Source organism: Cupriavidus sp. 10L45 (genome assembly GCF_056395225.1).
Genome location: NZ_JBFTJC010000005.1, coordinates 278343 through 334660, shown reverse-complemented (window position 1 = coordinate 334660; position 56318 = coordinate 278343). Strand labels below are relative to the sequence as shown.

The window sequence follows — 56318 nt, the reverse complement described above, 5'->3', positions numbered from 1 at the left end:
TCAAGCAGCGCAATACGCTGCTGGCCGAGATGACCGACGAGGTGGGCCTGCTGGTGCTCCAGGACAACTACTACCAGACCCAGGCGCTCTCCGTGGCGGGCCGTCAGGCCACGGAACTGCTCGACGCCGAGGCGCGGCTGATCCGCTGGCTCGAGCGCGCGGGCCGGCTCAACCGTCCGCTCGAATTCCTGCCGCCCGAGGACGAGATCGCCGAACGCAAGGCACTCGGCGCGGGGCTGACGTCGCCCGAGCGTGCGGTGCTGCTGGCCTATAGCAAGATGTGGTTGTACGACGAGCTGCTGGTCTCGGACCTGCCCGAGGACGCGCTCGTCTCGACGCTGTTGGCCGACTACTTCCCCGAGCCGCTGCGCGTGCGCCATGCCGAGCCGATGCAGCGGCATCCGCTGCGGCGCGAAATCCTCGCCACGCACCTGACCAACATCCTCGTGAACCGCGTCGGGCCTACCTTCGTCCATCATCTGATGGAGGAGACCGACGGGCGTCCGGCCGATATCGTGCGCGCCTGCCTGCTGGCGCGTGACGTGTTCGGGCTGTCCGGGATCTGGGCGCGCATCGACGCCTTCGACAACCGCGTGGACGACGCCATCCAGGCGCAGATGTTCGGCGCGCTGGCGCGGCTGCTCGAGCGCGCCACGCTCTGGTTCGTGCGCTACCTGCGCGGCGGCGGCACGGTAGAGCCCGGCGCGACGCGCTTCGTCGAAGCCGCGCGCTGGCTCACGCCGCAACTGCCCAAGCTGCTGCCGCCCGAGGGCGCAGAGGCCATGGCTGAGCGGGCGATGACGCTGATCGAAGCCGGTGTGGACGACGACCTCGCCCTGCGCGTGGCCGCCAGCGATGCGGCTGCGGCCGCGCTCGACGTGGCCGAGGTTGCAGCCGCCTGCCAGCGCAGCCTGGACACCGTGGCAGCGGTCTACTTCGCCCTCGATTCGGAACTCAATTTCGGATGGCTGCGCGAGCGCGCGTTCTCACTGCCGGCGGACACACACTGGGACCTGCTCGCCCGCACGACCACGCTGGAAGACCTGGGGCGGCTCAAGCGCGCGCTGACGACCAGCGTGCTGGGCCAGTCGCGCGAGGTGGAGGACGCCCCGGCGCTGATCGAGGACTGGCGCAAGAGCCGACAGGTGGCGCTGGACCGCTTCGCACAGATGCTGGCCGACCAGCGCGCGTCGGGCGCCACGGGGGCCTCGGCGTTGTCGATGCTGTCCGTTGCGGTGAAGGAAATCGGCTTGCTGGAGCGCGCCTGACCGGCCCCAGGCGGCGGGCGCTGATTGACGGCTAGCGACGGCTAGTGGCTAGCCGTCAGCGCTCGTCGATGTCGATGACATCGTCATCGTCGTCCATGTCGCGCAGCGCGGGCAGGTCGTCGTCTTCGGCGCCGTCAAGGTCGTCGCTGCCGTCGCCGCGCGCGCGGAACTCCAGACCCAGGCGGAGGAAGAGGTCGAACGCATCGGCCAGCAGGTGCTTCTGACGCGGCAGCAAGCTCGCGTACGGCATGTCGTAGATCGACTGGTGCGTGCCGCGCGCCCCCTTCAGGCCGCGGTCGCGCGCAATGTCGGACAGCAATGCGGCGAAGCCGGACAGGTCCTGCGCGGCCAGCGCGGCATTGAGCACGCGGGCAATCACTTGTGGGGATGCACCTGACCATCCAATGAGCTCGGCATTGGAGGCGGCGTCGTGGGATAAGTCGCTGATGTCCATCTCCGTCTTAACGGTCCCACAGTCGCCGGCTTGAGGCGTCTTGCTTTTCGCCATGCGCGTCGACCCCCTTTACGTCGATCAGCTCCGTCGAGCTTTCGGCGGCGCGGCATCCGCGCCCGAGGCTTCGCGCCGGAGTTGCTTGTAGTCGATGCTGCCGTCCGCACGATGCGAGGCCATCAGGCGGTTGCGCGCGCCGCAGAGCGGGCAGCGGAAGATGGGGCCCTGCCCCTCGTTCTTGATCACCACCTCGGCGGGCTTCCAGCGCGCACCACAGGGTTGGTTCTGACATACAAACATCACGGACTCCAAAAGACGCTGCAAATCGTAACACGTGTGTCTGTCGCGTCACACCATGCAGGGCCGCCATTTGGCCCCTACCTTGGCGGGATAGCGGGCGTCACAGCGGCGTTATGTTGAGAATAGATTGGGATCGATCAGGCCACGAAGCGTGCTTCGTTTTACCGAATCTGCGACATCAGCCGTTGTTCTGGACCCAGTGCCGTGCCCAGGCGCCGGCCGCCATGCGTGCCTCGGCAGCGGTCGGATACGTGGCCGGCGGACCGCCCGCCTCCTGCACTATCGCGCCGGCCTCCCAGATATCGCACCAGGCCTTGTACCGTGCCGGAGCGAGCGCCTGCCAGAACAGGTGCACCACGAAGCCGCGGTATTCGAACATGTCCGCGCCGCTCTCCGGCGCCGCGGACGGTGCCCGGGCGGCATCCTCGACGGGCGAGGCAGCCGGCGAGACATCCGCCGAGACATCCGGAGACAAATTCGCGGACACATCGGTCCGTGCGCGAGACATGGCGCGCATCGCGCACAGGCTCGCGGCCATCGCGCCGACCAACACGCCCGCGCCAAACCAGCAGGCCCTGAGTTCACGTTGCCCCATCGCGCCCTCCCGCAGCGATGCTCTCCTATGGCGAGACGCGCAGGAGAATCGGAGGTTCCCTGATTTCAGGTTATACCAAAGCGACCTGCACGGTGCATTCAAACGGCGCCGCCGCAACCCATAATGAAAAACGCCGCGCCGAGAAAATCGGGCGGCGTTTCTTCGTCGGGGGATTACGTACGGAACGCGCCGTTCATTCGAGGAGTTTCACCACCGTGGTCAGCAGCCAGCCAACCGCCATACAGGCACCGACCCAGCCGGTGCCGATCAGGAAAACATCACGCCAACTCATGACTCACCCTGCGTTTCAAATCATCGTCCTAGGCTAGGCCACGATGCCGCGTGAGGGAACGCAGGAAATGTAAAGAAGTTTTGCGACGCATCAAGCGCCGGGCGCGAAACCCGTGCGCAATGCCAAAGAAAAACCCGCTTGGTTTTGACACCAAGCGGGTTCCTTGTCTGGTCGGGGCGAGAGGATTTGAACCTCCGACCACCTGCACCCCATGCAGGTACGCTACCAGGCTGCGCTACGCCCCGAAGCAAAAGATTATATCAGCAACAATCGATCGGTGGCTAGTCATTGGCACGGCGCATTGCAAAATTATCCATGCCGCGCGATCTCTTTCAATTGCGCCAGCAGGTTTTGCACTGCCACCAGCTCGCCGCGCAAAGTATTGAGGTCGACCGACAGCACAGGCGCCGTGGCGACCGGCACCACCGACTCGGTCTCGCCCTCCTCCAGCGGCGCGCCGAGGCCATGATGGCGACCATCGTCGAGGCGGTTGCGCGCCCCGTTGATGGTGAATCCCTGCTCGTACAGCAACTCGCGGATACGCCGGATCAGCAGCACTTCGTGATGCTGATAGTAACGTCGATTGCCGCGCCGCTTCACCGGCTTGAGCTGGGTGAACTCCTGTTCCCAGTACCGCAGCACGTGCGGCTTGACGGCGCAAAGCTCGCTCACTTCGCCAATCGTGAAGTAGCGTTTTGCGGGAATCGGCGGCAGCGCAACGCGCTCGCTGGATTTTTCCGACATGCGATGGGAAGTCAGGCGTCAGGCCGAAAGGCGCGACTCGGTTGGCGCGACATGCGCGCGAGCATTGCAGGATACAGACTGCAAGTGCCGTGGGCAATCCACCGTTCGAGGCAGGAGGCGTGGCGTGGCGTGTCGGACAGCCGCGACGCGCCGGGAGGCGCCAGCGCGAAACGCCAGCGGAAAACTCCCAGCAGCGGACCGTCAGCCCGGCACAGCCAGATCGGCGCGCTCCTCGACCAGGCCCTTGAGTTTCTGGCTGGCGTGGAACGTCACCACGCGGCGCGCGGTGATGGGGATGATTTCGCCCGTCTTGGGGTTGCGGCCTGGACGCTGCGGCTTGTCGCGCAACTGGAAGTTGCCGAAGCCGGACAGCTTGACGCTGTCACCATGTTCCAAGGCTTCACGAATCACGTCGAAGAAGGCTTCGACCATGTCCTTGGATTCACGTTTGTTCAGGCCAACCTGGTCGAACAGCATCTCTGCAAGTTCGGCCTTCGTGAGGGTGGGCACTTCGGTCGCGCGGGCTTCCGGCGATGCGTCGTCCAGTGAGGCGGCGTGCCGGTCGCTGACCTCGCCCAGGTCTGCAGCATTCATGGAATTCGCGTCTCGATCGTTCATTCTTGATCGCTCTTCTGAGGTCTGTCTGGCGATCCGCCCGGGAGCTGTGCCCGGACGCCCCAGGTTTCAGCGACCTATCCGCGCAGACGGGCCGAGAAGCCCGCTGCCAGCGCATCGATCATACAGCGCACCGCGCTGTCGACCGTCTCGTCCTGGAGGGTCGCCCCAGTATCTTGCAACGTCACACGGAACGCAAGGCTTTTCTCGTCAGCCCCGATGGCGGCCGAAGCCGCCTTCGGACGGAACTCGTCGAACAGCACCAGGCTCTGCACGTAGTGGCCAAAACCGCCTTGGTCCAGCGCCGCGCGCATCGCATCGAGCAGGTCCTGCACGCGCACCGACTGCTTGACCACCACGGCCAGGTCGCGCACGGCGGCCGGGAACTTCGAGATCTCTGTGTACGCCGGCAGACCGACGTCGCGCAGGGCATCAAGGTCCAGCTCGAAGGCCACGGGCGCTTGCGTCAGCTCGTATTCCTGGAGCCAGCGTGGGTGCAGCTCGCCCACCACGCCAACCGGCTTGCCGTCCACGATCACACGCGCGGCGCGGCCCGGATGCAGCGCGGGATGCGCCACCGGCTCGAAACGCGCCGTACGCGGATGGAACAGCGACTCCACGTCGCCCTTCACATCGAAGAAGTCCACCGGACGCGTGGCGATACCCCACTGCTCGTCGAATGCCGGGCCGTAGGCGATGCCGGCGGCCACCATCGGCTGGTGATAGCCAGCCACGGTCAGGCCGCCATCCGTCACGTTGCCGTCGCGATGGAACACGCGGCCCACTTCGAACAGGCGCACGCGCGCGGCCTTGCGGTTGAGGTTGTAACGGACCTTGTCCACCAGCCCGCCAAGCAGCGTCGAACGCATCACGGCCAGCTGGCTCGCGATCGGGTTCAGCAGGCGGATCGGGTTGTCGTTGCTGGCGAAGTCACGCTCCCACTTCTCTTCCACGAAGGCGAAGTTGATCACCTCCTGGTAGTCGCGGGCGGCCAGCGCGTGACGCACCACATGGGTAGAGCGGCGTGCCTCGTTGGTCGGACGCATCTCGCTCTCGGCGATCGGCGGCAGCGTGGGAATCCGCTCGAAGCCATAGATGCGCGCCACTTCCTCGATCAGGTCTTCCTCGATCTCGATGTCGAAGCGGTAGCTCGGCGGCGTGACGGCGAACACCTCGCCCTCGGCGCCTTCCGAGCGCGTGAACGGCAGGTTCAGGCGCTGGAACACGTCGGCGATGGCGGCCGAAGACAGTTCGATGCCCAGCACGCGCTCGGCACGCGCCACGCGCAGGCTCACCGGCTTGCGCTCGGGCAGGTTCACGACCTGATCGTCCACCGGGCCGGCCTGGCCGCCGCAGATGTCGAGGATCAGCGCGGTAATGCGCTCGATGTGCTCTACCGTCGTGGCGTAGTCCACGCCGCGTTCGAAGCGGTGTGCGGCATCGGTCGAGAAGTTGTAGCGGCGCGCGCGGCCCTGGATGGCGTTCGGCCACCAGAATGCGGCTTCCAGGTAGATGTTGGTCGTGTCCAGCGACACGGCGGTGCTGTCACCGCCCATGATGCCGGCCAGGCTCTCGATCTCCTTGTCGTCGGCGATCACGCCCACCTGCTCGTCCACGTCGACCGTGTTGCCGTTCAGCAGCTTGAGCTGCTCGCCCTTGCGGCCCCAGCGTACGTCCAGCCCGCCGTGGATCTTGTCGAGATCGAACACGTGGCTCGGACGGCCCAGCTCCAGCATCACATAGTTGGAGATGTCCACCAGCGCCGAGATGCTGCGCTGGCCCGAGCGCTCCAGGCGCTGCACCATCCACGCGGGGGTGGCGGCACGCGCGTTCACACCGCGGATCACACGGCCCGAGAAGCGGCCGCAGAGGTCCGGCGCCGAGATCTTCACCGGCAGCTTGTCGGCGAGCGTGACGGTCACCGGCTTCATGTCCGGCAGCGTCAGCGCGGCGCCGGTCAGCGCGGAAACTTCACGCGCCACGCCGTGGATCGACAGGCAGTCCGCCTTGTTCGGCGTCAGCTTGATCGTGAAAATCTGATCGTCCAGATCCAGATACTGACGAATATCCTGGCCGACCGGGGCGTCGTCCGGCAGGACCATCAGGCCGCCGTGATCCTCGGACAGCTTCAGCTCGCGCGCCGAGCACAACATGCCGTAGCTTTCCACGCCACGCAGCTTGCCGATCTTGATCTCGAACGGCGCGCCGCCCGCTTCCGCCGGCGGCAGCACGGCGCCGACCATCGCGCACGGCACCAGGATGCCGGGCTTGACGTTGGGCGCGCCGCAGACGATCTGGAGCGTCTCGCCGGTGCCGGCATCGACCTGGCAGACATTGAGACGGTCGGCGTTGGGATGGCGCTCGGTGGCCAGCACACGGGCCACGACGATCTTGCTGAACGGCGGCGCGACGGGGCCAACCTCTTCCACCTCGAGCCCGGCCATGGTCAGGCTGTGCGACAGCGCGTCGGTCGAGATCTTTTCAGGATTGGCGAAAGTACGAAGCCAGGATTCCGAGAATTGCATGGCGCTTCTGATCCGGTAGGTATTCTGTGATGTTCTGTGACGATGGGCGATGCGGCCTGGGACAGGTCAGGCGAACTGGCGCAGGAAGCGCACGTCGCCTTCGAAGAACAGCCGCAGGTCGTTGATGCCATAGCGCAGCATCGTCAGGCGCTCGAGGCCGGAGCCGAACGCGAAGCCGATATAGCGCTCGGGGTCGAGGCCCATGTTGCGCAGCACGTTCGGATGTACCTGGCCCGAGCCCGAGATCTCCAGCCAGCGGCCGCTGCCGAAGGCCATGTCGATTTCCGCCGACGGCTCGGTGAACGGGAAGTACGACGGGCGGAAGCGCACCTGGATGTCATCGCGCTCGAAGAACTTGCGCAGGAAATCGGTGTAGACGCCCTTCAGGTCGGCAAAGCTCACATGCTCGCCAATCCACAGTCCTTCCACCTGGTTGAACATCGGCGAGTGCGTAGCGTCGCTGTCCACGCGGTAGGTGCGGCCCGGGCAGATCACCTTGATCGGCGGCATGTCCTTGCCGGCGTACTTCTGCACGTGCATGCGGGCGTAGCGCACCTGCATCGGGCTGGTGTGCGTGCGCAGGAGCAGCAGCTTGTCGTCGCTGTCGCGGCCGTCCACATAGAACGTGTCCTGCATCGAACGGGCCGGATGGTTGTCCGGGTTGTTCAGCGCGGTGAAGTTCATCCAGTCGGTCTCGATCTCGGGACCATCCGCCACGTCGAAGCCGATGGAGCCGAAGATCTGCTCCACGCGCTCCCACGTGCGCATGACCGGATGCAGGCTGCCGCGCGACGTGGCGCGGCCGGGCAGCGTCACGTCGATGGCCTCGGCGGCCAGACGCGCGTTCATCAGCGCATCAGCCAGCGCCTGGCGGCGCGCTTGCAGCGCACCTTCCACCTGCTGCTTGATCTGGTTGATACGCGCGCCTTCGGTCTTGCGCGCCTCGGGGTCGAGCTTGCCCAGGCCCTTGAGCAGCTCGGTCAGCGCCCCGGTCTTGCCCAGGAAGCGGGCCTTTTCATTTTCCAGCGTGGCGTTGTCGTTGGCGGCGGCGAAGGCGGCCTGTGCATCGGCGACGATTTGATCCAGATCCAGGGACATGACGGCAATCGTGGAAAGGGTTAGCACTGTGTGCGGTATCTCATTTCGGGTGCCGTTTCAGTGCGCATGACACGGCATTCGAAATGAAAACGGGGCTCGGTGAGGAGCCCCGTTTCAGCAGACCTGGCGGTCGGCGCTTGCCGGGAAGCGCCCTGGGGCGCTTCCGCAGCCGGCATCAGGCAACGGAGGCTTTCACCTGGTTGACGATGGCGGCAAAGGCAGGCTTGTCGTGGATAGCCATGTCCGACAGCACCTTGCGGTCCAGTTCAATCGAAGCCTTCTTCAGGCCGTTCATGAACACGCTGTAGGTCAGGCCATGCTCACGCGTTGCCGCGTTGATACGTGCAATCCAGAGCGCGCGGAACACGCGCTTCTTGTTGCGACGATCGCGGTATGCGTACTGGCCAGCACGCATGACCGCCTGCTTGGCGATACGATAGACGTTATTGCGACGGCCGCGGTAACCCTTGGCAGCGTCGATGACTTTCTTGTGACGGGCCCGTGCAGTGACCCCACGTTTGACTCGAGGCATGTATTACTCCTTTCGTTGTCGTTGGGTTATGCGTAGGGCATCATCGCGCGAACCGACTTCAGGTTCGTCTCATGGACGTCCTGGGTGCCGCGCAGTTGACGCTTGTTCTTGGTGGTCTTCTTGGTCAGGATGTGACGCTTGAAGGCCTGGCCGCGCTTGAACGAACCGTTCGGGCGCGCCGTAAAGCGCTTGGAGGCGCTTTTCTTGGTCTTCATCTTAGGCATGAAAAACTCCAGCTCTATGACATGCATGCAGGTGGACGGCTCACGCCGACGCTTGCAAGACCCGCATCCACTTGTTTTTGTACGCAGCCACGGGGACCGCATACTGTTTTCCGCGCAGCACGACGCCGGGATGCACCTGGCACCCCGGCCGTCGCCCCGCGCGAGAATTACTTCTTCTTCTTGGGGGCCAGCACCATCACCATCTGGCGGCCTTCCATCTTCGGCATCTGCTCGACCTGACCCAACTCCTCCAGGTCCGCCTTCAGACGCTCCAGCACGCGCGCACCGATTTCCTGGTGGGCCATCTCACGGCCGCGGAAACGCAGCGTGATCTTGGTCTTGTCACCATCTTCCAGGAAACGCTTCAGGTTGCGCAGCTTGACGTTGTAGTCGCCATCATCCGTGCCAGGGCGGAACTTCACTTCCTTGACCTGGATGATCTTCTGCTTGAGCTTGGCGTCATGGGCGCGCTTGGCTTCCTCATACTTGAACTTGCCGTAGTCCATGATGCGGGCCACGGGTGGAGCCGCGTTGGGCGCGATTTCCACGAGATCCAAGTCCTTGTCCTCGGCCAGGCGCAATGCGTCCATGAACTTGACGATGCCGAGCTGCTCGTTATCAACCCCTACCAGGCGCAGTTCCGGCGCGCTGATCTCACGGTTGATACGGTGACCTTTGTCTGTAGCGATGTTCCGTTACCTCAAGAAGACAAAAAAACAAGCCGTGCTCAGCACCCTCAGGCCTTGTTGGCAACGTCCTGTTGGAGACGTTCCACAAACGCGGAGACGGGCATCACACCCAGATCCACGTTGCCACGGGCACGCACGGCCACTTGACTGGCATCCTTCTCCTTTTCGCCCACTACCAGCAGGTAGGGAATCTTCTGGAGAGAATGCTCGCGGATTTTATACGTAATTTTCTCGTTACGCAAATCGGCCTTGGCCCTAAACCCTTGTTTTTGCAAGAGTTGCACGACGCTTTCGGCATATTCCGACTGCGAATCGGCAATATTCAGGACCACCACCTGCTCGGGCGCGAGCCAGGCGGGCAAGGCACCCGCATGGTTTTCGAGCAGGATGCCCAGGAAGCGCTCGAACGAACCGAGAATGGCGCGGTGGAGCATGACCGGACGCTTGCGCGAGTTGTCCTCGGCGACGTATTCAGCACCCAGCCGCTCCGGCAGCACCAGATCCAGCTGCAGCGTGCCGCACTGCCACGAGCGGCCGATGGCGTCCTTGATGTGGTATTCGACCTTCGGGCCGTAGAAGGCGCCCTCACCCGGCAGCTCTTCCCACTCCACGCCGCAGGCACGCAGCGCCAGGCGCAGGCCTTCCTCGGCGTGATCCCAGATCTCGTCCGAACCGGCGCGCTGGGGCGGGCGCAGCGACAGCTTGACCGCCACGTCCTTGAAGCCGAAATCGTCATAGATCGAGAACGCGAGTTCGTTGAACGCCTTCGCCTCTTCCACGATCTGCGCTTCCGTGCAGAAGATGTGCGCATCATCCTGCACAAAGCCGCGCACGCGCATCAGCCCGTGCAGCGCACCCGACGGCTCGTTGCGATGGCAGGCGCCGAACTCAGCCAGGCGCAGCGGCAGGTCACGGTACGAACGCAGCCCGTGGTTGAAGATCTGCACATGTCCGGGGCAGTTCATCGGCTTGATCGCGTAGTCGCGCTTCTCCGATTCCGTGACGAACATGTTCTCCTTGTAGTTCTGCCAGTGGCCGGACTTTTCCCAGAGCGAACGATCCATCACCTGCGGCGTGCGGACTTCTTCGTACTTGGCCTCGCCCAGGCGGCCGCGCATGTACTGCTCCACGGCCTGCCAGACCTGCCAGCCCTTCGGGTGCCAGAACACCATGCCCGGCGCTTCCTCCTGCAGGTGGAACAGGTCGAGCAGCTTGCCAAGCTTGCGGTGATCGCGCTTCTCGGCCTCTTCCAGCATCGTCAGGTAGGCGTCCTGGTCTTCCTTCTTCGCCCAGGCCGTGCCGTAGACGCGCTGGAGCATCTCGTTGTTCGAATCGCCGCGCCAGTAGGCACCGGCCACCTTCATCAGCTTGAAGACCTTGAGCTTGCCCGTGGACGGCACGTGCGGGCCGCGGCACAGATCGACGAAATTGCCTTCGCGATAGAGGCCGATTTCCTGATCCGCCGGAATCGACGCGATGATCTCGGCCTTGTACTTCTCGCCCATCGACTCGAACAGCGCCACCGCCTCGTCGCGGTTCCACACTTCGCGCGTGACTTTCTCGTCCTTGCGGGCCAGTTCCGTCATCTTCTTCTCGATGGCGACGAGGTCTTCGGGCGTGAAGGGGCGCTTGTAGGCGAAGTCGTAGTAGAAACCGTTGTCGATGACCGGGCCGATCGTCACCTGCGCCTCGGGATACAGCTCCTTGACGGCGTAGGCCAGCAAGTGAGCCGTCGAGTGGCGGATCACGTCGACGCCATCGGCGTCCTTGTCCGTGACGATGGCGAGCGCGGCGTCACGGTCGATCCGGTAGCTCGTATCGACGAGCTGGCCATCGACCTTGCCGGCGAGTGCCGCCTTGGCCAGGCCCGAGCCGATGCTCTGGGCCACTTCGGCCACCGTGACGGGGCCGGGGAACTCGCGACGGGAACCGTCCGGCAGCGTGATTGCGATCATCTTGCACCTTTTGAGGGGTCCGCTCGCCGGCATTCTGCGCCTTGGCGGGCGGATCAAAGTCAAAGTCTGCGGCAGCGGCGAAGCCAGCCACCATTTGTTTCTTGCCGCGCATCGCGGACGATGCGGCAGCTTATCAGGCCGCTGGCGAACGACAGACGAAAAAAAAACGCGGCCAAGGCCGCGTTTTTCTCAATCTACCCGGATCACCCCGGGGCGAAGGCGCACCTCGACTACTGTCGCTAACCAGCGGTAGTAGTTCGAGTTGTCTTGTTCATGATGCGTTTCCGTGCCTGTAGAAGTCGATCGGATCTGCCGTCACGCCAGCCTTCGATGCCGACGGGGTAATACGTATTTTTACTGCTTTACTGCAATTCGTTGGTAGGCTCGATTGGACTCGAACCAACGACCCCCACCATGTCAAGGTGGTGCTCTAACCAGCTGAGCTACGAGCCTAGCGAAGCCGCAAGTATAGCATCACTTTCTTTTCGCCTGCAACACCCCTTGTACATCTTCGATGATGGAAAGCGCACGTTGCAGCTGCGTGGCTTCCGAGACCTCGGCCGTGAACTGCATCTTCGCCACGCCCTTGCTCGAAAGCGTCTTCACGCCGGTGACGTTGATCTTCTCGCGTGACAGCACTTCGGAGATATCGCGCAGCAGGCCCTGGCGGTCCACCGCTTCCACGTGGATGTCCACCGGGTACACGGCATCGCTGCGCTTGCCCCATTCCGTCTGGATCACGCGCTCGGGCGCGCGCGACGACAACTGCTGGAACGTATGGCAATTGCGGCGATGGATCGACACGCCGCGCCCGCGCGTGACGAATCCGACAATCTCGTCCGGCGGCGCCGGCTTGCAGCAGCGCGACATCTGCGTCATCAGCGAATCCACCCCCACCACCAGCACGCCGCTCTTGGCGCCGCGCGCCACGCTGGTCGCGCGGCTCTTCTTGGTGACGGCCTCTTCCTCGTTGAATTGCGGCTGGGCCTCGCCCTCCGGGTGCCGCAGCGCATGCTCCACGTGACGCAGGCTGAACTCCTCCTTCGCCACCGCCGCGAACAGGTCCTCCGGCGTCTTGAAGCTGAGCCGGCTGGCCAGGTCGTCGAGGTTGACAGCCGTCTTGCCCTCGCGCTGCAGGGTTTTTTCGATCAGCGCCCGGCCCTGCGCGATGGTCTCCTGTGAGTCCAGCGCGTTGAACCACGCGCGCACCTTGGACCGCGCCCGGCTACTCGCAAGATAGCCAAGTTCCGTGTTGAGCCAGTCGCGCGACGGCCCGCCCTGCTTCACCGCCACGATCTCCACGGTCTGCCCGTTCCGTAGCGGCGTGTTCAGCGGCACCATCGCCCCGTCCACGCGCGCGCCACGGCAGCGGTGGCCGAGATCGCTATGCAGGTAATAGGCGAAGTCCACCGGCGTAGCGCCCTGCGGCATCGCCACCACGCGCGCCTGCGGGGTCAGCACATAGATATGGTCGTCGATGGCCGCATGCTTGAGTTGCTCCCACGGCGAATCCTCGTGCGCGACCGAGTGGTCGGCATCGTCCTTCCACGCCAGCAACTGGCGCAGCCACGCGATCTTCTCGTCGTAGCGTTCGCTGGCCGAGAACTGTCCGCTGTAGCCCTTGCTGCCGGCTTCCTTGTAGCGCCAGTGCGCCGCCACGCCGTATTCGGCGAAGTGGTGCATCTCCTGCGTGCGGATCTGCACCTCGAACGCGCGGCCATCGTCGCCGATGACCACCGTGTGCAGGGACTTGTAGCCGTTGGACTTCGGTCGGGAAATATAGTCGTCGAACTCGCGCGGAATCGGCTGCCAGATATGGTGGACGATGCCGAGGACCGTGTAGCAATCCTTGATGTCATCCACGATCACGCGGAACGCGCGCACATCGTACAAATCGGCAAAATCGAGTTCCTTGCCGCRCATCTTCTTCCAGATGCTGTAGATGTGCTTGGGCCGGCCGGTGACCTCGGCGGGGATGCCGGCCGAGGCCAGTTCCGACTGCAGCCGCTCGATCGCCTGCGAGATATAGCTCTCGCGCTCGATCCGCTTCTCGTCTAGCAGTTTTGCGATGCGCTTGTAGGTATCGGGCTGTTCGAAGCGGAAAGCAAGGTCCTCCAACTCCCACTTCATCTGCCAGATCCCGAGCCGGTTGGCCAGTGGCGCGTAGATGTCCAGCGTCTCGCGCGCCACGCCCGGCAGCGGCATGTTCTTGGTCTGCGCGAGCCAGCGCAGCGTCTGGAGCCGCGAGGCCAGCCGCACCAGCACCACGCGGATGTCCTGGGCGAAGGCCAGCAGCATCTTGCGCAGCGCCTCCACCTGCTCCTGGCGGGCGGCGACTTCGGATTTCGACGATTCCGAGACATCGGTCTGCGACACCGCGATGGCGCCGATGCGCAACAGTTGTCGCACGCCCTTCACCAGCCGCGCGACTTCCTCGCCAAAACGCGGCTCGATCTCGGGCTCGGTGTCCGGCACGAAGGCCGCCATCGCGAACAGGCAGGCCGCGGCGCGCGCGGCGTCATCCACGCGCAGGCCGTCGAGGATGCGCAGCATCCCCTCGGCGTGAGACAGGACGGTCTCGCCGGTGGGCAGCATCGCGGGCGTCGCCCCGTCGGCGGTCTCGCGCACGAAAGCCAGCGCGCGCTCGACCAGCCCGGCATCGGGCACGCCGGCGACCTGGCTCGTGAGATCGGTGGACGTCACCATGTCAAACCATCCACCATCAATTCAGGGCGGCCGTCACCACCACTTCGATCAGGTAGTCTGGGTTGCCCAGCTTCGCCTCGACGGTGGCGCGGGGCGGCGTGTTGCCCTGCGGCACCCAGGCGTCCCAGACCTCGTTCATCTCGCCGATGCGGGTCACGTCGGTCAGGAAGATCTGGCACGACAGGATGCGCGTCTTGTCGCTGCCGGCCTCGGCCAGCAGGCGGTCGATATGGCCCAGCACCTCGCGCGTCTGGCCGCGCAGGTCCGCCTTGGGGTCCACTTCCGGCACCTGGCCAGCCAGATAGACCACACCGTTGTAGACCGCGTACTCGGAGAGGCGCGCGCCCACGTGGGCGCGCTTCAGGGCATTGGTACTCATCGCAATTCCATTAAGTTCGGGATAGGATCCGGCTCGGCCTCACGTGCCCAGGAAGAAGTCCCGGGCGATGGCTACCTGGGCCGGATCGATAAATGTCGGCGCATGCCCCACATCGGGGACTTCCACCGTGGAAACCTGTTTGCCACGTGCCTGCATCTCGGCCATGGTCTCGCGCAGCAGGAGGTCGGACTGCGCGCCGCGCACCACCAGCGTCGGGCCCTGGATGGCCTCGAACATCATCCAGAGCGCGGCCTCGCCGGCCAGCACCATCTCCGGCGTGGTCTCCTTGAACGGCACCGCCAGCGCGGGATCGTAATGCAARCCCCAYTCCATGCCCTCTGCGGCCTGCACCGGCTTCAGGATCGCGCCGTTCAGCTCGCGCCACTGCTCGGGCGTGTGGCGGCCGAACGAGGCGCTGATGGTCTGGAGATAAGCCAGCCCTTCCTCGAAGGTCTTGAACCGCACCGGCAGCCCGAGGTAGGCGCCGATGCGCTCCACCGCCTGCGGGGCCAGCCGGGGGCCGACGTCATTGAGCAGCAGCTTGCGGATCGGCGACTTGGGCAGGCTCGCCAGCCCCATGCCGATCAGCCCGCCCATCGACGTGCCGAACCAGTCCACCTGCTCCACGTTGAGCCGGGCGATCAGCGTGACCATGTCCGAGACATATTGCGGCACGATGTAGCGGCGCGGATCGGCCAGCCATTCGGAGCGCCCGCGTCCCGCCACATCGGGGCAGATCACGCGATAGTCGCCAGACAGCGCGCGCGCCACGGTATCGAAGTCGCGCCCGGTGCGGGTCAGTCCATGCACGCACATCAGCACGCGCGGATTGGCCGGGTCGCCCCACTCGTGATAGGCCATGCGATGCAGGCCGGCGGGACTGATGCACTGAACGAAGCCGAGGCGCGGGCTGGAAGACATCTGAACTCCCTGCGAGAGTGGGGACTACGTTTCGGGGGCAAATGCTGGCCGCAATTCTCAGCAAATTACGACCCCGCTCCGGAAGATTCCGGGCGTTTGGGCAAAGCAGGATTGTACGCCCTGCGAGTACAATGCCACAGCACATCACCCCCCTACTCCCGACGGAGGCTTACATGCTCAAAGGCAAGACGGCACTGGTGACTGGCTCGACCAGTGGGATCGGACTCGGCATCGCGCAGGCACTGGCGGCGCAGGGCGCCAACATCATCGCCAACGGTTTTGGTGACGCGGACGGCGCAAAGGCGGAGATCGCGCGCGCGGGCAGCGGCATCCAGGTGGGCTACCACGGCGCGGACATGAGCAAGGCGGCCGAGATCGAGGACATGATGCGCTACGCCGAGCGCGACTTCGGCGGCGTGGACATCCTCGTCAACAACGCGGGCATCCAGTTTGTCGCGAAAATTGAAGAATTTCCGACGGACAAGTGGGACGCAATCATCGCCATCAACCTGACCTCGGCCTTCCACACGACGCGGCTCGCGCTGCCGTCGATGAAGGCCAAGAACTGGGGGCGGATCATCAACGTGGCTTCCACGCACGGGCTGGTGGCGTCGGCGGAAAAGTCCGCCTATGTGGCCGCCAAGCACGGCATCGTCGGTTTCACCAAGGTTACAGCGCTGGAAACCGCGCAGACCGGCGTGACGGCCAACGCGATCTGCCCGGGCTGGGTGCTGACGCCGCTGGTCCAGAAACAGGTGGAAGCGCGCGCGGAGCGCGAGGGCATTCCGATCGAGCAGGCCAAGCGCGAACTGGTGATCGAAAAGCAGCCGTCCGGCCAGTTCGTAACGCCGGAGGAACTGGGCGCGCTGGCCGTGTTCCTCTCCAGCGAGGCCGCCCGCCAGGTGCGCGGCGCGATCTGGAACATGGATGGCGGCTGGGTGGCGCAGTAAGGCCGACCCGGCCCCCGCCCCAAGACACAAAAACCCCCGCCGGCTTGCGCTGGCGGGGGTTTTTGTTTTTGCGGCAAGTGATTCGCTTACAGCAGCGTCGCGCCCGTCTTCGCCTGGATTTCCTCGCGGCTGACGCCGGGCGCCGTTTCCACGAGCTTCAGGCCATCGGAGGTCACGTCGATCACGCCGAGGTCGGTGATGATGCGGTTGACCACGCCCACGCCGGTCAGCGGCAGGTTGCAGTCGGCCATGATCTTGATGTCCTCGGTGCCGTCCTTCTTCTTGGCGGTGTGTTCCATCAGGACCACCACGCGGCCGACGCCGGCCACGAGGTCCATCGCGCCACCCATGCCCTTGACCATCTTGCCCGGGATCATCCAGTTGGCCAGGTCGCCGTGCTGGCTCACCTGCATCGCGCCGAGGATGGCCAGGTTGATGTGGCCGCCGCGGATCATCGCGAACGAGTCCGCCGACGAGAAGATCGACGAGCCCGCCAGCGTCGTCACGGTCTGCTTGCCGGCGTTGATCATGTCGGCGTCCACTTCGTCCTCGGTCGGGAACGGGCCGATACCGAGCAGGCCGTTCTCGGACTGGAGCCAGACCTCCATGCCTTCCGGCACGTGGTTGGCCACCAGCGTCGGCAGGCCGATGCCGAGGTTCACGTAGAACCCGTCCTGGAGTTCGCGGGCCGCGCGCGCGGCCATTTCGTCACGTGTCCATGCCATGATGTCTCTCCTTACTTGGCACGCACGGTGCGCTGTTCGATGCGTTTCTCGGGGGTGGCGTTCAGCACCAGGCGCTGCACGAAGATGCCCGCGAGGTGCACGTCGTCCGGATCGATCTCGCCCACTTCGACGATTTCCTCGACCTCGGCCACGGTGATCTTGCCGGCCATCGCGCACATCGGGTTGAAGTTGCGCGCGGTGCGGCGGAAGACCAGGTTGCCGGCCTTGTCGGCCTTGTAGGCCTTGACCAGAGCCACGTCGGCGGTCAGCGAACGCTCCATGACGTACTGCTGGCCGTCGAATTCGCGGATTTCCTTGCCGTCGGCCACGATGGTGCCCACGCCGGTCTTGGTGAAGAAGGCGGGGATGCCGGCGCCGCCGGCGCGCAGCTTCTCGGCCAGGGTGCCCTGCGGCGTGAATTCCAGCTCGAGTTCGCCGGCCAGGTACTGGCGCTCGAACTCCTTGTTCTCGCCCACGTACGACGAGATCATCTTGCTGATCTGGCGCGTGGCCAGCAGCAGGCCCAGGCCGAAGCCGTCCACGCCGGCGTTGTTCGAGATGCAAGTGAGTTGCTTGGCGCCGCTGTCGCGCAGGGCGCCGATCAGCGCCTCGGGGATGCCGCACAGGCCGAAACCGCCCACGGCGATCGTCTGGCCGTCGCGCACGACGCCCGCGAGCGCCTCCGCGGCACTGGCGTAGACCTTGTTCATGTTTGCTCCTTCCTCGGTAGTCCGGCGGGGATTCTCCCCGGATGGGGGCGGTCCCTCGGCATTTTGGTCCCACGGGCGCCATGCGCCACGCCGGGAAATTGTAACGGTACAATCGGCTGTCAGCCGGGTGACTGGCTGGCGTCCGCTGCCGACCGCAAGCATACGTCAACGGGTGCCGGCAGCGCCATTACGTAAAAGTACATAAGGGACAATGCCCCCCATCGACTACCAGACCGCTTTCCAGCTCGCCCCGGTGGGGCTGGTGCTGTCCCGCGCGCGCGTGATCGAGGACTGTAACGACGAGGTCTGCCGGATCTTCCACACCACGCGCGACGCGCTGGTGGGCGAGTCCTTCCAGGTGCTCTACCCCACCGCCGACGAGTTCGAGCGCACCGGCGCCCGCATCGTGCCGATCATGAACACCAAGGGCATGTATTCGGACGAACGGATCATGAAGCGGGCCGACGGGGAACTGTTCTGGTGCCATGTCACCGGCCGCGCGCTGGATCGGCACGAGCCGCTGGGGGCGGGGATCTGGACCTTCGAGGATTTGTCGCAGAAGCGGCCGGTCACGGCCGATCTGACCGCGCGCGAGCGGGACATCGCCGCGCAGCTGGTGGACGGCAAGACCAGCAAGGAAATCGGCAAGCTGCTGTCGATCAGCCCGCGCACGGTGGACATCTACCGTGCCCGGCTGATGAAGAAATACGGCGCCCACACAGCGGTGGACCTGGTACAGCGGCTGGTGAACCACTGAGGGGCGTTGCCCCCCCGCCGGATCAGGCGATCAGCGCCCGGATGGCCTCGGGCACCGGCACGGACTTCTCCGCCGCGTAGTCGCTCCACACCACCTTGGCGCCGCCCTCGGCCCAGATCACGTCGGGCAGGTCCGTGCGGCGGATCTCGATACGCGTCTCGAAGCTCGTGCGGCCAACCTGGCCCGCATAGACGCGCAGCTCGATGTCGCCCGGGAATCGCAACTGCTTCAAAAACGTCATGTGCGCGTTGATGATGACCGGCCCCTGGCCGTTCTCATCCTTGCCGTTCCGGCCAATCGACCGGAACCATTCGATCCGCGCCTGCTCCAGGTACTGGAAGTAGACCGTGTTGTTGACATGGCCCATGGCGTCCATGTCGCCCCAGCGGATGGGCATGACGTAGGTGAAGACGTGTTTCATCGCAAATCCCGGACGCTATCGTTTATCGCTTGGAAATCGCCGTTTCCGCCTTGGCGACGAGGTCCGAGCCAATCTGCTTCTTCCACTTGTCGTAGACCTTGACCGTGGCCTTGCGGAACGCGTCGTGCTCGGCCGGGCTCAGCTGCGTCACCTTCACGCCATGCTGCTCCATCTCCTTCCACGCCGGCGCGCCGGATTCCACCAGGCCCTTGCGGGCCAGCGCGATTTCCTGCTTGCCGGCGTCGATGGCGGCCTGCTTCACGATTTCGCGGTCAGCCGGGGTCCACGATTCCCAGATCTGCTTGTTGACCACGAAGATCAGCGGATCGGCCACGTAGCCCCAGGTGGTCACGTACTTCTGGCCCACCGTGTACAGCTTGGCGGCGGCGAACACGCTTTGCGGGTTCTCCTGGCCGTCCACTGCGCCCGAGGCCATCGCCGGCTGCGCATCGGCCCAGCTCATCTGCGTGGGGTTGGCGCCCAGCGCGTTGAAGGTCTCGATGTACAGCGGCGAGCCCACCACGCGCAGCTTCAGGCCCTTGAGGTCTTCCGGCTTGCGGATTTCGCGCTTCGAGTTGGACACCTCGCGGAAGCCGTTCTCGCCCCAGGCCAGCGGCACCACGCCGGCCTTTTCCAGCGTGGCGAACATCGACTTGCCGACTTCGCCCTGCGTCAGCGCGTCCAGCGCCTTGTAGTCGGGCATCAGGAACGGCAGCGAGAACAGGTTCAGCTCCTTCACCTGCGGCGACCAATTGATCGTGGAGCCCACGGCCATGTCGATTACGCCCTGGCGGATGGCGGAGAACTCGCGCGTCTGGTCGCCGGCCACCAGCGACGTGCCCGGATACAGCTTGATATTGATGCGACCGCTGGTGCGCTGGCGCACCAGGTCAGCCCAGATCTCGCCGCCCTTGCCCCACGGGAACGCGGGGCCCAGCACCAGCGACATCTTGTACTCGGACTTGTAGCTCTGGGCCATTGCACCGGCCGGCGCCAGGGCGGCGGCGGCAATCGTGGCGGCTACGGACAACATCAGGGCACGGCGTTTCATGCGGGAATCTCCTCGTCAGTTTCTAGTTTGATTTCGATCAATAGCCCAGGTAGTCGGGCAGCCACGTGGCCAGCGGCGGATAGGCCAGCACCATCAGCATGGCGATGAACATGGCCAGCAGCATCCAGATCACCCAGGGCACGGTTTCCTCCATGCGCACGCGGGCGATCCGGCACGACACCATCAGGTTCACGGCCAGCGGCGGGGTGAACTGGCCCAGCGCCACCTTGAGCGTCAGCACCACCCCGAACCACACCGGATTCCAGTGGAAGGCATTCGAGATCGGCAGCAGCAGCGGCACGAAGATCAGGAAAATCGAGATGCCATCCAGGAACATGCCCACCGTCATCAGCAGCAGCACGATCAGCGCCAGCACGCCGTATTCGCCCAAACCGGAATTGGCGATGGCATGGGCCAGCGGGTCGATCACGCCGAGCGTGGACAGCGCGTAGGCGAAGATGCCGGCCAGCGCCACCACGAGCAGGATCACCGCCGAGGTCTCGGCCGCTTCCTGGAAGATCACGAACAGGTCGCGCAGGCCGATGCTGCGGTAGATCACCATGCCGACGAACAGCCCGTAGACCACGGCCACCACGGCGGCCTCGGTCGGGGTGAACCAGCCGGCACGCATGCCGCCGAGGATCAGGAACGGCGCTACCAGGCCCCACGCCGCCTCGCGCAGGCTCTTCCAGAACGGCGGACGCGGCAGCGCGGCCTCGATCTGCCCCATATTGTGCTTGCGCGCCAGCCACACGGCCGGCACGATCAGCGCCACGCCAGCCAGCACGCCGGGGATCAGGCCCGCCGCGAACAGCGCCGGCACCGAGGCGCCCGGCACCAGCACGCTATAGATAATGAAGGCGACGGATGGCGGGATCAGGATGTCGGTAGCCGCCGCCGCGCCCACCACGGACGCGCTGTACGCCGGCGGATAGCCCGCGCGCGACATCGCCGCGATCATCACGCCACCCACGGCCGCCGCGTTGGCCGGACCGGAGCCCGAGATGCCGCCGAGGAACATCGCCACGAGAATCGCCACCAGCGGCAGCATGCCCGGGCCACGTCCCACGACCGCAATCGCGAAGGTGACCAGCCGCGCCGCCACGCCGGAGCGGTCGAAGATCGACCCCACCAGCACGAACATCGGAATCGCCAGCAGCGGATATTTGGCCAGGCCGGCGTAGAAGTTCTGCGGCACGGCCAGCAGGCCGAACATCTGCGTATCGAGGTTGGACAGGCCGATGGCAACCAACCCGCCCAGCCCCAACGACACGCCGATCGGCACGCCCAGCAGCATCAGGCCGATAAAGACCACGAACAGGATAATGGCGACGAGCGTCATTGCACGCCCTCCCCGCCCTGCTCGCTCAGCGCCCGCAGCGCACGGACATTGCGCCAGGCCAGCGCCAGCGCGCGCAGCACGATCGCCACGGAAAACAGCGGGAGCCAGATCGAGTACCACCAGCTCGGCACGCCAATGCCGGGCGAGGTCTCGCCGAACGCGTATTCGTCCCAGGTAATCCGCACGCCGAGCACCGCCAGCGCCAGGAACATCACCGCCACGCCCAGCGCGGAGACGATGGCCAGCCGCTTCTGCCGCGCAGCGCTGCCCCGTTCGAAGAAGAACTCGATGCGGATATTGCGGTCGCGCGCCACGGCGGCGCTGCCGGCCACCAGCGCCAGCACGATCATCAGGAAGACCGAGAACTCCTCGGTCCAGGCGAAGGATTCGTCGGTGAAGTAGCGGACCACCACGTTGGCGAACGTGATGGCCACCAGCAGCACCATGACGATCACACCAATCCAGTCCTCGATGCGCGGCGAAATGCGGAATTCAGTGTCGCGGGCTTCGTCGGCGGCTTCGGGAATGATCACCGAATCCACGACGTGTTGCGGCACGGCGTCGCGCCGTGCCTCATTGTCTTGCACCATCTCCCCCGGCCTCCGGTCCGGGCCGCTCGGGCCATTGCGGCCACTACGGCATATTTCTGATTATTTATGTAAGGACTTCATTCGAAACCAGCGGCGATTATGCCAACTCTGGCCTCTCGCGGCACAACTTTAGACGCGCAGGGGACCGGATAAGCCCTGCTCGGCCACGCGCCCGCCCCGCCGCGCTTGTGGCGCGTTGCGGGGCCGGCATCAGGATTGTGCGGTATTCGGCAATTCCTGTCGTTGACGGCTTGCTTCAGATCCTGCTCAGACCATGCCGTCGTCCGCCGTGACCACCGCCCCGTTGATGAAGCGCGAGGCATCGGACGCCAGCAGCAACAGCAGGCCGTCGAGGTCCTCGGGCTGGCCCAGCCGCTTGCGCGGCAGCATCTGGATCAGCTTCTGGCCCGCATCGCTTTCCCAGTGATGATGGTTGATGGCGGTGTCGATGTAGCCGGGGCAGATCGCATTGGTGTTGATGCCATGGCGCGCCCATTCCAGCGCCATCGCCTTGGTCATATGGACCACGGCGGCCTTGCTCATGCAGTACACGCCGATCTGCGACAGCACCTTCAGCCCAGCCACCGACGCGATATTGACGATGCGCGCCTGCGGCAGCGGATTGCCCTGTTTCTCGGCGCCCTTGGCCCGCGCGATCATGCGCTTGGCCACTTCCTGGGCCACGAAGAACGCGCCGCGCGTGTTGGTGTCGAAGACGAAATCGAAGTCCTCGGCCGTCACGTCGGTGAGCTTCTGCGTGGTGGAGACGCCCGAATTGTTGACGAGGATATCGATGGCGCCCGCCTCGGTCTCGGCATGCGCCACAGCGGCGCGGATGCTGTCCGGGTCGGTCACGTCGAGCCGCACCACGTGGGCACTGCCACCATCGGCCTCGATCGAGGCACGCAACTCCTTGAGTCGCTCGGTACGGCGCGAGGCCAGTACCACCTTGGCGCCAGCGGAGGCCAGAACATTGGCGAAGCGCGTACCCAGCCCGCTCGAGGCACCGGTCACCAGCGCGACCTTGCCTTCCAGATTGATCGACAAACCCATAATTACCTCGGTGTGGAGGCATCCGGCCGGGGCCCGATGCGTGCCGCCAGCCCCCATCTGCTGGGCGAAAGGCAGCATACCAAAAAAAAGAACGGTCGTTCCAAAAAATATCTTGCCTGAGGGTGTCGAGTCCCGGACAATGCCGGAGATTCTAAGAACTTGGCCCCTAAAGGGAAAGAGGAAAAACGCCTAGATCCTCACCGGGGCCCTCACAGATCTCCACAACCGCAGCTCCCCCGCCGCATCGCCGGACCACGGGCTGCAAGCTCGCGGCAGTATTGCCGCCCAGAAGAAACAGAGGGTTAGAGACAATGGATCAGCAACAGCTCCTGGAGCAATTCGGCCCACGCGAAGCCATGGAGTACGACGTCGTCATCGTCGGCGGCGGTCCTGGCGGTCTGGCCACAGCCATCCGCCTGAAGCAGCTGGCGGCGGAAAAAGGCGGCGACGTCAACGTATGCGTGCTGGAGAAAGGCTCCGAGCCGGGCGCGCACATTCTCTCGGGCGCCATCATGGACCCGCGCGCGCTCAACGAGCTGTTCCCGAACTGGAAGGAACTGGGCGCACCGCTGAACCAGCCCGTCACCGAGGACAAGTTCCTGTTCCTCAACGACACCGGCTCCAAGGGCGCTCCGCTGCTGCCCGAGTGCTTCCATAACGAAGGCAACTACATCGTCAGCCTGTCGAACTTCGTGCGCTGGCTCGGCCAGCAGGCCGAGTCGCTGGGCGTGGAGATCTTCCCGGGCTTCCCGGCCGCCGAAGTCCTCTATAACGATGACGGCTCGGTCAAGGGCGTGGCCACCGGCAACCTCGGCATCAACAAGGAAGGCGAGCCGACCGAGAACTTCCAGCTCGGCATGGAGCTGCACGCCAAGTACACGATCTTCGCCGAAGGCGCGCGCGGCCACCTCGGCAAGCAGCTGATCGCCAAGTACCAGCTCGATGCGGGCAAGGATCCGCAGAGCTACGGTATCGGCCTGAAGGAACTCTGGGAAATCGATCCGGCCAAGCACCAGCCGGGCCTGGTGATCCACACGGCCGGCTGGCCGCTCGACCCCGCCACCTACGGCGGCTCCTTCCTCTATCACATGGAGGACAACAAGGTGGCCGTGGGCTTCGTGGTCGGTCTCGACTACACCAACCCGTGGCTGTCGCCGTTCGAGGAATTCCAGCGCTTCAAGACGCACCCGGAGATCCGCAAATATTTCGAAGGCGGCAAGCGCATCGGCTACGGCGCGCGCGCCATCACGGCCGGCGGCCTGCTGTCGCTGCCGAAGACGGTGTTCCCGGGCGGCGCGCTGGTCGGTTGCGACGCGGGCTACCTGAACGCCTCGCGCATCAAGGGCAGCCACGCCGCGATCAAGACCGGCATGATGGCCGCCGATGCCGCCTACGACGCACTCCAGGCCGGCCGCCAGCACGACGAGCTGACCGCCTACCCGGCCGCGTTCGAAGCCAGCTGGCTCCACAAGGAACTGCTGCAGGCCAAGAACTTCAAGCAGTGGTTCAAGAAGGGCCGCACCACGGCCACGCTGATGACCGGCATCGAGCAATGGCTGCTGCCGAAGCTCGGCATCCGCAACCCGCCCTGGACCATCCACCGCGAGAAGCCGGACCACGTCTACCTGAAGCCGGCCGCCGACTGCCCGAAGATCGAGTATCCGAAGCCGGACGGCAAGCTCACGTTTGACCGCCTGTCCTCGGTGTTCATCAGCAACACGAACCACGAGGAAAACCAGCCGGCCCACCTGACGCTCAAGGACCCGAGCGTGCCGGTGGACATCAACTGGGAAAAGTACGCCGGCCCCGAAAGCCGCTACTGCCCGGCTGGCGTGTACGAGTTCGTGCAGAACGATGAAGGCAAGGAGCGCCTGCAGATCAACGCGCAGAACTGCGTGCACTGCAAGACCTGCGACATCAAGGACCCGACGCAGAACATCGTGTGGGTCACGCCGGAAGGCCCCGGCGGCCCGAACTACGTGGGGATGTAAGCCAGGGCGCGCAGCGAATGCGCGCCTGAGCGAATAAAGCCGGCCAGTGGCCGGCTTTTTTTATGCTCGATCGGCAGTCAGACCTGCAATCGGGTGCTGGTCAGCAACTGCTCATAGATGAAGCACTGGAGCAAGGTCAGCTCGCGTTCGCCCAGCGCGTCGAAGGCGACGCCAAATGCCGGAAACTCGTCATCCTCCGATGCGGACGGCGCGCTGCGCACCCAGCCATCGACAATGACTTCGGCGTCGAGCGACGCCGTACGCAGCTGGAAGCTCAAACGCACCTTGCGACCCACCGGCGGCGCCGGGTGCGAGGTCTGCACCAGCGCTCCACCCGTGCTCAGATCGGACAGCAGGCCAAGCCGCGCCAGGCCGCTGGCGACATGGGTATCCACGTCGGTATCGACCAAGTCCGGTGCGACTTCCATCGACGGCGCATCCACCTCCCCCACGCCGTTTTCCACCAGATACGCGGCCAGCCGTGTCGGCACGCGCGCGGCGCTGCGCACCGGCATCTGCTCGGTCTGCGCCGGCGCGGACAGCACCAGGTAGCGGAACGGGCTGCGGCACACGGCCGTGATCGTTGACGTGAAACTGTGGATCGCCTGCCCCGAGAAGCCGCGCAGCAGCACGGTTTCGCCGGCCTGCACGGCCAGATCCCGGCCGCCAAGCGTCGGCCAGGTCACGAACAGGCCCTGATCGATGAAGCCGATCAGGCGGCTGGCGGCGGCGCGCGAGGCGTCGCCGGGCGTCTTCACATGCAGCAGCGTGCCCACCTGCAATCCGAGCGGGCCGGCGGCGAGCCGTGCCAGGCCGGTGCCATCGGCTTCGTTGCCGGCTTCCGGCATGTCGTCGGGACGGCAGACCGTGCCGTGGCGGAAGACGAGCGCAAGGTCACGCGCGTCCGGAATGACGCTGCCGCTGCCGAGCACGAGGTTGCCTTCGCCGTCATGTAGCGACCAGGGCAATGGCTGGCCGACGGGCAGGTCTTGCGGAGAAAGTTGGATCATGGCCTGAGTCTCCACGATGTAATCAGTCACTATCGACCGCCGGCCGCCAAGCTTGACCCCTCCTCCGGGGCAGAAAGTGTAAAACTCGCGCAAACCCGGCTTGACGCTGGGCGGCTGACCCGCCAGAATCGGCCGGATCGATGAAAGCTGTCAGACAGCCTGACACCTTCTACGCCCACCCCCCATTCCAATGGACCCCCTGTCCCGCCCCGCCTCGCTTGCCAGTCGCCTCGCCCAGACGCTGCGCGATGACATCGCCGCCGGCCGCTTCGCCGCTGGCGCGCGCCTGCCCGCCGAATCGGCGCTGGCCGATAACTTCGAAGTGAGCCGGCCCATCGTCCGCGAGGCCATCGCGCTGTTGAAGGCAGATGGCGTAGTCGTCACGCGCAAGGGCTCCGGCGCCTATGTATCCGAAACGCCGGGCGGCCAGGTCTGGCGCGTGGCGAGCCAGCCTGATGGGGGTCCGACACTGGCGCAGTTGTTCGAGCTGCGCCGCGTGGTGGAGACCGCCTGCGCCGAGATGGCGGCCATGCGCCGCACCGCTGCCGACCTCGCCGCCATCCGGGGCGCGCTGGCCGCGATGGCCGCCCATGCCACCGATTTCCCGAGCGCAGCGGCGGCTGACATCGCCTTCCATCACGCCATCGCCCACGCCACGCACAATCCCTGCTTCACCGGCCTGACCGATTTCGTGAGCCAGCAGTTGCTCGTGGCGCGCCAGCATGCGTGGGAGAACAGCGCGAGGCTTACCGCCACCCAGGGCACGCCGCGTGCCGCCGATGCCGAGCATGCCGCGCTGGTCGAAGCCATCGCCGCCGGCGACCCGGCCGCCGCGCGCGCCGCGGCCCGTGCGCACCTGACGGCCGCTGCCGCCCGCATGGGCTTGGCCTGAAATTCGAAGATTTCCAAGACATTCCGAGACAAGACACCAAGGAGAGCCCCAGATGGAACAAGTAGATTGCGTCGTGATCGGCGCTGGCGTCGTCGGGCTGGCCGTGGCCCGCGCGCTGGCGCTGCAGGGCCGCGAAGTCATCATCCTCGAGGCCGAAAACGCGTTCGGCACCATCACCAGCGCGCGCAACAGCGAGGTGATCCATGCCGGCATCTACTATCCGAAAGGCTCGCTCAAGGCGGAACTGTGCGTGCGCGGCAAGGCGATGCTGTACGACTACTGCGCCTCCCACCACGTGCCGCACCAGCGCTGCGGCAAGCTGATCGTGGCGACGAGCGCCGCGCAGGTGGCCACGCTCGAGGGCATCCGCGCCAAGGCCGAGGCCAACGGCGTGCACGACATGCAACTGCTGAGCCGCGACGCGGCACGCGCGCTGGAGCCTCAGCTCGAATGCCATGCCGCGCTGCTCTCGCCCTCCACCGGCATCATCGACAGCCATGGCCTGATGACCGCGCTGCTGGGCGATGCCGAGAACGCCGGCGCGATGCTGGCCGTGCAGTCATCGGTCCGCACGGGCGCGGTGACGGCTGAAGGTATCCGGCTGGAGGTAGAAGCGGAGGACGGCGCGACCACGCTGCTAGCACGCACCGTGATCAATTCGGCCGGCCTGACCGCGCCGGACCTGGCGCGGCGCATCGACGGCATCCCGGCCGAACACATCCCGCAGCAGTACTACGCCAAGGGCTGCTACTTCACGCTGGCAGGACGCGCGCCGTTCTCGCGGCTGATCTATCCCGTGCCGGAGGCGGCCGGGCTGGGCGTGCACCTGACGCTGGATCTGGGCGGGCAGGCGCGCTTTGGCCCCAATGTGCGCTGGATCGACGAGATCGAATACAGCGTGCCGCCGCACGATGCCGACAGTTTCTATGACGAGGTGCGCCGCTACTGGCCCGGCCTGGCCGATGGCGCGCTGCAACCGGGCTACGCCGGCATCCGCCCGAAAATCAGCGGCCCGACCGAGGTGGCGGCCGATTTCCGCATCGACGGCCCGGCCACGCATGGTGTGCCGGGACTGGTGAACCTGTTCGGGATCGAATCACCGGGGCTGACCTCGTCGATGGCGATTGCCGAGCGGGTCACGCAGTTGCTGGCCTGAAAGTTCGGGCGGACGCGGGCCGGCTCAGGCTGGCGCCCGCTCGCCGCGAAAACTCAGCGCGGCGCAGCAGGCCCCGGCCAACGCCGCCGCTGCGGCCAGCCCGAAGGTGTGCGATGGCGTCAGCGTCTTCCAGGTCCAGCCCATCGCCAATCCGCCCAATGTGCCGCCCACGCCATACGATATGCCGGTGTAGAGCGCCTGCCCCCGCCCCTGCAGCGGGCCGGCGAACCAGTGCTGGAGTCGCTTGAGGCTGGCGCTGTGGTGCGCGGCGAAGGTCGCGGCGTGGAGCACCTGCACGACGGCCATCAGCCACACATACTGACCGAAGTAGCCGGTCATGCCGAAGCGAATCGCCGCCAGCACGAAGGTGCCGGCCAGGATCGTCCGCAGCGCCAGCCGCGCGAACAGCCGGCCCTGGTAGAAGAAGAACACGATCTCCGCGACCACGCCGATGGTCCACATCGCGCCGATGGCGAGCTTGCTGTAGCCCAGCTGCTCCAGATAGAGCGAATAGAAGACGTAGAGCGCTGCGTGCGCGAACATCATCAGGAAGGCCGAGGCAAGGAACCACGCCACATCCGGCCGCCGCAGCAGCGGCAGCGCGGGCGGCGGTCGCACACGGGGGCCCTCGTCGGGCGCGTCGCGCATGCCCATGACCACAATGGCGAACAGCGCCAGCGTAGCGCTGGCGAGCCACGGGAAAGCGACCATGCCGAAGTGCTCGAACAACGCGCCGCCAGCCAGCACCGCGCCGATGAACCCGACCGAGCCGAACATCCGCACGCGGCCGTAGCGGTGGTCGAAGGCGCCATGACGGCGCAGCGTGGAAATGGTCAGCGCATCGCCCAGCGGCGACATCGCGCTGGTGATCAGGTTGAGCCCGATCATCATCGCCATCATGCCGCCATAGCTGTGCACGCCGGGCACCATCAGGAAGGCCAGGAGCGCTGACACAGCGGCCAGCCGCAGCAGGCGCACGCGCGTATGGAGGACATCGGACAGCCAGCCCCAGAGGTAGGGGCCGACGATGCGGCTCAACTGGAAGCACGCCATCAGCACGCCGATCTGCACCGGCGAGAAGCCACGGTCCGAGAAGAACAGGCTGACGTACGGCGAGATGACGCCTACATAGGCGTAGTAGCCGAGATAGAACAGCCCAAAGCGGAAATAGGTGGCCGGGTCGATCGAACCCGGCACGAAGGCGCGCTCCGGGGCGGCGTCAGCCGGGGCGCGGCCCAAGTCAGGACTTGTCGGGGGTCGGCAGGTGTGCCGCGATACGCGGCGTCTCCACGCGCACATCGCCGCACTGGGCGCGGTGGCGCAGCGCGTGATCCATCAGCACCAGCGCGAGCATCGCCTCGGCGATCGGCGTGGCGCGGATGCCCACGCACGGATCATGACGACCAAACGTTTCCACAGTCGCCTGTTGGCCGGCCTTGTCGATCGACTCGCGCGGCGTGCGGATGCTCGACGTCGGCTTGATGGCCAGGGACACGGTGATGTCCTGCCCGGTGGAGATGCCGCCGAGCATGCCGCCCGAATTGTTCGACCGGAAGCCCTCGCCGGTCAGTTCGTCGCCATGAACACTCCCGCGCTGGGCCACGCTGGCGAAGCCGGCGCCGATCTCGACGCCCTTGACCGCGTTGATGCCCATCATCGCGTGGGCGATGTCCGCGTCGAGCTTGTCGAATAGCGGCTCGCCCAGACCAACCGGCACGCCGCTGGCCACCACCTCGATACGCGCGCCGACCGAGTCACCGTCGCGGCGCAGGGCATCCATATAGGTTTCGAGTTCCGGCACGATGTCCGCATTGGGCGAGAAGAACGGGTTCTCGGGCACGTGCTTCCAGTCCTGGAACGGCACTTCCACCTCACCAAGCTGCGACATGTAGCCATGGATCTCGGTGCCGTACTGTTCGCGCAGCCATTTCTTGGCCACGGCGGCGGCCGCCACCACGGGTGCAGTCAGCCGCGCCGACGAACGGCCACCGCCACGATAGTCGCGGATGCCGTACTTGTGCCAGTAGGTGTAGTCGGCGTGGCCGGGCCGGAAGGTCTCGACGATATTGCCGTAGTCCTTGCTGCGCTGGTCGGTGTTGCGGATCAGCAGGCAGATCGGGGTGCCCGTGGTCTTGCCCTCGAACACGCCGGACAGGATTTCCACCTGATCGGCCTCCTGGCGCTGCGTCACGTGGCGCGAGGTGCCGGGCTTGCGGCGGTCCAGGTCGCCCTGGATATCGGCTTCCGTCAGGGCAAGGCCCGGCGGGCAGCCGTCGACCACCGCGCCAATCGCGGGCCCGTGCGATTCGCCGAACGTGGTGACTGTGAAGAGCAGGCCGAGGGTATTGCCGGACATGATGGAAACCGCGCTGGAATTGGGGACGGCCTACATTGTAAGGCCATTGGCGGCCACTGTCGGCGCCGCCGGGGATTCGGACATGGGCGCGAACACCCCGCTGCCGACGAAATCGGGATAGAAACGCGCCCGCATCCGTGCCAGATAGGCGGTCAGATTGGCGTGCGCCGACGCCGCCGTACGGATTGGCGTCTCGAACACGGGGCTGAGCAGGCTGGCGCTGAACGCGAACAAGGTGGCGTCGGCGCCGCATGGCGCATCGCCCAGCAGGTAGGGCTTGTCGCCAAGGATGTTGGCGATGGCCGTCACGCCGTGGATCGCCATGGCTGCGGCCTCCTCGTCCGAATGCCGGCCGAGGCCCTGCGCCCAGAGCATCTGGCGTACGCGCCGCTTGACCAGCGTGGTCACGATCCCGCGCACCGGTGCCGGCACGCGCTGGAAGAACTGGGCCGGGCCGCGCTCGAAATTGGCGTCATCGAGCCAGCGCACGCGGGCCACGGCCCAGTAGAGGTTGTCTTCCATCAGCTTTTCCACGGCCCAGGCCACCCCGCGCTCGGCCTCGGACAGCCCCGCGTCGAAGTCCACGTGATAGGTCTTCTCGATATGCCAGCGGATCATCGTCGAATCCGCGACGATGCGCCCCATGTCGTCGAGGTAAGGCAGCTTGCCCTTGGGCGCGCGGCGCAGGTTGCCCGGCATGGTGCGGTACGGCAGCCCTGCCAGCTTCAGCAGCAGTTCGGCCTTCATGACGAACGGGCTGGCGTCGGGCAGGCCAAAGGCAGGGCCGAAGGTATAGAGCGTGATCATTGTCGTTGGGCTCGTCGTATCGTCGTGTCGTCGTATTGCGCCTATTTCCAGTCGCCCCGCAAGGCCAGCACCATCTGCTGGAGCCCTTCCGCCGATGCGGCCTCGGGCGCCACGGGTTCCCCCACCACGAGTTCGAGCCGGCTCAGGATGCCGCGCCGGAACGGGCGCGACATGGCCACTCCGCCCTTGCGAGAGAAAAAGCTGCCCCACAGCCCGCGCAGCGCCATCGGCACCACGGGCACCGGCGTGCGGCGGATGATCTGCTGCACACCGCCCTTGAACGGGTTGATGTCGCCGGTAGCCGTGATCTTGCCTTCGGGGAAGATGCAGACGAGGTCGCCGTCCTCGAGTGCGGCGGCCACGGCGTCGTAGGCGCGCTCGAGCATCCTGGGGTCCTCGTGCGCTGGCGCGATGGGAATCGCCTTGGCCTGCCGGAAGAACCACGACAGCAGCGGCACCTTGAAGATCCGGTGATCCATCACAAAGCGCACCGGGCGCGGGCTGGCCGCCATCAGCACCACGGCGTCGGCAAAGCTCACGTGGTTGCAGACCAGCACGGCGGGGCCGTGCTCGGGAATCCGGTCGGCGTTGATCCGGCGCAGCCGGTAGATGGTGTGGACCAGAATCCAGGCGATGAAGCGCAGCAGGAACTCGGGCACCAGCGTATAGATATAGATGGCCACCACGGCATTGAGCAGCCCCACCACCAGGAACAGCTGCGGGATGCTGTAGCCGGCCAGCGCCATGCCCACGCCGAGCAGCGACGCGGCGATCATGAAGAAGCTGTTCAGGATGTTGTTCGCCGCGATGATCCGCGCCCGGTGCGTAGGCAAGCAGCGGCTCTGGATCAGCGCATACAGGGGCACGCTATAGAAGCCGCCGAACATGGCCAGCAGGAACAGGTCCACCAGCACGCGCCAATGGCGCGTATCGTCCAGGAAACCGCCGATGCCGCTCAGCGTGGCGCCGGCCGACTGGCCGTTACTGGCCAGGTACAGGTCCACGGCGAACACGGTCATGCCGATGGAGCCGAACGGCACGAGGCCGATCTCCACGGTGCGGCCGGACAGCCGCTCGCACAGCAGGGAGCCGATGCCGATGCCGATCGAGAACATCGCCAGCAGCAGCGTAACCACGTTCTGGTCTCCGCCGAGCACGTCCCGGGCGAAGCTGAAAAAGGCGGTCAGGAAGGTGGCGCCGAGGAACCAGAGCCAGGAAATGCCGAGCAGGCTCAGGAATACCGTGCGCCGCTCGCGCGCGAGCATCAGGTTGCGCCACGTCTCGGTCAGCGGGTTCCAGTTGATGCGCAGGTCCGGCTGGGGCGGCGGCGAAACCGGCACGCCCTGCGACACCACCCGCCCCGCTACGGCGATCACCACGCAGGCGATGCCCACGTAGAGCGGCCCCACCACGGCGCCGCCGCGCATCACGCCGGCCAACTCCCCGCCGATCAGCGTGCCGATCAGGATGGCGACGAAGGTACCCATCTCCACCAGTCCGTTGCCGCCCACCAGTTCCTGCTGGTCCAGGTGCTGCGGCAGGTACGCGAACTTCACCGGGCCGAACAGCGTGGAATGCAGGCCCATCAGGAATGTACCGAAGTACAACAGCGGCGCGTTGTGCCAGGCAAAGCCGGCCAGCCCCAGCACCATGATGGCGATCTCGAGCGACTTCACGAGCCGGATCAGCCGCGATTTCTCGATCTTGTCGGCAATCTGGCCGCTGGTGGCGGAAAACAGGACGAAGGGTGCGATGAAGATGGCCGAGATCAGGAACGCCGCGCTGCGCGCATCGACGCCGTCGAACAGGGCCGTGTGATAGGTCACCAGCGAGGTGAAGGCGACCTTGAAGACATTGTCGTTCATGGCCCCGAGAAACTGGGTCCAGAAGAACGGCGCGAAACGGCGTTCGCGCAACAGGCGAAACTGACTGTGCTGGCTTGGCTGGCTGTGTTGGCTCATGCAGACGGAAGCGGGCGGAGGCCGCTCGGCGGACTTCATGGACCCCGGACCCGCCGGGGCATCAGTTCGCCGCCATCATGCCAACAGTCTGGAGTGCAGGCAATAAAACTTCTGTTAAATCGCCGCCGGGCCCGCCAGCCCGGGCCAGACCGCGTTCAGTCGGTCTTTTCCTCGGGCCAGTCGCGGATATAGGCCTTGAGCATGCGGTTCTCGAAGCCCTGCTCCTCCACCACCGCCTTGGCCACGTCGTAGAACGAGATCACGCCCATCAGCGTGCGGTTGTCGAGCACCGGCAGGTAGCGGGTGTGGCGCTCCAGCATCATGCGGCGCACCTCGTTGACGTCCGTTTCCGGCGTGCAGGTCAGCGGCGCGTCGTCCATGACCTTGCGGATGCTGTGCGTGCCGAGCGTGCCGTGGTTGGCCGCCAGCGTCTCGATCAGCTCCCGGAACGTCAGCATGCCGACCAGATCGCCATATTCCATGACCACCAGCGAGCCAATGTCGTGCTCGGCCATGGTGTTGATGGCCACCAGCAGGGACGCATCCGGCGTGACGGTGTAGAGCGTATTGCCCTTGATCTGCAGGATGTCGCTGACTTTCATGGTGGTGTCTCCGCTGCCCGGTGTCGAGGCTGGTTCTGGTCTGTGGCCAGAGTTGGCCGATGCGGCGATCCTACCCAAACCGCCGTCTCTCGTAAAGGCGGCAAGTCTCAGCCAGTCTCAATGCGTTTTCAGAATCCTCCCCATTGCCAGGGCGGCGCACGGTGCTACGATGCCGGACGGAGACAACCTGCCGCCTACAACAGCCACTACAAGCGAACTCACCATGTCCGGTACCCGATTCGACACGCTGGCCCTGCACGCCGGCGCCGCCCCGGACCCCACCACCGGGGCCCGCGCCACACCGATCCACCTGACCACCTCCTTCGTGTTCCGGGACAGCGAGCATGCCGCGTCGCTGTTCAATATGGAACGCGCCGGGCACGTGTATTCCCGCATCAGCAACCCCACGGTGGCGGTGTTCGAGGAACGCGTGGCGGCCCTGGAGAACGGCGCCGGGGCCATCGCCACGGCATCCGGCCAGGCCGCGCTGCACCTGGCCGTGGCCACGCTGATGGGGGCCGGCTCCCATATCGTGGCATCCACGGCGCTCTATGGCGGCTCGCACAATCTGTTGCACTACACGCTGCGCCGCTTCGGCATCGAGACCACCTTCGTCAATCCGCGCGACATGGACGCCTGGCGCGCCGCCATCCGCCCCGAGACGCGGCTGCTGTTCGGCGAGACGCTGGGCAATCCGGGCCTCGACGTGCTCGACATCGAAACCGTGGCGCAGATCGGCCAGGACCACAAGATCCCGCTGCTGGTCGACTCCACGTTCACCACGCCCTACCTGCTGCGCCCGTTCGACCATGGCGCCGGCTTGCTGTACCACTCGGCCACCAAGTTCCTGGGCGGGCATGGCACGACGATCGGCGGCGTGCTGTCCGAGGGCGGCACGTTCGATTTCGAGGCTTCGGGGCGTTTTCCCGAGCTGTCGGAGCCCTATCCGGGCTTCCACAACATGGTGTTTACCGAGGAAAGCACCGTGGCGCCGTTCCTGCTGCGCGCCCGGCGCGAGGGCCTGCGCGACTTCGGCGCCTGCATGAACCCGATGGCGGCGTGGCAGCTGCTCCAGGGCATCGAGACGCTGCCGCTGCGCATGAGCCGGCACGTGGACAACACCCGCCGCGTGGTGCAGTTCCTGGCCGGGCACGCGATGGTCGAGTCGGTGGCCTACCCGGAACTGGAATCCCACCCCGACCACGCGCTGGCCAAGCGGCTGCTGCCGCGCGGTTGCGGGGCGGTGTTCAGCTTCAACCTCAAGGCGAACCGCGCGGCCGGGCAGCGCTTTATCGAGAGCCTGTCGCTGTTCTCGCACCTTGCCAACGTCGGGGATGCGCGCTCGCTGGTAATCCATCCCGCCTCCACGACCCACTTCCGCATGGATGCCGACGCCCTGCGCGCGGCCGGCATCGGCGAGGGCACGATCCGGCTGTCGATCGGACTCGAGGACCCGGATGACCTGATCGACGACCTGAAGCGCGGCCTGAAGGCCGCCGAGAAAGCCATGGGAGGAAAAGCCTGATGGAACTGACCGTCTCGGGCCATCCGGCCTATGCCTACACCGGCGGCAAGCCGTTCGATCCCGCCCTGCCCTGCGCCGTGTTCGTGCACGGCGCGCAGAACGACCACAGCGTCTGGGGGCTCCAGACGCGCTGGTTCGCCAGCCATGGCTTTGGCGTGCTGGCGGTGGACCTGCCCGGCCACAACCGCAGTCAGGGCGCCCCGCTGACCCGCGTGGAAGACATGGCCGACTGGGTCATGGCGCTGGTGGCGGCAGCCGGCGTCAAGGCGCCGGCCCTGGTCTTCGGCCACAGCATGGGATCACTGATCGCCCTGGAGTGCGCCGCACGTCACCCGGAAGCCGTCCGCGCCATCGGGCTGCTGGCCACGGCCTATCCGATGAAGGTGTCCGATGCCCTGCTCGACGCCGCGCTCCACCGCGAGGACGAGGCCATCGCCATGGTCAACCAGTGGTCGATCTCGAGCCTCGCCAGCAAGCCGTCGTCGCCCGGGCCCGGCGCCTGGATGCATGGCGGCAGCCAGCGGCTGATGGAGCGCGTGGCGGCGCGCAACCCGGGCGCGCACGTGTTCCACACCGATTTTTCGGCCTGCAACGGCTACGCGCATGGCGAGGAAGCGGCTGCCGCCGTGACCTGCCCGGCGGTATTCGTGATGGGGTCGAAGGACATGATGACGTCGCCGAAGGCTGCCCAGGCGCTGGCCGGCCGGATGCCCAGCGCCACTGTGGTCACGGTGCCAAGCGGCCACGCGATGATGGGCGAGAAGCCGGACGAGGTGCTCGATACGCTGGCCGCCTTCGCGCGCAAGGTTGTGGCGAGCACCTAGACTGGAACCATAACAACACCGATGCCGGAGACGACCATGGCGCAAACCCACAGCCGCGAATTCGAGAGCTTTGCCGCGTTCTATCCGTATTACCTGAACGAGCACCGGGACCGTACCTGCCGCCGCCTCCATTTCGTGGGGTCGACGGTGGCGCTGGCCTGTCTGGTGGCGCTGGTGGTCACCGGCAACGCGTGGTGGCTGCTGGGTGCCGTGGTGTCCGGCTATGCGTTTGCCTGGGTGGGCCACTTCGGGTTCGAGAAGAACCGGCCCGCCACGTTCCGGCACCCGTTCTACAGCCTGATGGGCGACTGGGTCATGTACGCGGACATCCTGCGCGGTCGGATTCCGTTCTAGCTGGAATCCGACCTAGCAGCTGGCTCAGACCTGCCCGTGCCAGCCGGGCGGCACCACCTCGAGCGTGCGGCGCTGCGGGCCGCCCCCCTCCTCTCCGGTATCGCCAGTGCCGCCACTGGCCTCCGCCGCCTCGTTGGCGGCTGGCGTCAGCAACTGCTGGCGGAACACGGCTTCGAGCGGTTGGTCCAGTTGGGGGTTGTCGAGCATCGAACGGAGCAGGTCCACGCCTTGCAACTGGTGCGCCAGCGCCGTGCGCGGCAGGCGCGCGAGGTTCAGCACAAGGCGGTCGTACAGCGTGCGCAGCGTCACCTGGGATGGGTCGCAAAGCATCGCCCAGTGCGCCTGCCCGCGGTCTTGCTGGAGCTTGCCCACGAGGTGCAGGGTCTTGAGCTTGCCGAGCAGGCTGGCCAGGTAGTCGGCCTCCATCCGCAGCTTGCGCCCCATGTCGAGTTCGCCCACGCTGCGCGGCACTTCGTCGCGGGCGCGGTAGAGCAGCAGCAGGATGCCCAGCGCGTCGAAGAACTCGCTGCCGGCGAAGGTGCGGCGGCGCCAGTGGCCTTCCCGGATCACGGGCAGGTTGGCGGCGATGGTCGCCCCGAGCAGCGTGACCAGCCAGCTCACGTACATCCACAGCAGGAACAGCGGCAGGACCGCGAAGGTGCCGTAGACCGCCGTGTAGGTCGGAATATGGGTGATGAAGTAGCCGAACACGCGCTTGGCCACCTCGAAGGCCACGGCGGCCACCACACCGGCCACGATGGCATCGCGCCAGTCCACATAGGCGTACGGCACGGCCATATAGAGGAAGGCGAAGGCCAGCGCCGAGAGCATCACCGGCACGGTGCTGACCATCAGCCCCATGCCCATCGGCATGGAGCCGACGTAGCCCATCGACACCGAAATCAGGTAGGAGCTGACCGAGAGGCTGGCGCCGATCAGCACCGGGCCCAGCGTCAGCACGGCCCAGAACACCAGCACCCGTTGCGCCAGCGGCCGGCGCCGCTTGACGCGCCAGATAGCGTTCAGCGCATCCTCCACGGTCAGCATCGTCAGCACCGACGTCACCATCAGGCCAGCCAGGCCCAGCGCGGTCAGCCCGCGCGCGCTCTTGGAGAACTGGCCGAGGTAGCGCGAGACCGAATCGCTGACATTGCCGCCCGGAATCAGGTTCTGGAACAGGAAGGTCTCGATCTGGCCCCGGAAGTCCCGGAACACCGGAAACGCGGCCAGCAGCGCGAACGCCACGGTCAGCACCGGCACCACGGCCAGCACGGTGGTGAAGGTCAGGCTGGCGGACACCTGGGGCAGGCGGTCCTCGCCGGCGCGGCGCAAGGCGTAGCGCGCGAGCGCGCGCACCTTCTGCAAATTCCACTCCCTGCGCAGGCGGGCGATACGTGCGGCGGTCATGCGGGGGCTAGCTCCTGAGTCTTATAGCGGGGCACAACTATAATACGCGCATTGTTTCGCGGTGCCGGTCCGGGCCGCCCCCTCCCGATCCACGACTGAGCACCGACTCCGCGATACCTTGGCCGCCCTCCCCATCCTGGTCCTGTACTACAGCCGTCACGGCAGCACCCGCAAACTCGCCGACCTGATCGCCACCGGCATCGACAGCGTGCCCGGCGCTCATGCCCGGCTGCGCACCGTGCCGCCGGTGTCCACCGTCTGCGAGGCCACCGCGCCCGACATCCCGCCCGAAGGCGCCCCGTACGCCGAGCTGCGCGACCTCGAGGAATGCGCCGGGCTGGCACTGGGCAGCCCCACGCGGTTCGGCAATATGGCCGCGCCGATGAAATATTTCCTCGATGGCACCGTGGCCCAGTGGCTGTCCGGCGCACTGTCCGGCAAGCCCGCCTGTGTATTCACCGCCACCGGCAGCCTGCACGGCGGCCAGGAAACCACGTTGTTGTCGATGATGCTGCCGCTGTTCCACCATGGCATGCTGGTCATGGGCCTGCCCTATTCGGAGCCCGGCCTGATGACCACCACGGCCGGCGGCACCCCCTACGGCCCGAGCCACCATGCTTTTGTGGACAACCACGGCCCGGTCACCGACCAGGAAGCCGCGCTGGCCACGGCCATGGGCCGGCGGCTGGCCGAGACGGCGCTGAAGCTGGCCGGAGGGTCACGATGACCGCGCCGCGCAACGGCAGCCAGGGTGACGGCGACCTCCACAGCCCGGCGCTCTGGCGCGTCAGCGTAGCCAGCCTGCTGGCGCTGGTGGCGCTGTGCATCGCCTGGGAGTGGTTCCTCGCCCCGCTGCGCCCCGGCGGCTCGTGGCTGATCCTCAAGTTCGTCTTCCTGCTCCCGGTGCTGCGCGGCGTGCTGGCGCGCAACCGGTACACGATGCAGTGGTCGTCGATGCTGATCCTGCTCTATTTCACCGAAGGCATCGTGCGCGCCACCAGCGACCGCGCGCCGTCGTCGCTGCTGGCCTGGGCCGAAGTCGCCCTGACGCTGGTGTTCTTCTTCAGCACCATCCTCTATCTGCGCCCGTACAAGCGTCGCGCGCGGGCACGGCAGCAAGCCATCCAGCCCCCCTCCCCCTCCCCCTCCCCCGACACCCGACCATGACCGCTCCGCACCTGGATTCGTTCCTCGACCTCTGCCGCGCCGCAGTCGGCCCGCAACACGTGCTGACCGAGGCCGCCGACAAGGCCCCTTATCTGACCGACTGGCGCCAGCGCTACACCGGCGACGCCGTGGCCGTGCTGCGCCCCGGCAGCACCGAGGAAGTGGCCGCGCTGGTCCACGCCTGCCACGCCCACAAGCTGGCCGTGGTGCCGCAGGGCGGCAACACCGGCCTGTGCGGCGGCGCCACGCCCGAGGCTGGCCCGGCGGCAGCCGCTGGCGTGGTGGTGCTGTCGCTGCAACGGATGAACCGGGTGCGCCATGTGGACCCGCTCAACAACACGATTACCGTCGAAGCCGGCGTGATCCTCCAGCAGTTGCAGGACGTGGCGCGCGAGCATGGCCGCCTGTTCCCGCTGAGCCTGGCGGCCGAGGGCAGCTGCACGATTGGGGGCAACCTGTCTACCAACGCGGGCGGCACGGCGGTGCTGCGCTACGGCAACACGCGCGAACTGTGCCTGGGGCTGGAGGTGGTAACGGCCAAGGGCGAAATCTGGGAGGGCCTGCGCGGCCTGCGCAAGGACAACACCGGCTACGACCTGCGCGACCTGTTTATCGGCGCTGAAGGCACGCTCGGCATCATCACGGCGGCGGTCATGAAGCTGTACCCGCTGCCCCGCGCGCGCGTGACGGCGCTGGCGGCTGTGCAGAGCCCGCGCGCCGCGCTGGCGCTGCTGGCCATCGCCCAGTCCCACGCCAGCGCCATGCTCACCGGCTTCGAGCTGATGTCCGCGATGTGCATGGACCTCGTGCGCAAGCACTACCCGCAACTGCGCTACCCCTTCACAGAGGCCCATCCGCAACTGGTGCTGCTGGAGCTGTCCGACAGCGAGGGCGAGGAACACGCCCGGGCGATCTTCGAGACGATGATGGAAGCGGCCTTCGAGGCCGGCGTGGTCACGGACGCCGTGGTGGCCGAGTCCGTGCAGCAGTCGCGCGATTTCTGGAACCTGCGCGAGCACATCCCGATGGCGCAGGTCGAGGAAGGCAAGAACATCAAGCACGACATTGCCGTGCCGGTCTCGCGCGTGGCGGACTTCATCGAGACCACGGACGCGCTGGTGCAGGACGCCTTCCCGGGCGCCCGCATGGTCACCTTCGGGCATCTGGGCGACGGCAACCTGCACTACAACGTGTCGCCGCCGGTGGGGGTGGATCACGAGCAGTTCCTGATCCATCAGGACGCCATCAACCTGATCGTCCACAACAGCGTGCAGTCGCACAATGGGTCGATCTCGGCCGAGCATGGCCTGGGCCAGCTCAAGCGCGAGGAGAACCGGCGCTACAAGAGCGAGGTGGAACTGGGGATGATGCGCGCCATCAAGCAGGCGCTGGACCCGCAGGGGCTAATGAATCCGGGGAAGGTGCTCTGACCGGCCCGGGTCTTCATCGTCATCGGAATCCTCTGGATCCTCTAACGAATCCAGATCGGGCAGCGCGCCGGGGGTCTCGAACAACTCGTCGCACAGCGCGCGACCCTCGGCGGTCAGCTGGGCGGTGCCCCGGCCTGACTCGTCGATCTCGGCTTCAGCCAGGTCCGCCTCGGCCAGTTGCGTCAGCACGCGCCGCAGCACGCTCATCTGCACTGATGCGCGCTTGCTGAGGCGGGCCAGCGAGAGCGGCCCGCCACCGGGCTCCCGGGCCGCCTGCCACAGGGCAGCCAGGATGCCGGCCAGTACCGGATCGAGCGTGTCCTCATCGGCATCGGCGCCGTCGTTCCCGGTATCTTCTTCTTGGTTCATGCGCTTGTCTCCTTGTCTGGCGCCGCTTCTGCGAGCGACGTCACCAGTTTGCCCAGCGTCACCACGGCCGCTTCCACCTCGGCCGACCATGCGCTGCTGTAGTTTAGGCGGATGTAATGCGTGTACGTGGGCACGGGCGAGAAGATGTGCCCCGGCGCCACGGTAATCCGCCGCTCCAGTGCCGCGTGGTACAGCGCCATGGCGTCCACGCCCTCGGGCAACTCCACCCAGAGCACATAGCCGCCGGCCGGCCGCGACACCCGCGTGCCGGCCGGGAAGAAGCGCCGCACCGCCGCCGCCATGATATTGGCCTGCTGCGCATAGGTCTTGCGCACGCGCCGCAGGTGGTAGTCGTAGCCGTCGTTCTTCAGGAATTCGGCGATGGCTAGCTGGGGAATCGCCGGCGTGGTCAGCGTGTTCAGGAACTTGAGCCGCTCCACCTGATCCCGGTAGCGCCCCGGCAGCGCCCAGCCGATGCGGTAGGCGTTGGTCAGCGTCTTGGAGAACGACGAGCAGTGCAGCACGATGCCGGCCTTGTCGTAGGTCTTCAGCGAGTTGGGATGCGCATCGCCGTAATACAGCTCGCCATAGACATCGTTCTCGATGACCGGAATGTCGCGCTCGGTTAGCAATTTGACGAGTGCCTGCTTGCGTTCGTCCGACATCTGGAAGCCGAGCGGATTCTGGAAATTCGGCATGACCATGCAGGCAGCCACGGGCCGCTCGTCGAACAGGCGGGCCAGCGCCTGCACGTCGATGCCTTCCACGGGGTCCGTCGCGACCTCCACGGCGCGCATGCCCAGCCGTTCGATGGCGTGCAGCATCGCATAGTAAGTCGGCGATTCCACGGCGATGGTGTCGCCCGGCTTGGCCACCGCCTGCAGGCACAGGTTGATGGCCTCGGTGGCGCCAATCGTCACGATCACCTCGTTCGGGTCCACCGCCTGGCCGTTTTCCAGGTAGCGCCGCGTGATCTGGCGGATCAACTGGGGCGAGCCGGGCGGCAGGTCGTCCAGCAGGCTCCACGACTCGTAGCGCTTGCCGATGGCGTTGGCGTACTGGATGATCCGCTGCCACGGGAACAGCTTGGCGTCGGGATAGGGGGAGCCGAGCGGGATGGCGTCATCGGCGCGGATCGAGCGCAGCGTGGACAGCACCAGCGCGCTCACGTCCACCGGCGACGGGCGGGCCGCCGGGCGGGTCGGCTGGAGGTCGATGGCCGGCTCGCCGGGCCGGGCGCGCACGAAGTAGCCGGACTGCGGCCGGCTCTCCAGCATGCCGCGCGACTCCAGCAGCAGATAGGCCCGGATGACCGTGGTAATGCTCAGGCGATGATGCTGGGCGGCCTGCCGGACCGACGGAATCTTCTCGCCGGGCAGCAGCACGCCTTGCTGCACCAGCGCCTCGATCTCGGCCGCGAGCTTTTCATACAGGGTCACACCGCCAACCTTTCGCCACGTCAGGGTTCATCGGAACGCTGGCGGGGGTGGGGGCTGCCCTATTCGGTCACCTGGGCCGCCGCTGCCAGCGGCTCAGATCGTAATACGGATTGGGATTGTCCGGGCGGCGACGTGTACTCGACGAAGCCGTCCTGCCGGCAAAAGCTCAGCAGCCGCAGCCCGGCCTGCTCGGCGATGCGGATGGCGAGCGAGGTGGGCGCCGAGATCGTCGCCAGCATCTGGATATGCATGCGCGCGGCCTTGCGCACCAGCTCGTAGCTGGCGCGGCTGGACAGGAACACGAAGCCCTCGTCCATCACCACGCGGCGCCGGGCCAGGTGGCCGATCAGCTTGTCCATGGCGTTGTGCCGCCCCACATCCTCGAAAGCGTGGAGCACCTCGCCATCGGGCCCGCACCAGGCGGCGGCATGCACGCCGCCGGTGGTGCGCATCAGCATCTGGTGGGCCGGCAGGCCGGCGGCGGCGCGCTGGATCACCTCGCGCGACGGCACGATGCGGTGGCGCGGTACCGGCATCGGCACGGGCTGGAGGTCAAGCAGTTGCAGGCTTTCCACGCCACACACGCCACAGCCAGTGCGGCCGGCCAGCGAGCGGCGGCGGTCCTTCAGCGCCATGAACGCGCGCTGGCTGATTTCGATGCGGACCTCGATGCCGCTTATGCCATCCAGGTCATCGGTCCCGCAAGCCGGCTGCACCTCGACATCGTAGATCTCCTTGATGCTGTCCACGATGCCTTCGGTCAGCGAGAAGCCGACCGCGAACACTTCCAGGTCCAGCGGCGTGGCCATCATCACGGCATGCGAGATGCCGTTGTAGACCAGCGCCACCGGCACTTCCTCGGCCACATAGTCCAGGTCGACCGTGCGGGCGTCGCCCTTGTGACGGGCGACCTGCCGCTGGGCGTAGCCCAGTTCCCCTTCGCTCATGCCGCCGCTTGCGCCGACGTTTGCACCGAGGCGGCCCGGGCCAGCAGCACCGGGATCGACTTCGACGTCGGCGTGCCCGAGCGGTCGCCGATACTTTCCAGCGGCACCAGCGGATTGGTTTCCGGGTAGTAAGCGCCCAGGCAGCCGGTCGGGATGTCGTAGTCCACCAGCAGGAAGTCCTTGGCATGACGCGTCACGCCGTCCTCCCAGACACTGGTGATATCCACGCGCTCGCCCTCGGCAAACCCCAGCCGCGCGCGGTCCGCCGCGTTGATGAACACCACCCGGCGCAGGCCGAACACGCCGCGATAGCGGTCATCCAGCCCGTAGATCGTGGTGTTGTACTGGTCGTGCGAGCGGGTGGTCATCATCACCAGCAGGTCGTCGCCGTAGCGGGCGCGAGCGCGCTGGATCGGGGTGTCCTTGTCGATCGCATGGACCAGGAACTGGGCCTTGCCGGACGCGGTGCGCCACACGCGGTTGCGCGAGGCCGGCGTCAGGTGGAAGCCGCCCGGCTGCGCCACGCGTTCGTTATAGCGCTCGAAGCCCGGGATGACCTTTTCGATGGCATCGCGGATGCGCGCGTAGTCCTGCGCGTACCAGTGCCAGTCCACCTTCTCCGAACCCAGCGTGGCGGCGGCCATGCCGGCCACGATGGCAGTCTCGGACAGCAGCTCCGGCGAGGCCGGCTTGTTCATGCCGTAGGAGATATGGACCATGCACACCGAATCCTCGACGGTCACGCCCTGCGCCACGCCGTTCTGGAGGTCGATCTCGGTGCGGCCGATGGTCGGCAGCAGCAGCGCGTCCTTGCCGATCACGAGGTGGCTGCGGTTCAGCTTGGTCGCGATGTTCACGGTCAGGTCGCACTGGCGCAGCGCTTCCCAGGTGCGCGGGGTGTCTGGCGTGGCGATCGAGAAATTGCCGCCCAGGCCGATGAACACCTTGACCTTGCCGGCCAGCATCGCGTTGATGGCGGCCACCACGTCCTGGCCGTGCGCGCGCGGCGGCTCGAAGTCGAACGCGGCGCCCAGGCGATCCAGGAAGGCGTCGTCCGGCTGTTCCTCGATACCCATCGTGCGGTCGCCCTGCACGTTCGAATGCCCGCGCACCGGCATCAGCCCGGCGCCGGGGCGGCCGATATTGCCGCGCAGCATCATCACGTTGGACAGCAACTGGATCGTGCTGACCGAATTCTTGTGCTGCGTAATGCCCATGCCCCAGCAAGCGATGGTGCGCTCGCTCTTGACGTAGACGTCCGCCAGCGCGTCGATGTCCTCACGCGTGACGCCCGATTCGGCCACGATGTCGGCCCACGATTCGGCGCGCAGGTCGGCCGCGAAGGCCTCGAAGCCGGCGGTGTGCTCGGCCAGGAAGTCCACGTCCACCACGCGCTTGCTGCCCGTGGCGATGGCTTCGTCATCGAGTTCGATCACGCGCTTGCCGAGGCCCTTGATCAGCGCGAAGTCGCCGGCCAGCTTGGGGCGGACGAACATCGACGCAATCTTGGTGCTCTGCCCCGTCACCATCTCGGAGACGTGCTGCGGGCTCGTAAAACGCTGAAGTCCGCGCTCCTTGAGCGGGTTGATCGACACGATGGCCGCGCCCCGCTTGGCGCAGTCGCGCAGCTCGTTCAGCATGCGCGGGTGGTTCGTCGCCGGATTCTGTCCAAAGACGAGGACGGCGTCGGTGAGCTGGAAGTCGTCGAGCAGCACCGTGGCCTTGCCCACGCCCACCGTTACCGGCAGGCCACGGCTGGTGGCCTCGTGGCACATGTTCGAGCAATCGGGGAAGTTGTTGGTGCCGACCATCCGCACGAACAACTGGAACAGGAACGCGGCCTCGTTGCTGGCGCGGCCCGAGGTGTAGAACGTGGCGGCGTCGGGGTTGTCCAGCCTGTTCAGATGCTGGGCGACCAGCGCGAACGCGTCCTGCCAGGCCACCGGCTGGTATTTGTCGGTGGCGGCGTCGTAGACCATCGGGTGGGTCAGGCGGCCGTGCTGTTCGAGTTCGAAGTCGGACTGGGCCATCAGCGCCGTCACAGTGTGATCGGCAAAGAACTCGGGCGTGACGCGCTTGCTGGTGGCCTCAGCGGCCACGGCCTTGACGCCGTTTTCGCAGAATTCGAAGGTCGAGGCATGCTGGCGGTCAGGCCAGGCGCAGCCGGGACAGTCGAAGCCGTCCGGCTGGTTCTGCTTGAACAGGGTCTTGTACTTGCCGCCGCCAACCTTCTCCTTGATCAGGTTGACTGCGACTTGCTTCAGGGCGCCCCAGCCGGCGGCCGGGTGCGTGTAGGGGGCAACATGCCCCTTCTCTGGGGTAGGGGTACTCATCGGGGGGCGACTCGCAATCAAGTGCTCGGAGCGCGGCCCGGTTATCCGTGATGTCGGCGCATCCGCAGCGATTGATGCAGACTAGGCGCGATTGATGAGTGGAGGGACGTACAGAACACCTGCGGGCGGAAGAGTACAGTTTGCGTCATCGCGGTGCAACAATCGAAAACTGTACTTAGGTGTGAGCGGACGCTAACCCGCTATGTGTTGACTGGCATGCCTCGCCCTAATCCGGCTGTTGTGGGGTGGCGCTGATGATGTCTTCCAATTGTGCACTCATCGGGATGTTCAGCCGCTCCCCGGTGGGCAGCCGGCTAAGGAACCACTGCTTGTAGAGCCGCTCCAGTTCGCCCGTGGTGATCAGGTCGCGCACGGCCCGGTCCACCACGGCCGCGAACTGCGGATCGCCCTTGCGCAGCATGACCCCGTAGGGGTCGTAGGACAGGAAATCGCGCGTCACATCGAACTGCTTGCCCGCGCCGGACTTGGCCAGGAAGCCGTAGAGCAGTACGTCGTCGCCGGCATAGGCATCGGCGCCGCCGTGGCGCAGTACCTCGAAGGCATCGGCATGGTCGCGCGCCCGGATCACCTTGAGGTTCAGCGCGAAGCGCGTGGAAAGCTTCTCCAGCGCATCGGCATTGGTCGTGCCCGCCGTGGCCACCACGGTCTTGCCCTTGAGGTCGCGGAAGGTCTTGATCGGCGAGCCGCGCGGCACCATCAGCTTGGTCCCGGCGATAAAGATCACCGGCGAGAACGCCACCATCTTCAGCCGCTCGGCGTTGCGCGTGGTGGAGCCGCATTCGAGATCGACCTTGCCCGAAGTGACCGCGTCGAAGCGGTTTTCCGAAGTCACCGGCACCCACTGGATGGCGAGGTCGCGCCCCACCTCTGCCGCCGCGGTCTGGACGATGGCCGTGCAGACATCGATGGAATAGCCGATCGGGCGCTGCGCCTGGTTCAGGTAGGAGAACGGCAGCGACGATTCCCGGTAGCCGATGATCAGGCTGCCGGTGTCCTTGGCCTTGCGCAGCGTGCCGCTCAGCTCGCCGGTGTCCTGCGCGACGGCAGCGCCGAGACAGGCGAGCCAGCACACGGCCGCCGCCGCCGCGCCGGCCAGCCACCGGGGCGCACCACCGGATCGAAAATGAAGACGGGGGATGGACATGGCATCAGGCCTGTGCGGTCCCCGGCTTGTGCAGCGGCGGCCCGCCGCCTGGGTCCACGCCGCCCTCGCTGCCCTCGCCCCGATCCCCGAGCGTGGATTCGCTCGACAACTGCCCTTCCCACTTCGCCACCACGGCCGAGGCAATCGAGTTGCCCACGGCATTGGTAGCCGAGCGGCCCATGTCGAGGAACTGGTCCACGCCCATGATCAGCAACAACCCCGCCTCGGGGATGTTGAACTGGTTCAGCGTGGCGGCAATCACCACGAGTGACGCACGCGGCACCCCCGCCATGCCCTTCGAGGTCAGCATCAGCAACAGCAGCATCGTGATCTGGGTGGCCAGCGGCAGGTGGATGTCGTACGCCTGGGCGATGAACAGCACGGCGAACGTGCAGTACATCATCGACCCGTCCAGGTTGAAGGAGTACCCCAGCGGCAACACGAAGCTGGAAATCTTGCGATTGACGCCGAAGCGGTCCAGCGCGTCGAGCATCTTCGGATACGCCGCCTCCGAACTCGCCGTCGAGAAGGAAATCAGGAACGGCTCCCGGATCAGCCGGATCAGGGTGACGATGCGCCTGCCCAGGAACACCCAGCCGGCCAGCGCCAGCAGCGCCCACAGCACGAACAGCGACAGGTAGAAGCTGCCCATGAACTTGGCGAAGGTCAGCAGGATGCCCAGCCCCTGCGTGGTCACCGTCGAGGCAATCGCCGCGAACACGGCCAGCGGCGCCATCCACATCACGGCGCCGGTGATCTTCAGCATCACCTGGGCCAGGTCTTCGATCACCCCGGCCATGCGCGCGCCGCGCTCGCCCAGTGCCGCCAGCGCCGTGCCGAAGAAGATCGAGAACACCACGATCTGCAGGATCTCGTTGTTGGCCATCGCCTCGGCGACGGATTTCGGCACCAGATGCGCGATGAAATCCTTGAGCGTGAAGGCGTTGGTCTTGAGGTTGGTGGCGGCGCCCACGTCGGGCAGCGGCAGGCCGATGTTGATGCCGGGCTGGAGCACCGTGGCCATGATCAGGCCCAGCGTCAGCGACACCAGCGAGGCCGTGATGAACCACGCCAGCGCCTTCACGCCCACCCGGCCCACGGTGCTGGCGTCCCCCATATGGGCGATGCCCATGACCAGCGTGGAGAAGACCAGCGGCGCGATGATCATCTTGATCAGCCGCAGGAAGACATCGGTGATGACGGAGATGTAGCCGGCCACGTCCTTGGCCAGCTTGGGGTCGGGGAAGGCCGTGTGGCACGCGTAGCCGACCACGCCGCCCAGGATCATCGCAATGACGATATAGGTCGTGATACTGGACTTCTTGCTCATGACGACTCCTTGGGCTGCCGCATCGAACAGGTCCTGCGCCGGGGCCGGCACTTAACGATAGGACGCGGATGCGAAATGCCCAAATACGAAGTCGCGGGGATGGTGCATGTGGACCGGACAGCACCCGGCTACCGGGTGTCAGGAACCGGTCGCTGCCCCATCCAGACGTCGAGATAGCGCGCCATCAGCGCGCGATCGAGCCGGGGAAAGGCCAGCCCGCCGGCCACCGCCAGGGCGCGAGCCGTATGCGTGGCGTCGTAGCGCGGCATGCCCTCGTAGACTTCCCAGCGGGTGAGCCGGCCGTAGACCGGTTCCGTCAGCAGCGGCAGCAGCGGCCGCAGCGGATTGCCTGCCAGATCGGCCGAGTCTGCCAGCCGTTGCAGCCAGTCGGCATACGGCAGTGACTGCAGCGGATAGCCGCAGGCGCGCAGCATGCCGAAGAACGCGAGCAGGTCGGGCTGGTCGGCCTCGCGCGGCGGCACCAGATGGTAGGCACGGCCAAGGTTGCTGCCGTCGGCGGCGATACGCAGCAGCGCGGCGCTGACATAGTCGACCGGAACGATTTCCTTGCGCTGGTGCGGCAGGTGCGGATACGCCCCGATCGCGATGCAGCCCCGCACCAGCCGCGCGACGAAATCATTCCGATTGCCCGCCCCGCTGGCGCTGTCGCCCAGAATGAAGCCGGGGCGATACACCGCCGCCGGCACGCCCCGCCGGATCGCGGCGGTGACCAACTGATCAGCCACCCATTGGCTGGCGGCATAGCCCATGTCGAACATCAGCCCCGGCAGGTGTCGGGCGAGATCGTCATCCTCGTACAGCGTCTTGGTGGGGGCCAGTAGCCCGGCCGGGCCGAACGCCGCGATGCTGGACACGTAGTGGAGCGCCTTGGCGCGCCCGCTGGCGACGAAGCGCAGCACGTGCAACGTACCCGCGACGTTGGCGGCGCGATGCAGGCTGTAGGGCTCGATGTAGTTGACGTGCGCGCCCAGGTGGAACACCACGTCGCAGCGATTCGCCCATGCCTCGAAGCGCGCTGCGCCGAGACCGAAGTCGCCCAGAGCGAAATCGCCCGCCAGTGGCCGCAGCAGCGTGGTGAAGCCCTCGTGCCAGAGACCGTACTTGCAGAGGTTTGCGCGGAGCCGCCGGCCAGCCTCGTCATCGGACGGTGCGCGTACCAGACAAATCACCTCGCTGACCCCGGGCCAGCGCAGCAGGTCGCGCAGCAGGAACGCGCCGAGGAAGCCGGTCGCGCCGGTGAGGAAGACCCGGCCCCCGCCCGCGCCGCACCACGGCGCCGGCGGGCCGAATACTGGGCCCGATACGGGACCGGACACGGGGCCGATATCGTCGGGCAGCCGGGCATCGGCCAGCAGGCGCGCACGCTCGGCTGCGCCGCTGCCTGCCTGGGCCTCGTCACCCCCGCCCTGCCCGTGGCGCTGGAGCCAGGTGGCCAGCTTCGCCGGCGTCGGGGCGTCGTAGAGGGCCTGCACCGGCAGCGGGCGGCCCAGCCGCTCGCCGAGCAGCAGGATCAGGCTGGCGGCCTGAAGCGAATCGCCGCCGAGCGCGAAGAAGTCGTCATCGTCGGCCACGCTGTCCAGATCGAGCGCGCACCGCCAGGCATCGCGCAGCATCGCCTCCGTGGTTCCCCGCACCGCCATCGCTTGGGGGTGCGAATCATGGAGCGGATCATGGAGCGGGTCATGGAGCCGGTCACGGAGCGCGCGCCGGTCCACCTTGCCGTTGGCCGTCATCGGCAGGTCGTTCACACCCACCAGGCGCGGCCGCATGTCCTTCGGCATCCGTCGGGACACGTACGCAGCCAGCGCCGCCGTCCCGGCTTCCCCAAGCTGCGGCACGATGAAGGCGAGCAGGTACGGGTCGCCCAGCGCGGTCTGCTGCACGGTGGCCACAGCCTCGCGCACCATCCCGCTTTCGCGCAGGACCGCCTCCACCTCCTCCAGCTCGATGCGGTGGCCGCGAATCTTGACCTGGTTGTCGCGCCGGCCATGGAAGGCCAGCGTGCCGTCCGGCCGCCACGCGCCGAGATCGCCGGTCCGGTACAGCCTCAGCGGCCTGCCTTCGGCCAGGTGATCGACCTCGACAAAGCGCTCGCGCGTCAGCGCAGGACGCTGCCAGTACCCACGCGCCAGCCCCGCGCCGCCGAGATGGATCTCGCCGATCTGGCCTGGCGACACCGGCTGCCGGTCGCCATCGAGCACATGGACCACGGTGTCGTCGATGGCCTGGCCGATCGGGATCGCGCCGGTCTCTGCGTCATGCAGCGTGATGGCGTGACAGGTGGCGAAGGTCGTGCATTCGGTCGGGCCGTAGGCGTTCAGCAGCCGGGCCGGCGGCGCGCTGCGCAATACCGCGCAAATGGCCTGGGCGTTGAGCGCTTCGCCGCCGACCAGCAGCGTACGCAGCGTGGCGAACGCATCGGGGCACGCGTGCACGGTATGGTTGAACAGCGCGCTGGTGATGAACATCGTCGTCACGCCTTGCGCGCGCAGGCTATGCCGGAAAGTGGCGGGGTCGATACAGGTCTGCCGGGGCAGGAACACCACGGTGCCCCCGTTCAGCAGCGCCCCCCAGGTCTCGAACAGGGCGGCGTCGAAGGTGGGATTCGCGATGGCCGCGATCCGGTCGTCGGCATTCAGCGATACATAGCGCGGTTGCCAGGCCAGCCGCACAATGCCACGCGCCAGGATCTCCACGCCCTTCGGCTGGCCGGTGGTGCCCGAGGTGTAGAGGACATGGGTCCGATGCGCGAGACCCGCTGCCGGCATGGCGATGCTGCCGGCGGCCTCGGCCCCCGGCGTCAGGTAATCGGCCGGGCAATCGGCCGGGCAATCGGCCAGGCAATCGGCCACCGCGCCCAGGCGGGCGCGATCACCGGCCGTCGACACGGCGATCCGCACGTCGAGGTCGTCCAGCATCAGCCGAATCCGTGCGTCGGGCGCATCGGGATCCAGCGGCAGGCAACTCCCGCCCGCGCGGATCACGGCAAGCTGGCAGATGGTCTGGTCGATGCCGGCGGGCAGGAGGATGCCGACCGGCGTCTCCGCCCTCACGCCCCGGCTGGCGAGCGTACGGGCAACGCTGTCGACCCGGGCATCGAGCGCGGCATAGGACACGTGCCGCCCGCCGTAGACCAGCGCGATGGCGTCAGGCCGCTGCCTGACCCGACGGCGGAACCATGCGTCCAGGCCACTTACCTCGGCAGATGCATCCATCTTCGCCCCCTGGCAATTCAGGCCAGCGAGTATAGATCCGCTTCGGCTGCATGATCGCGACCTCTGCGGTGTCAGTCACGCCGCAGTCATGCACGGCGCAGCGGCTGACAAGGAGAAGAATCAGTGCACCCGGGTCGGTGTGGCGGATGGCGCCGGCACCTCGCGCGGCGCGGCGTGCTTGAGCGATCCGTAGCGGTTGGCGTAGAGCCAGGTAAATTCCGCCCCCAGCAGGAAGATCTGCGCGGAGTAGTAGACCCACATCAGCAGCACCACGAGCGAGCCGGCCGCGCCATAGCCGGACGCCACGCCGCTCTTGCCGATGTAGAGACCGATCAGGAACTTGCCGATGCTGAACAGCACGGCGGTGACGGTGGCGCCGAGCCAGACGTCCGGCCAGCGCACGGCGGCGTGGGGCATGATCTTGTAGATCATGGCGAAGACGACGGTCACCAGCACCACGCTGACGAGCAAGTCGAGCGCATGGCCGAGCAGTTCGCCCTCGAACAGCGGCCCCCACACCCGCCCGAGCGCGGCGAGCCCGGCGCTGGCCAGCAGCGAGACGATCAGCAGGAAGCCAATGCCAAGCACCATCCCGAATGACAGCAGCCGCGAGCGCAGCAGTTCGAGAATGCCGGACGCCTTCCTCCGCTCCGGCACCTGCCAGATGCGGTCCAGCGCGCTCTGGAGTTCGGCGAACACCGTGGTGGCGCCAATCGCCAGCGTCACCGTGCCGACCAGTGCGGTCAGCGTGCTGAGACCGGGGTCGCTCAGCGCGAGGAGCATGTTCTCGATGGCTTCCGCGCCCTCCGCACCGATCAGCCCGGAGAATTCGCTCATCACCGCTCCGCGCGCCGCCTCGGCCCCGAAGACCATGCCGGCCACCGAGATCACGATCAGCAGCAGCGGCGCGATCGAAAACACCGTGTAGTAGGCCAGCGCGGCGCCCATGCTGGGCGCGTAGTCGTCCATCCACGCGGTCACGCTGTCGCGCATCAGGCCGTAGGCTTGAGGGAGGGAGATAGGTCTCCAGCGCATCGCTGCCCCAGGTTTGTCGATTTACTTCTTCGGCTGGTCGTGTCCCACCGGCGCCGGCCCCTTGCCCGGCACGTTCTTCACGAGGTCGGACGTGGCCCAGTCGCTGCCGTGGTCGCGCGGCTTTTTCAGGTCGCGGTTGTCTTCGCCATAGTGCGGCGGCCCCGAGGCGGGGTCGCGCGGCGTGCCATCGGGCCAGACGCCGCCGTCGCTGCGGCGGTGGACACTGTGCGCATCGCCGTGTTCAGTGGGCTTGCCGGCGGGCTTTCCATCCTCTGGTTTGGTCATTTCGCGTCTCCGGTCATGACATAGCGGAATCAAGAGAAGCGAATTTCATACCCGGCGGCGGCGCACGGCCCAGCCGGGCGGGACGGGCCCGGTGGCGCCCGCCAACCGGCAAAAACTACACACCCGCCCGCGCGCCGCCTATATTGGGATGTATCCAATCCATCACAGGAGACCTCGATGCGCTTCCCTTCGCGCTGGTGCCAAGCCGATCTGCCACGTGTCGCCGCCACCGCCGCCATGCTGCTCGCGCTGGCGGCGTCCGGAGTGGGACTGAGCGGATGCTCGACCGCGCCCGCGGACCCGGCCGCCAACTCGGCGACCCCCTCCGCCCAGCAGACGGACGCCCTGCCCTCCTGGCGCGACGGCCCCGCGAAGCAAGCCATCGTCAAATTCGTCACCGACGTGACCCGCCAGGGCTCGCCTAACTTCGTGCCGACCGAGCAGCGCGTGGCGGCCTTCGACAATGACGGCACGCTGTGGAGCGAGCAGCCGCTCTACTTCCAGTTCTTCTTCCTGCTCGATCAGGTCAAGGCCGCCGCGCCGCAGCATCCGGAATGGCGCAACAACCCCGCCTTCAAGGCCCTGATGGCCAACGACATGGCCAAGGTGATCGCCAACGAGAAGCAGTTGTTGCAGTTGATTGCCGTCGCCAACAGCGGCATGAATGTGGATGACTACGACAAGACCATCCGCGCGTGGATCGCCAGCGCGCGCCATCCGAAGTTCAACCGGCCCTACACCGATCTGGTCTACCAGCCGCAGCTGGAACTGCTGTCCTACCTGCGCGCGAACGGGTTCAAGACCTATATCGTGTCCGGCGGGACCATCGAGTTCATGCGGCCGTGGGTGGAGCAGGCGTACGGGATTCCGCCCGAGCAGGTGGTGGGCTCATCGCAGGCGGTGCACTATGGCACGTTGAACGGCAAGCCGGCGCTGGTGCGTGACCCGAAGATCGAGTTCATCAACGATGGCCCGGGCAAGCCGGTTGGCATCTATCGCCATATTGGCCGCCGGCCGATCCTGGCCGTGGGCAACTCGGATGGCGACTTCCACATGCTGGAATACACCACCACTGGCGACGGCCCGCGCCTGGCAGTGCTCGTCCATCACGACGATGCCGAGCGGGAATTCGCCTACGACCGCGCGTCAAAGATCGGCAAGCTGGACAAGGCGCTGGACGCCGCGCAGGCGCGCAACTGGACCGTCATCAGCATGAAGCAAGACTGGCAGGTGGTGTACCCGAAGCGATAACCTTCCCGCCCGCTACGGCATGATCCCGATGTAGCGCCCGCGCGGGCGGATCACCTGCCCCACCCCCAGCTGCTCCAGACTGTGTGCCAGCAGGCCGATGCTGCGCGCCGTGGCGAACATGGCGAACGCGGCGTCGTCCGGCAGGCGGTAGTGGATGGACAGCGCCGCCAGCGCCACGTCGATATTGGGCTGCAGGCCGGTCAGCCGGGTGGCTTTCTCGATAAAGCGCGTGATCACGTCGGGCGGATCGAACAGGGCCAGCAGCGCCATCGCGCGCGGATCGCCATCGGGATAGAGATGATGGCCGAACCCGGCCAGCGGCAACCCGGTGGACAGGTAGTGGGCAATCACCTGATCCTCGCCCAGCCGCTCCACCTCATTGAACAGCGCCTTGACGCGGCCGGACGCATCGCCGTGCAACGGCCCGGACAGCGTGGTCAGCCCGGCCAGCAGGCAGGCCGGCAGCGAGGCGCCCGTGGATGCCGCGATACGCGTGGCGAAGGCCGAGCTGGTCAGCTCATGGTCCACCAGCAGCACCATCGCGGTCCGCAGCAGATCCGCCACCTTCGGCGATTGCTGCCACCCCTGCGCAAAGCGGAGGTGCAAGGGCTGCTGCCCCGCCTGCGCGCCGAAGGCATTGGCCAGCTGGCCCACCAACTCCTGCGCTTCCAGATGCAACACCCGCGTCATGCGCCCATGCGTGGAATGGCCCGTGGCCGCCAGCGTGGCCAGCGTATGGAAGGCCGCCACGCGCCCGGGCTCGGCGACGCCGGCCATCGATGAGAAGTCGACGACCTGCTCGGCGTCCCACAGCAGGTGCGCCACCTCTTCCAGCGTGGCGGATCCGGCCAGCGTCACGGCGTCCTGCCCCCGGTAGTACAGCCGCTCGCGCACGAAGGTCGAGAGCGCGGTGGGGATGCTCGGCTCCGCGCCGAACAGCGTGTTGGTGGCCAGCGTCTCGTGCTTGCGCCCGGCCTGCTTGCGCCTGGCGAGGCCGGCCACATCCTCGGCCCGATAGAGGCTGCGCCGTGTGTCGGCGGGATCGGACATGACCTCCAGCTTGCCCCGGCTGACATAGGCATAGAGCGTTTGCGGCCGCACGCCAAGTCGGCTGCACGCCTCATCCATCGATATCCAGGTTCCCATGTTGACGCTTCCCGTGCGAATTTATATTGATTTTATATATCAATCTTGCCTCGTGAATCAACTATTACATACCATGCATCCATCATCAACACCCAAAGCCTCACGCACATGAAGCCGCAAATCCTCCAGCTGAACCCGATCCTGATCCCGGCGGCCAATGACGAACTGGCCAGCCGCTACGTGGTGCACAAGTACTTCGAGATTGCCGACCAGGCGGGCTGGCTGCGCGAGCACGCCGCATCCATCCAGGCGGTGATCACCGGCGGGCACACCGGGATTTCGCGGGCGATGCTGGAGCAGTTGCCGGCCCTGAAGGTGGTCGCCATCAATGGCGTGGGCACCGATGCGGTGGACCTGGCCTACTGCCGCGAACGCGGTCTTGCGGTGACCGCCACGCTGGGCGCGCTGACCGAAGACGTGGCCGATCTGGCCATCGGCCTGCTGATTGCCGCCTGCCGCAATATCTGCGCGGGCGACCGCTTCGTGCGGGACGGCCAGTGGGAACTGCATCCGCAGCCCAGCGCCATCCCGCTGGCGCGCCGCTTCAGCGGCATGCGCGTGGGCATCGTCGGCATGGGCCGCGTCGGCCGCGCCGTGGCTACGCGGGCGGCGGCCTTCGGCTGCCCCATCCGCTACACCGACCTGCGCGCGATGGACGACGTGCCGCACACCTTCGTGGCGGACCTGCTGGATCTGGCCCGCGAGAGCGATGCGCTGGTGCTGTGCGCCGCCGCCGACAAGGCCGAGGGCATCATCAATGCCGCCGTGCTGGAAGCGCTCGGCCCGCAGGGCTACCTCATCAACGTGGCGCGCGGCCGGCTGGTCAATGAAACGGATCTGGCCGATGCCATCGCCGCCGGGCGTATCGCGGGCGCGGGCCTCGATGTGTTCGTCGACGAACCGCGCGTGCCGCTGGCGCTGCGCCAGTCGGACCGCACCACGCTGCAGGCCCACCGCGCCAGCGCCACCTGGGAGACGCGCGGCGCCATGGTGCAGATGGTGCTGGACAGCGTGGCGCAAGGCCTGGCGGGCGAGCGTCCCGCCATGAGCCTGACCACCTGAGCGATCACGATGGATTTCGTCTTCCCACCTGCCCCGCCGGTCTCGCTGCCTGTCTCGGGTGACACGGCGCGGTTTCCCATCGCCCGGGTCTTCTGCATCGGCCGCAACTATCGATGGGACCCGGCGGAGCCGGCGCCCACCGAGATGCCCGCCTGGTTCATGAAGCCGGCGACCGCCGTGGGGCCGGCCCGGGGCGAGCTGCCTTATCCGCCGGAGACGACCGAGTTCTGCCACGAGGTGGAACTGGTCGTGGCCATCGGCCGGGGCGGGCGTGACATCGACCCGGCGCAGGCCGAGGCGCAGCACATCTGGGGCTATGCCGTCGGGCTGGACCTGACCCGGCGC

The 56318-nt window shown here is 66.5% G+C and carries 53 protein-coding genes and 2 tRNA genes (2 of these 55 cut by a window edge); 15 read left to right on the top strand and 40 right to left on the bottom strand.

All coding sequences use genetic code 11. The annotated features are described in order from the left end of the window. Positions 1-1268 carry the 3' end of an NAD-glutamate dehydrogenase gene (locus tag AC1DFU_RS11655; RefSeq protein ID WP_441592157.1) on the top strand. Its footprint begins 3610 nt before the window's first position, so 1268 of the gene's 4878 nt are visible here — the last part of the coding sequence; its start codon lies off the left edge, out of view; it ends in the stop codon at positions 1266-1268. A gap of 55 nt (positions 1269-1323) precedes the next feature. Here the strand turns inward: AC1DFU_RS11655 and AC1DFU_RS11650 are convergent, their stop codons facing one another. The 16 genes from AC1DFU_RS11650 to AC1DFU_RS11575 all read right to left on the bottom strand — a co-directional run bounded on the left by AC1DFU_RS11650 (position 1324) and on the right by AC1DFU_RS11575 (position 15294). Next, entirely contained in the window at positions 1324-1722 is a 399-nt protein-coding gene (locus tag AC1DFU_RS11650; RefSeq protein WP_092292815.1) for a hypothetical protein, read from the bottom strand. 78 nt (positions 1723-1800) lie between these two features. Continuing rightward, entirely contained in the window at positions 1801-2019 is a 219-nt protein-coding gene (locus AC1DFU_RS11645) for a hypothetical protein (RefSeq protein ID WP_092292813.1), read from the bottom strand. 178 nt (positions 2020-2197) lie between these two features. Then, positions 2198-2614 (bottom strand): hypothetical protein, encoded by a 417-nt coding sequence (locus AC1DFU_RS11640; protein WP_092292811.1) that lies wholly within the window; start codon positions 2612-2614, stop codon positions 2198-2200. 460 nt (positions 2615-3074) lie between these two features. Beyond that, a tRNA-Pro gene (locus AC1DFU_RS11635) sits at positions 3075-3151 on the bottom strand. A 64-nt stretch (positions 3152-3215) separates the two neighbouring features. Next, positions 3216-3650 (bottom strand): MerR family transcriptional regulator, encoded by a 435-nt coding sequence (locus tag AC1DFU_RS11630; protein WP_092292809.1) that lies wholly within the window; start codon positions 3648-3650, stop codon positions 3216-3218. A gap of 201 nt (positions 3651-3851) precedes the next feature. Further along, positions 3852-4268, bottom strand: coding sequence for an integration host factor subunit alpha (locus AC1DFU_RS11625; RefSeq protein WP_092292807.1), 417 nt, complete (start codon positions 4266-4268; stop codon positions 3852-3854). A 74-nt stretch (positions 4269-4342) separates the two neighbouring features. Beyond that, the gene (pheT, locus tag AC1DFU_RS11620; RefSeq protein ID WP_441592154.1) at positions 4343-6790 is read right to left on the bottom strand and encodes a phenylalanine--tRNA ligase subunit beta; all 2448 of its coding nucleotides are present in this window, start codon (positions 6788-6790) and stop codon (positions 4343-4345) included. A 66-nt stretch (positions 6791-6856) separates the two neighbouring features. Further along, positions 6857-7882, bottom strand: a complete 1026-nt coding sequence (gene pheS / locus AC1DFU_RS11615; protein ID WP_177219888.1) for a phenylalanine--tRNA ligase subunit alpha — start codon at positions 7880-7882, stop codon at positions 6857-6859. Positions 7883-8063: 181 nt separating this feature from the next. Then, a complete protein-coding gene (gene rplT / locus AC1DFU_RS11610; protein WP_092292801.1) occupies positions 8064-8420 on the bottom strand; it encodes a 50S ribosomal protein L20 in 357 nt (118 codons plus the stop codon). 26 nt (positions 8421-8446) lie between these two features. After that, complete coding sequence (gene rpmI / locus AC1DFU_RS11605) at positions 8447-8644, bottom strand: 50S ribosomal protein L35 (RefSeq protein ID WP_006575466.1); 198 nt, start codon at positions 8642-8644, stop codon at positions 8447-8449. Between the two features lie 167 nt (positions 8645-8811). Next, positions 8812-9333 (bottom strand): translation initiation factor IF-3, encoded by a 522-nt coding sequence (gene infC, locus AC1DFU_RS11600; protein ID WP_092292799.1) that lies wholly within the window; start codon positions 9331-9333, stop codon positions 8812-8814. A gap of 47 nt (positions 9334-9380) precedes the next feature. Continuing rightward, positions 9381-11288, bottom strand: a complete 1908-nt coding sequence (gene thrS / locus AC1DFU_RS11595; protein ID WP_092292797.1) for a threonine--tRNA ligase — start codon at positions 11286-11288, stop codon at positions 9381-9383. 376 nt (positions 11289-11664) lie between these two features. Beyond that, positions 11665-11741 (bottom strand) — tRNA-Val (locus AC1DFU_RS11590). A gap of 21 nt (positions 11742-11762) precedes the next feature. Continuing rightward, a complete protein-coding gene (locus AC1DFU_RS11585) occupies positions 11763-13994 on the bottom strand; it encodes a RelA/SpoT family protein (RefSeq protein ID WP_477159859.1) in 2232 nt (743 codons plus the stop codon). A gap of 16 nt (positions 13995-14010) precedes the next feature. After that, positions 14011-14373, bottom strand: a complete 363-nt coding sequence (locus tag AC1DFU_RS11580; protein WP_092292793.1) for a RidA family protein — start codon at positions 14371-14373, stop codon at positions 14011-14013. Positions 14374-14412: 39 nt separating this feature from the next. Beyond that, positions 14413-15294: an alpha/beta fold hydrolase gene (locus tag AC1DFU_RS11575; protein WP_092292791.1), complete on the bottom strand. Its 882-nt coding sequence runs from the start codon at positions 15292-15294 to the stop codon at positions 14413-14415. A gap of 173 nt (positions 15295-15467) precedes the next feature. Here AC1DFU_RS11575 and AC1DFU_RS11570 point away from each other — a divergent pair, with 173 nt between their 5' ends. Next, positions 15468-16244 carry a 3-hydroxybutyrate dehydrogenase gene (locus tag AC1DFU_RS11570; RefSeq protein WP_092292789.1) on the top strand — a complete coding sequence of 259 codons (777 nt, stop codon included), beginning with the start codon at positions 15468-15470 and terminating at the stop codon, positions 16242-16244. A gap of 86 nt (positions 16245-16330) precedes the next feature. On the opposite strand, the gene AC1DFU_RS11565 is transcribed toward AC1DFU_RS11570, so the two are convergent. Then, complete coding sequence (locus tag AC1DFU_RS11565) at positions 16331-16969, bottom strand: CoA transferase subunit B (RefSeq protein ID WP_092292787.1); 639 nt, start codon at positions 16967-16969, stop codon at positions 16331-16333. Positions 16970-16980: 11 nt separating this feature from the next. Continuing rightward, entirely contained in the window at positions 16981-17679 is a 699-nt protein-coding gene (locus tag AC1DFU_RS11560; protein WP_092292785.1) for a CoA transferase subunit A, read from the bottom strand. Between the two features lie 211 nt (positions 17680-17890). Between AC1DFU_RS11560 and AC1DFU_RS11555 the strand changes: the two genes are divergently transcribed. Then, a complete protein-coding gene (locus AC1DFU_RS11555; RefSeq protein ID WP_092292783.1) occupies positions 17891-18436 on the top strand; it encodes a PAS and helix-turn-helix domain-containing protein in 546 nt (181 codons plus the stop codon). Between the two features lie 22 nt (positions 18437-18458). Here AC1DFU_RS11555 and AC1DFU_RS11550 read toward each other — a convergent pair whose 3' ends face one another. From AC1DFU_RS11550 to AC1DFU_RS11530, 5 genes are all read right to left on the bottom strand, one after another. After that, entirely contained in the window at positions 18459-18857 is a 399-nt protein-coding gene (locus tag AC1DFU_RS11550) for an acyl-CoA thioesterase (RefSeq protein WP_441592147.1), read from the bottom strand. 22 nt (positions 18858-18879) lie between these two features. Continuing rightward, positions 18880-19908 (bottom strand): DctP family TRAP transporter solute-binding subunit, encoded by a 1029-nt coding sequence (locus AC1DFU_RS11545; protein ID WP_092292780.1) that lies wholly within the window; start codon positions 19906-19908, stop codon positions 18880-18882. A 37-nt stretch (positions 19909-19945) separates the two neighbouring features. Then, positions 19946-21250 carry a TRAP transporter large permease gene (locus AC1DFU_RS11540; RefSeq protein ID WP_441592145.1) on the bottom strand — a complete coding sequence of 435 codons (1305 nt, stop codon included), beginning with the start codon at positions 21248-21250 and terminating at the stop codon, positions 19946-19948. Continuing rightward, entirely contained in the window at positions 21247-21840 is a 594-nt protein-coding gene (locus AC1DFU_RS11535) for a TRAP transporter small permease (protein WP_092292776.1), read from the bottom strand. The genes AC1DFU_RS11540 and AC1DFU_RS11535 overlap by 4 nt, the downstream gene beginning before the upstream one ends. Before the next feature lie 267 nt (positions 21841-22107). Further along, complete coding sequence (locus tag AC1DFU_RS11530) at positions 22108-22893, bottom strand: SDR family oxidoreductase (protein WP_092293307.1); 786 nt, start codon at positions 22891-22893, stop codon at positions 22108-22110. Positions 22894-23204: 311 nt separating this feature from the next. On the opposite strand from AC1DFU_RS11530, the gene AC1DFU_RS11525 reads away from it, so the two are divergent. Then, positions 23205-24884, top strand: a complete 1680-nt coding sequence (locus tag AC1DFU_RS11525; RefSeq protein ID WP_092292774.1) for an electron transfer flavoprotein-ubiquinone oxidoreductase — start codon at positions 23205-23207, stop codon at positions 24882-24884. 77 nt (positions 24885-24961) lie between these two features. On the opposite strand, the gene AC1DFU_RS11520 is transcribed toward AC1DFU_RS11525, so the two are convergent. After that, positions 24962-25894, bottom strand: coding sequence for a flagellar brake protein (locus AC1DFU_RS11520; protein ID WP_441592143.1), 933 nt, complete (start codon positions 25892-25894; stop codon positions 24962-24964). Positions 25895-26084: 190 nt separating this feature from the next. Between AC1DFU_RS11520 and AC1DFU_RS11515 the strand changes: the two genes are divergently transcribed. Both AC1DFU_RS11515 and AC1DFU_RS11510 read left to right on the top strand, forming a co-directional pair. Next, positions 26085-26786: a FadR/GntR family transcriptional regulator gene (locus AC1DFU_RS11515; protein WP_092292770.1), complete on the top strand. Its 702-nt coding sequence runs from the start codon at positions 26085-26087 to the stop codon at positions 26784-26786. Between the two features lie 52 nt (positions 26787-26838). Further along, on the top strand, positions 26839-27942 hold the full coding sequence (locus tag AC1DFU_RS11510; protein WP_092292768.1) for an NAD(P)/FAD-dependent oxidoreductase: 1104 nt from the start codon (positions 26839-26841) through the stop codon (positions 27940-27942). A 24-nt stretch (positions 27943-27966) separates the two neighbouring features. On the opposite strand, the gene AC1DFU_RS11505 is transcribed toward AC1DFU_RS11510, so the two are convergent. From AC1DFU_RS11505 to AC1DFU_RS11485, 5 genes are all read right to left on the bottom strand, one after another. Continuing rightward, positions 27967-29181 (bottom strand): MFS transporter, encoded by a 1215-nt coding sequence (locus AC1DFU_RS11505; protein ID WP_255370745.1) that lies wholly within the window; start codon positions 29179-29181, stop codon positions 27967-27969. 1 nt (position 29182) lies between these two features. Continuing rightward, entirely contained in the window at positions 29183-30298 is a 1116-nt protein-coding gene (gene aroC, locus AC1DFU_RS11500; protein WP_092292764.1) for a chorismate synthase, read from the bottom strand. A 30-nt stretch (positions 30299-30328) separates the two neighbouring features. Next, a complete protein-coding gene (locus AC1DFU_RS11495) occupies positions 30329-31105 on the bottom strand; it encodes a glutathione S-transferase C-terminal domain-containing protein (RefSeq protein ID WP_441592141.1) in 777 nt (258 codons plus the stop codon). Positions 31106-31146: 41 nt separating this feature from the next. Then, a complete protein-coding gene (locus AC1DFU_RS11490) occupies positions 31147-33066 on the bottom strand; it encodes an MFS transporter (RefSeq protein WP_441592139.1) in 1920 nt (639 codons plus the stop codon). A gap of 155 nt (positions 33067-33221) precedes the next feature. Then, the gene (locus AC1DFU_RS11485; protein ID WP_092292758.1) at positions 33222-33668 is read right to left on the bottom strand and encodes a CBS domain-containing protein; all 447 of its coding nucleotides are present in this window, start codon (positions 33666-33668) and stop codon (positions 33222-33224) included. A 223-nt stretch (positions 33669-33891) separates the two neighbouring features. Here AC1DFU_RS11485 and AC1DFU_RS11480 point away from each other — a divergent pair, with 223 nt between their 5' ends. Genes AC1DFU_RS11480 through AC1DFU_RS11470 form a run of 3 tightly spaced genes read left to right on the top strand, consistent with a single transcriptional unit; the run spans position 33892 to position 36371 of the window. Next, positions 33892-35193 (top strand): O-acetylhomoserine aminocarboxypropyltransferase, encoded by a 1302-nt coding sequence (locus AC1DFU_RS11480; RefSeq protein ID WP_092292756.1) that lies wholly within the window; start codon positions 33892-33894, stop codon positions 35191-35193. Further along, positions 35193-36017, top strand: a complete 825-nt coding sequence (locus AC1DFU_RS11475; RefSeq protein ID WP_441592136.1) for an alpha/beta fold hydrolase — start codon at positions 35193-35195, stop codon at positions 36015-36017. Before AC1DFU_RS11480 ends, AC1DFU_RS11475 begins: the two co-directional genes overlap by 1 nt. A gap of 36 nt (positions 36018-36053) precedes the next feature. Next, entirely contained in the window at positions 36054-36371 is a 318-nt protein-coding gene (locus tag AC1DFU_RS11470) for an Mpo1-like protein (RefSeq protein WP_092292752.1), read from the top strand. Positions 36372-36395: 24 nt separating this feature from the next. Here AC1DFU_RS11470 and AC1DFU_RS11465 read toward each other — a convergent pair whose 3' ends face one another. Further along, positions 36396-37778, bottom strand: a complete 1383-nt coding sequence (locus AC1DFU_RS11465) for a YihY family inner membrane protein (RefSeq protein WP_092292750.1) — start codon at positions 37776-37778, stop codon at positions 36396-36398. A gap of 118 nt (positions 37779-37896) precedes the next feature. On the opposite strand from AC1DFU_RS11465, the gene wrbA reads away from it, so the two are divergent. Genes wrbA through AC1DFU_RS11450 form a run of 3 tightly spaced genes read left to right on the top strand, consistent with a single transcriptional unit; the run spans position 37897 to position 40375 of the window. Then, a complete protein-coding gene (gene wrbA / locus AC1DFU_RS11460; RefSeq protein ID WP_255370744.1) occupies positions 37897-38505 on the top strand; it encodes an NAD(P)H:quinone oxidoreductase in 609 nt (202 codons plus the stop codon). Beyond that, positions 38502-38945: a DUF2069 domain-containing protein gene (locus AC1DFU_RS11455; protein WP_477159776.1), complete on the top strand. Its 444-nt coding sequence runs from the start codon at positions 38502-38504 to the stop codon at positions 38943-38945. The genes wrbA and AC1DFU_RS11455 overlap by 4 nt, the downstream gene beginning before the upstream one ends. Beyond that, positions 38942-40375, top strand: a complete 1434-nt coding sequence (locus AC1DFU_RS11450; protein ID WP_092292746.1) for an FAD-binding oxidoreductase — start codon at positions 38942-38944, stop codon at positions 40373-40375. Before AC1DFU_RS11455 ends, AC1DFU_RS11450 begins: the two co-directional genes overlap by 4 nt. Here the strand turns inward: AC1DFU_RS11450 and AC1DFU_RS11445 are convergent. The 9 genes from AC1DFU_RS11445 to AC1DFU_RS11405 all read right to left on the bottom strand — a co-directional run bounded on the left by AC1DFU_RS11445 (position 40349) and on the right by AC1DFU_RS11405 (position 52514). After that, positions 40349-40744, bottom strand: coding sequence for an ArsR family transcriptional regulator (locus AC1DFU_RS11445; RefSeq protein WP_441592131.1), 396 nt, complete (start codon positions 40742-40744; stop codon positions 40349-40351). The two genes, AC1DFU_RS11450 and AC1DFU_RS11445, sit on opposite strands and share 27 nt — an antisense overlap. After that, a complete protein-coding gene (locus AC1DFU_RS11440) occupies positions 40741-42183 on the bottom strand; it encodes an aminotransferase-like domain-containing protein (RefSeq protein ID WP_441592129.1) in 1443 nt (480 codons plus the stop codon). The genes AC1DFU_RS11445 and AC1DFU_RS11440 overlap by 4 nt, the downstream gene beginning before the upstream one ends. Before the next feature lie 59 nt (positions 42184-42242). Next, positions 42243-43130 carry a formate dehydrogenase accessory sulfurtransferase FdhD gene (gene fdhD / locus AC1DFU_RS11435; RefSeq protein WP_092292740.1) on the bottom strand — a complete coding sequence of 296 codons (888 nt, stop codon included), beginning with the start codon at positions 43128-43130 and terminating at the stop codon, positions 42243-42245. Then, positions 43127-45463, bottom strand: coding sequence for an FdhF/YdeP family oxidoreductase (locus AC1DFU_RS11430; protein ID WP_441592127.1), 2337 nt, complete (start codon positions 45461-45463; stop codon positions 43127-43129). Before AC1DFU_RS11430 ends, fdhD begins: the two co-directional genes overlap by 4 nt. 226 nt (positions 45464-45689) lie before the next feature. After that, a complete protein-coding gene (locus AC1DFU_RS11425; RefSeq protein WP_092292736.1) occupies positions 45690-46628 on the bottom strand; it encodes an amino acid ABC transporter substrate-binding protein in 939 nt (312 codons plus the stop codon). 4 nt (positions 46629-46632) lie between these two features. Next, a complete protein-coding gene (locus tag AC1DFU_RS11420; protein WP_092292734.1) occupies positions 46633-47958 on the bottom strand; it encodes a dicarboxylate/amino acid:cation symporter in 1326 nt (441 codons plus the stop codon). Positions 47959-48086: 128 nt separating this feature from the next. After that, entirely contained in the window at positions 48087-51194 is a 3108-nt protein-coding gene (locus tag AC1DFU_RS11415; protein WP_441592124.1) for an amino acid adenylation domain-containing protein, read from the bottom strand. A 120-nt stretch (positions 51195-51314) separates the two neighbouring features. Next, complete coding sequence (locus AC1DFU_RS11410) at positions 51315-52229, bottom strand: YihY/virulence factor BrkB family protein (RefSeq protein ID WP_477159777.1); 915 nt, start codon at positions 52227-52229, stop codon at positions 51315-51317. 21 nt (positions 52230-52250) lie between these two features. Continuing rightward, the gene (locus AC1DFU_RS11405; protein ID WP_441592122.1) at positions 52251-52514 is read right to left on the bottom strand and encodes a hypothetical protein; all 264 of its coding nucleotides are present in this window, start codon (positions 52512-52514) and stop codon (positions 52251-52253) included. A gap of 177 nt (positions 52515-52691) precedes the next feature. On the opposite strand from AC1DFU_RS11405, the gene AC1DFU_RS11400 reads away from it, so the two are divergent. Beyond that, a complete protein-coding gene (locus AC1DFU_RS11400; RefSeq protein ID WP_369823385.1) occupies positions 52692-53765 on the top strand; it encodes an HAD family hydrolase in 1074 nt (357 codons plus the stop codon). Between the two features lie 12 nt (positions 53766-53777). Here the strand turns inward: AC1DFU_RS11400 and AC1DFU_RS11395 are convergent, their stop codons facing one another. After that, a complete protein-coding gene (locus tag AC1DFU_RS11395; protein ID WP_092292726.1) occupies positions 53778-54911 on the bottom strand; it encodes a citrate/2-methylcitrate synthase in 1134 nt (377 codons plus the stop codon). A 108-nt stretch (positions 54912-55019) separates the two neighbouring features. On the opposite strand from AC1DFU_RS11395, the gene AC1DFU_RS11390 reads away from it, so the two are divergent. After that, positions 55020-55973, top strand: coding sequence for a 2-hydroxyacid dehydrogenase (locus AC1DFU_RS11390; protein ID WP_092292724.1), 954 nt, complete (start codon positions 55020-55022; stop codon positions 55971-55973). Between the two features lie 9 nt (positions 55974-55982). After that, positions 55983-56318 carry the 5' portion of a fumarylacetoacetate hydrolase family protein gene (locus tag AC1DFU_RS11385; protein WP_441592119.1) on the top strand. The gene runs 348 nt beyond the window's last position, so only the first 336 of its 684 coding nucleotides appear in the window; it begins with the start codon at positions 55983-55985; the stop codon falls past the right edge of the window.

What these genes read in the sequence shown, in the direction of transcription:
- AC1DFU_RS11650 (WP_092292815.1), bottom strand. Translation starts at nt 1,722, where the DNA reads ATGGACATCAGCGACTTATCCCACGACGCCGCCTCCAATGCCGAGCTC.
- AC1DFU_RS11645 (WP_092292813.1), bottom strand. Translation starts at nt 2,019, where the DNA reads ATGTTTGTATGTCAGAACCAACCCTGTGGTGCGCGCTGGAAGCCCGCC.
- AC1DFU_RS11640 (WP_092292811.1), bottom strand. Translation starts at nt 2,614, where the DNA reads ATGGGGCAACGTGAACTCAGGGCCTGCTGGTTTGGCGCGGGCGTGTTG.
- AC1DFU_RS11630 (WP_092292809.1), bottom strand. Translation starts at nt 3,650, where the DNA reads ATGTCGGAAAAATCCAGCGAGCGCGTTGCGCTGCCGCCGATTCCCGCA.
- AC1DFU_RS11625 (WP_092292807.1), bottom strand. Translation starts at nt 4,268, where the DNA reads ATGAACGATCGAGACGCGAATTCCATGAATGCTGCAGACCTGGGCGAG.
- pheT (WP_441592154.1), bottom strand. Translation starts at nt 6,790, where the DNA reads ATGCAATTCTCGGAATCCTGGCTTCGTACTTTCGCCAATCCTGAAAAG.
- rplT (WP_092292801.1), bottom strand. Translation starts at nt 8,420, where the DNA reads ATGCCTCGAGTCAAACGTGGGGTCACTGCACGGGCCCGTCACAAGAAA.
- rpmI (WP_006575466.1), bottom strand. Translation starts at nt 8,644, where the DNA reads ATGCCTAAGATGAAGACCAAGAAAAGCGCCTCCAAGCGCTTTACGGCG.
- thrS (WP_092292797.1), bottom strand. Translation starts at nt 11,288, where the DNA reads ATGATCGCAATCACGCTGCCGGACGGTTCCCGTCGCGAGTTCCCCGGC.
- AC1DFU_RS11580 (WP_092292793.1), bottom strand. Translation starts at nt 14,373, where the DNA reads ATGAGTACCAATGCCCTGAAGCGCGCCCACGTGGGCGCGCGCCTCTCC.
- AC1DFU_RS11570 (WP_092292789.1), top strand. Translation starts at nt 15,468, where the DNA reads ATGCTCAAAGGCAAGACGGCACTGGTGACTGGCTCGACCAGTGGGATC.
- AC1DFU_RS11565 (WP_092292787.1), bottom strand. Translation starts at nt 16,969, where the DNA reads ATGGCATGGACACGTGACGAAATGGCCGCGCGCGCGGCCCGCGAACTC.
- AC1DFU_RS11560 (WP_092292785.1), bottom strand. Translation starts at nt 17,679, where the DNA reads ATGAACAAGGTCTACGCCAGTGCCGCGGAGGCGCTCGCGGGCGTCGTG.
- AC1DFU_RS11555 (WP_092292783.1), top strand. Translation starts at nt 17,891, where the DNA reads ATGCCCCCCATCGACTACCAGACCGCTTTCCAGCTCGCCCCGGTGGGG.
- AC1DFU_RS11550 (WP_441592147.1), bottom strand. Translation starts at nt 18,857, where the DNA reads ATGAAACACGTCTTCACCTACGTCATGCCCATCCGCTGGGGCGACATG.
- AC1DFU_RS11545 (WP_092292780.1), bottom strand. Translation starts at nt 19,908, where the DNA reads ATGAAACGCCGTGCCCTGATGTTGTCCGTAGCCGCCACGATTGCCGCC.
- AC1DFU_RS11540 (WP_441592145.1), bottom strand. Translation starts at nt 21,250, where the DNA reads ATGACGCTCGTCGCCATTATCCTGTTCGTGGTCTTTATCGGCCTGATG.
- AC1DFU_RS11535 (WP_092292776.1), bottom strand. Translation starts at nt 21,840, where the DNA reads ATGGTGCAAGACAATGAGGCACGGCGCGACGCCGTGCCGCAACACGTC.
- AC1DFU_RS11530 (WP_092293307.1), bottom strand. Translation starts at nt 22,893, where the DNA reads ATGGGTTTGTCGATCAATCTGGAAGGCAAGGTCGCGCTGGTGACCGGT.
- AC1DFU_RS11525 (WP_092292774.1), top strand. Translation starts at nt 23,205, where the DNA reads ATGGATCAGCAACAGCTCCTGGAGCAATTCGGCCCACGCGAAGCCATG.
- AC1DFU_RS11520 (WP_441592143.1), bottom strand. Translation starts at nt 25,894, where the DNA reads ATGATCCAACTTTCTCCGCAAGACCTGCCCGTCGGCCAGCCATTGCCC.
- AC1DFU_RS11515 (WP_092292770.1), top strand. Translation starts at nt 26,085, where the DNA reads ATGGACCCCCTGTCCCGCCCCGCCTCGCTTGCCAGTCGCCTCGCCCAG.
- AC1DFU_RS11510 (WP_092292768.1), top strand. Translation starts at nt 26,839, where the DNA reads ATGGAACAAGTAGATTGCGTCGTGATCGGCGCTGGCGTCGTCGGGCTG.
- aroC (WP_092292764.1), bottom strand. Translation starts at nt 30,298, where the DNA reads ATGTCCGGCAATACCCTCGGCCTGCTCTTCACAGTCACCACGTTCGGC.
- AC1DFU_RS11495 (WP_441592141.1), bottom strand. Translation starts at nt 31,105, where the DNA reads ATGATCACGCTCTATACCTTCGGCCCTGCCTTTGGCCTGCCCGACGCC.
- AC1DFU_RS11490 (WP_441592139.1), bottom strand. Translation starts at nt 33,066, where the DNA reads ATGAGCCAACACAGCCAGCCAAGCCAGCACAGTCAGTTTCGCCTGTTG.
- AC1DFU_RS11485 (WP_092292758.1), bottom strand. Translation starts at nt 33,668, where the DNA reads ATGAAAGTCAGCGACATCCTGCAGATCAAGGGCAATACGCTCTACACC.
- AC1DFU_RS11480 (WP_092292756.1), top strand. Translation starts at nt 33,892, where the DNA reads ATGTCCGGTACCCGATTCGACACGCTGGCCCTGCACGCCGGCGCCGCC.
- AC1DFU_RS11475 (WP_441592136.1), top strand. Translation starts at nt 35,193, where the DNA reads ATGGAACTGACCGTCTCGGGCCATCCGGCCTATGCCTACACCGGCGGC.
- AC1DFU_RS11470 (WP_092292752.1), top strand. Translation starts at nt 36,054, where the DNA reads ATGGCGCAAACCCACAGCCGCGAATTCGAGAGCTTTGCCGCGTTCTAT.
- AC1DFU_RS11465 (WP_092292750.1), bottom strand. Translation starts at nt 37,778, where the DNA reads ATGACCGCCGCACGTATCGCCCGCCTGCGCAGGGAGTGGAATTTGCAG.
- AC1DFU_RS11455 (WP_477159776.1), top strand. Translation starts at nt 38,502, where the DNA reads ATGACCGCGCCGCGCAACGGCAGCCAGGGTGACGGCGACCTCCACAGC.
- AC1DFU_RS11450 (WP_092292746.1), top strand. Translation starts at nt 38,942, where the DNA reads ATGACCGCTCCGCACCTGGATTCGTTCCTCGACCTCTGCCGCGCCGCA.
- AC1DFU_RS11445 (WP_441592131.1), bottom strand. Translation starts at nt 40,744, where the DNA reads ATGAACCAAGAAGAAGATACCGGGAACGACGGCGCCGATGCCGATGAG.
- fdhD (WP_092292740.1), bottom strand. Translation starts at nt 43,130, where the DNA reads ATGAGCGAAGGGGAACTGGGCTACGCCCAGCGGCAGGTCGCCCGTCAC.
- AC1DFU_RS11430 (WP_441592127.1), bottom strand. Translation starts at nt 45,463, where the DNA reads ATGAGTACCCCTACCCCAGAGAAGGGGCATGTTGCCCCCTACACGCAC.
- AC1DFU_RS11425 (WP_092292736.1), bottom strand. Translation starts at nt 46,628, where the DNA reads ATGTCCATCCCCCGTCTTCATTTTCGATCCGGTGGTGCGCCCCGGTGG.
- AC1DFU_RS11420 (WP_092292734.1), bottom strand. Translation starts at nt 47,958, where the DNA reads ATGAGCAAGAAGTCCAGTATCACGACCTATATCGTCATTGCGATGATC.
- AC1DFU_RS11415 (WP_441592124.1), bottom strand. Translation starts at nt 51,194, where the DNA reads ATGGATGCATCTGCCGAGGTAAGTGGCCTGGACGCATGGTTCCGCCGT.
- AC1DFU_RS11410 (WP_477159777.1), bottom strand. Translation starts at nt 52,229, where the DNA reads ATGCGCTGGAGACCTATCTCCCTCCCTCAAGCCTACGGCCTGATGCGC.
- AC1DFU_RS11405 (WP_441592122.1), bottom strand. Translation starts at nt 52,514, where the DNA reads ATGACCAAACCAGAGGATGGAAAGCCCGCCGGCAAGCCCACTGAACAC.
- AC1DFU_RS11400 (WP_369823385.1), top strand. Translation starts at nt 52,692, where the DNA reads ATGCGCTTCCCTTCGCGCTGGTGCCAAGCCGATCTGCCACGTGTCGCC.
- AC1DFU_RS11395 (WP_092292726.1), bottom strand. Translation starts at nt 54,911, where the DNA reads ATGGGAACCTGGATATCGATGGATGAGGCGTGCAGCCGACTTGGCGTG.
- AC1DFU_RS11390 (WP_092292724.1), top strand. Translation starts at nt 55,020, where the DNA reads ATGAAGCCGCAAATCCTCCAGCTGAACCCGATCCTGATCCCGGCGGCC.